At 68.2% G+C, this 41788-nt stretch carries 30 protein-coding genes; 18 read left to right on the plus strand and 12 right to left on the minus strand.

Translation table 11 applies throughout. From position 1 onward, the window contains the following. Positions 1-44: 44 nt before the first annotated feature. Both rsmH and mraZ read right to left on the minus strand, forming a co-directional pair. Positions 45-998 (minus strand): 16S rRNA (cytosine(1402)-N(4))-methyltransferase RsmH, encoded by a 954-nt coding sequence (gene rsmH / locus MJ785_RS07835; protein WP_239313383.1) that lies wholly within the window; start codon positions 996-998, stop codon positions 45-47. 344 nt (positions 999-1342) lie between these two features. Further along, complete coding sequence (gene mraZ, locus MJ785_RS07840) at positions 1343-1774, minus strand: division/cell wall cluster transcriptional repressor MraZ (RefSeq protein WP_239313371.1); 432 nt, start codon at positions 1772-1774, stop codon at positions 1343-1345. A 438-nt stretch (positions 1775-2212) separates the two neighbouring features. Between mraZ and MJ785_RS07845 the strand changes: the two genes are divergently transcribed. From MJ785_RS07845 to MJ785_RS07855, 3 genes are read left to right on the plus strand one after another with little or no spacing between them, the layout of a single operon-like run. Continuing rightward, positions 2213-3217 carry a MoxR family ATPase gene (locus MJ785_RS07845; protein ID WP_239313380.1) on the plus strand — a complete coding sequence of 335 codons (1005 nt, stop codon included), beginning with the start codon at positions 2213-2215 and terminating at the stop codon, positions 3215-3217. A gap of 6 nt (positions 3218-3223) precedes the next feature. Beyond that, a complete protein-coding gene (locus MJ785_RS07850) occupies positions 3224-4702 on the plus strand; it encodes a DUF58 domain-containing protein (RefSeq protein ID WP_239373705.1) in 1479 nt (492 codons plus the stop codon). Continuing rightward, entirely contained in the window at positions 4699-7068 is a 2370-nt protein-coding gene (locus MJ785_RS07855; RefSeq protein ID WP_239380277.1) for a DUF3488 and transglutaminase-like domain-containing protein, read from the plus strand. Before MJ785_RS07850 ends, MJ785_RS07855 begins: the two co-directional genes overlap by 4 nt. Positions 7069-7110: 42 nt before the next feature. Here the strand turns inward: MJ785_RS07855 and MJ785_RS07860 are convergent, their stop codons facing one another. From MJ785_RS07860 to MJ785_RS07870, 3 genes are all read right to left on the minus strand, one after another. Further along, complete coding sequence (locus tag MJ785_RS07860) at positions 7111-7515, minus strand: DUF3040 domain-containing protein (RefSeq protein ID WP_239310880.1); 405 nt, start codon at positions 7513-7515, stop codon at positions 7111-7113. 278 nt (positions 7516-7793) lie between these two features. Then, positions 7794-8237, minus strand: coding sequence for an SAV_6107 family HEPN domain-containing protein (locus MJ785_RS07865; protein ID WP_239310881.1), 444 nt, complete (start codon positions 8235-8237; stop codon positions 7794-7796). A 351-nt stretch (positions 8238-8588) separates the two neighbouring features. Beyond that, complete coding sequence (locus tag MJ785_RS07870) at positions 8589-9155, minus strand: hypothetical protein (RefSeq protein ID WP_239373684.1); 567 nt, start codon at positions 9153-9155, stop codon at positions 8589-8591. A gap of 453 nt (positions 9156-9608) precedes the next feature. Between MJ785_RS07870 and MJ785_RS07875 the strand changes: the two genes are divergently transcribed. The 11 genes from MJ785_RS07875 to MJ785_RS07925 all read left to right on the plus strand — a co-directional run bounded on the left by MJ785_RS07875 (position 9609) and on the right by MJ785_RS07925 (position 26678). Next, positions 9609-13559: a BTAD domain-containing putative transcriptional regulator gene (locus MJ785_RS07875; protein WP_239380278.1), complete on the plus strand. Its 3951-nt coding sequence runs from the start codon at positions 9609-9611 to the stop codon at positions 13557-13559. Next, on the plus strand, positions 13556-14332 hold the full coding sequence (locus tag MJ785_RS07880) for a spheroidene monooxygenase (RefSeq protein ID WP_239380280.1): 777 nt from the start codon (positions 13556-13558) through the stop codon (positions 14330-14332). Before MJ785_RS07875 ends, MJ785_RS07880 begins: the two co-directional genes overlap by 4 nt. Positions 14333-14571: 239 nt before the next feature. Further along, on the plus strand, positions 14572-17103 hold the full coding sequence (locus tag MJ785_RS07885; protein ID WP_239373678.1) for an FAD-dependent oxidoreductase: 2532 nt from the start codon (positions 14572-14574) through the stop codon (positions 17101-17103). 146 nt (positions 17104-17249) lie between these two features. Continuing rightward, positions 17250-17900: a GNAT family N-acetyltransferase gene (locus tag MJ785_RS07890; protein WP_239310886.1), complete on the plus strand. Its 651-nt coding sequence runs from the start codon at positions 17250-17252 to the stop codon at positions 17898-17900. A 121-nt stretch (positions 17901-18021) separates the two neighbouring features. Beyond that, a complete protein-coding gene (locus MJ785_RS07895) occupies positions 18022-18840 on the plus strand; it encodes a carotenoid biosynthesis protein (protein ID WP_239310887.1) in 819 nt (272 codons plus the stop codon). A 62-nt stretch (positions 18841-18902) separates the two neighbouring features. Then, the gene (locus MJ785_RS07900; RefSeq protein ID WP_239373710.1) at positions 18903-19988 is read left to right on the plus strand and encodes a glycosyltransferase family 2 protein; all 1086 of its coding nucleotides are present in this window, start codon (positions 18903-18905) and stop codon (positions 19986-19988) included. Between the two features lie 430 nt (positions 19989-20418). Further along, positions 20419-20748, plus strand: coding sequence for a 5'-nucleotidase C-terminal domain-containing protein (locus MJ785_RS07905; protein ID WP_239310888.1), 330 nt, complete (start codon positions 20419-20421; stop codon positions 20746-20748). Between the two features lie 229 nt (positions 20749-20977). Continuing rightward, the gene (locus MJ785_RS07910) at positions 20978-21430 is read left to right on the plus strand and encodes a hypothetical protein (RefSeq protein WP_239380290.1); all 453 of its coding nucleotides are present in this window, start codon (positions 20978-20980) and stop codon (positions 21428-21430) included. After that, entirely contained in the window at positions 21427-23343 is a 1917-nt protein-coding gene (locus MJ785_RS07915; protein ID WP_239380291.1) for an AAA family ATPase, read from the plus strand. Before MJ785_RS07910 ends, MJ785_RS07915 begins: the two co-directional genes overlap by 4 nt. Then, entirely contained in the window at positions 23309-25642 is a 2334-nt protein-coding gene (locus tag MJ785_RS07920; protein ID WP_239380292.1) for a WD40 repeat domain-containing protein, read from the plus strand. The genes MJ785_RS07915 and MJ785_RS07920 overlap by 35 nt, the downstream gene beginning before the upstream one ends. Before the next feature lie 115 nt (positions 25643-25757). Beyond that, the gene (locus tag MJ785_RS07925) at positions 25758-26678 is read left to right on the plus strand and encodes a phosphate/phosphite/phosphonate ABC transporter substrate-binding protein (protein WP_239310158.1); all 921 of its coding nucleotides are present in this window, start codon (positions 25758-25760) and stop codon (positions 26676-26678) included. A gap of 65 nt (positions 26679-26743) precedes the next feature. Here MJ785_RS07925 and MJ785_RS07930 read toward each other — a convergent pair whose 3' ends face one another. Both MJ785_RS07930 and MJ785_RS07935 read right to left on the minus strand, forming a co-directional pair. Then, on the minus strand, positions 26744-27511 hold the full coding sequence (locus tag MJ785_RS07930) for a DUF5995 family protein (protein ID WP_239310157.1): 768 nt from the start codon (positions 27509-27511) through the stop codon (positions 26744-26746). A 253-nt stretch (positions 27512-27764) separates the two neighbouring features. Beyond that, the gene (locus tag MJ785_RS07935; RefSeq protein ID WP_239310156.1) at positions 27765-30749 is read right to left on the minus strand and encodes a helix-turn-helix transcriptional regulator; all 2985 of its coding nucleotides are present in this window, start codon (positions 30747-30749) and stop codon (positions 27765-27767) included. A gap of 445 nt (positions 30750-31194) precedes the next feature. Between MJ785_RS07935 and MJ785_RS07940 the strand changes: the two genes are divergently transcribed. Together MJ785_RS07940 and MJ785_RS07945 are read left to right on the plus strand one after the other, a co-directional pair. Further along, complete coding sequence (locus tag MJ785_RS07940; protein ID WP_239310155.1) at positions 31195-33492, plus strand: adenylate/guanylate cyclase domain-containing protein; 2298 nt, start codon at positions 31195-31197, stop codon at positions 33490-33492. Beyond that, the gene (locus MJ785_RS07945) at positions 33411-34112 is read left to right on the plus strand and encodes a methyltransferase domain-containing protein (protein ID WP_239310154.1); all 702 of its coding nucleotides are present in this window, start codon (positions 33411-33413) and stop codon (positions 34110-34112) included. Before MJ785_RS07940 ends, MJ785_RS07945 begins: the two co-directional genes overlap by 82 nt. 131 nt (positions 34113-34243) lie before the next feature. Here the strand turns inward: MJ785_RS07945 and MJ785_RS07950 are convergent, their stop codons facing one another. Then, positions 34244-34942 (minus strand): enoyl-CoA hydratase-related protein, encoded by a 699-nt coding sequence (locus MJ785_RS07950; RefSeq protein ID WP_239310153.1) that lies wholly within the window; start codon positions 34940-34942, stop codon positions 34244-34246. 376 nt (positions 34943-35318) lie between these two features. Next, complete coding sequence (locus MJ785_RS07955) at positions 35319-36020, minus strand: TetR/AcrR family transcriptional regulator (protein ID WP_239347102.1); 702 nt, start codon at positions 36018-36020, stop codon at positions 35319-35321. Between the two features lie 404 nt (positions 36021-36424). On the opposite strand from MJ785_RS07955, the gene panB reads away from it, so the two are divergent. Next, a complete protein-coding gene (gene panB / locus MJ785_RS07960) occupies positions 36425-37369 on the plus strand; it encodes a 3-methyl-2-oxobutanoate hydroxymethyltransferase (RefSeq protein ID WP_239310151.1) in 945 nt (314 codons plus the stop codon). A 118-nt stretch (positions 37370-37487) separates the two neighbouring features. Here the strand turns inward: panB and MJ785_RS07965 are convergent, their stop codons facing one another. Both MJ785_RS07965 and npdG read right to left on the minus strand, forming a co-directional pair. Further along, positions 37488-38258 (minus strand): helical backbone metal receptor, encoded by a 771-nt coding sequence (locus tag MJ785_RS07965; protein WP_239310150.1) that lies wholly within the window; start codon positions 38256-38258, stop codon positions 37488-37490. A gap of 92 nt (positions 38259-38350) precedes the next feature. After that, a complete protein-coding gene (npdG, locus tag MJ785_RS07970; protein WP_239380293.1) occupies positions 38351-39031 on the minus strand; it encodes an NADPH-dependent F420 reductase in 681 nt (226 codons plus the stop codon). Positions 39032-39883: 852 nt separating this feature from the next. On the opposite strand from npdG, the gene MJ785_RS07975 reads away from it, so the two are divergent. Then, the gene (locus tag MJ785_RS07975; protein WP_239310148.1) at positions 39884-40102 is read left to right on the plus strand and encodes a hypothetical protein; all 219 of its coding nucleotides are present in this window, start codon (positions 39884-39886) and stop codon (positions 40100-40102) included. Positions 40103-40343: 241 nt separating this feature from the next. On the opposite strand, the gene MJ785_RS07980 is transcribed toward MJ785_RS07975, so the two are convergent. Continuing rightward, positions 40344-41309, minus strand: a complete 966-nt coding sequence (locus MJ785_RS07980) for a site-specific tyrosine recombinase XerD (protein WP_239310147.1) — start codon at positions 41307-41309, stop codon at positions 40344-40346. Positions 41310-41788: the final 479 nt, after the last annotated feature.

Consider the following 41788-nt stretch of genomic DNA (forward strand, 5'->3'; position numbering starts at 1 on the left):
CGTCCTGGTCCTCAGCCGGCGCGGCAGCGGAGGGGCGGGGGCGGTCATGCCGCGCCACGGCGCGTCCGCTCGACCGCACGCAGTTTCGCCGCGGCCGCTCGCGGGTTGGCCGCCACCTCATCCGGTGGCGGTGGCTCACCGCCGCGGGTGAGCCACCGCATCGTCGGGACAGCCTCCGGCGGGATCACTGGCAGGCCCGGCGGCGCATCAAGCCGTACCCTGGCCGCCAGCGCCCGCTTGACCATGCGGTCCTCCAGCGAATGGTAGGCAAGCACGACGAGCCTCCCCCCAACGGCGAGCGCGTCGAGAGCCGCGGGCAGGGCCCGCGCCAGCGCCTCGAGCTCGCCGTTGACCTCGATCCTCAACGCCTGGAACGTGCGCTTTGCCGGATTTCCCCCGGTACGCCGAGTAGCCGCCGGAATGCTCCGACGAACAAGGTCAACAAGTCGGGCCGACGAGGTGAACGGTTCACGAGCGCGTTCAGCGACCACAGCCGAGGCGATCCGGCGGGCGAACCGTTCCTCTCCGTACTCGCGCAGGACCCGGGCGAGTTCGTCGACACCGTAGGTGTTGACGACATCCGCAGCGGTCCGGCCCCTGGTCGGATCCATCCGCATGTCCAGCGGAGCGTCGCGGGAATAGCTGAATCCCCGCTCGTCGGAGTCGAGCTGCAACGAGGACACCCCGAGGTCGAACAGCACGCCGTGCACCTCGGCCAGGCCGAGCATGTCAAGAACGGCGGGCAGCTGGTCGTACACGGCGTGGACCAAGGTGACCCGGTCGTCTTCGGCCGCCAGCCGAGCACGGCTTTGCCCCAGCGCCTGCGGGTCACGGTCAAGGCCGACCAGACGGACATCGGGGGATGCGGCGAGCAGCGCGCTCGCATGACCCGCGAGTCCCACTGTGGCATCGATCACCACCGCCCCAGGCTCGCCCAGCGCGGGCGCCAACAGGGCGACAACACGGTCGGAGAGAACCGGGGTGTGCGTGGCGTCCACCTCGACCTCCTCGAACTGCTCGTGAACCTCGCGGCGGGCGGTCAACCGCGGCAATACCAAGCCACGGCAGGTGAAGATACGAAAAACAAAGATATAAATCACACAACTGACGAGCGACCTGCCTGAGCCCAGGTTGCACACATCGCAACCTGGCCCCGAAAGCACGGCATGTGCCCAGGTCCCGCCCCGCTCGCGTCACCGGACACCGGGGAAGTGACGTCCGGTGAAGAGCGGGGGGAGACCTCGGCGCACGCCCGTATCCCGTCTTCGCGTGCGTCCAGCACCGCGTCCCCTGAGGCCAAGGCCGCCACGCGAAGAAACATGATCACGCGCCCATTGGCCTCCTAGATGACGCCGGGCAGCACCTCCTCGGAAAGCGCGGCGAAGTTCTCCTCCTGGCTGGCGAGATAGGCGTCCCAACGGGACGCGTCCCAGATCTCCACCCGGGTGTTCGCGCCGTTCACCACGCAGTCGCGAGTGAGACCCGCGTAGGTCCGGAGCGCGGGTGGGATGGTGATCCGGCCCTGCCGGTCGGGAACGTCGTCCGATGCCGAGGAAAAGAAGACACGGCTGTAATCCCGAAGCGCCTTTGCCGTAACGGGAGCCGTCCGCAGGGACTCGCTGATCCGGGTGAACTCAACCATAGGGAACACGTAGAGACATCGCTCCTGCCCCTTGGTAATCACAAGCCCCCCTTCCAGCTCATCACGGAACTTCGCCGGCAGCGTGAGCCGGCCTTTGTCGTCGAGTCGTGGCGTGTGGCTACCGAGGAACATCGGCGCCCTCCTCGCCCAGACCCGAGAGGCTCAAGGCCAGCCAGTCCCGCTCTGGTTGGCCTGCGAGTGCGTCCGTCCCCCACTGCGCGCCACTGTACCCCACTCTCCCCCACCTGGAAGCCCTCCGACACTCCGGACACACCCCTCGAAGCCCACAAGCGCCGATGCGCATGGATCATGAATGCGAAGTCAATGTGGCCTTTGGCCAAACATGGCAAAAACACCTGCGAGTAACAGTCGTGGCAGCTACGATCGAATGCCGCCACGAATCAGTACGCTTTCCGGACATCGGTGGCCGGATGATTCTCCACGCATGAAGGCCATCGGCCGCATGGATGTCACACTCGTGGAGTGCCTGGGCCCGCCGGGCCCACCCTGCCGACTGACGCAGCTGACCTGAGGACGGAGACCGACGTGACGGTGACGGAGCCCGGCGTCATGCAGTGGCGCGAGCCGGGGACCGGCCTGCACCACCTCGCGGATGTCGCGACGCGAGTGGCCCAGTCCGTCGGGTCCGTCATAGACGGCAAGCCCGAAGTGGTCAGAACCGCGCTGATCGTACTGCTGGCCGGCGGCCACCTGCTCATCGAGGATGTGCCCGGTGTGGGGAAGACGATGCTCGCCAAGGCCCTCGCGCGTTCGATCGATGCCCGGGTCCGCCGTATCCAGTTCACCCCGGACCTGCTGCCCAGCGACGTCACCGGGGTGAGCGTCTACAACCAGGACACCCGGGATTTCGAGTTCCGGCCCGGTCCGGTGTTCGCCAACATCGTCGTCGGCGACGAGATCAACCGCGCCGCTCCCAAGGCGCAGTCGGCACTCCTGGAATGCATGGAGGAACACCAGGTCACCATCGATGGCGTGACCTACCACCTGGAGTCGCCGTTCATGGTCATAGCCACCCAGAACCCGATCGAGATGGAAGGCACCCATCCGCTGCCGGAAGCGCAGCGCGATCGTTTCACCGCGCGGGTGTCCATGGGCTACCCGTCGCCCGTGGCCGAACTTGCTATGATCAACAGCCATGGTACCGCCGAGCCACTGGACGGGATCAGCCCCGTCACCGACGCCGACGAGATCGCCAAACTGGTCACCCTGGTACGCGCGGTGCATGTGTCCGACGATGTGCGCCGCTACATCGTCGACCTCGTGACGGCCACCCGCCGGCATCCCGAGCTCATCCTGGGCGCCTCTCCCCGCGCGACGCTGCACGTCGTCAGGACCGCTCGGGCGCGGGCCGCCCTCGACGGCCGCGCGTTCGTTCTCCCCGACGACGTTCAGGCGATGGCCGCGCCAGTGCTCGCGCACCGGCTGCTGGTGAACCCCGATGTCGCGATGTCGGACGTATCCATAGCCGACGTCGCCTCCCGGATCATTACGGAGATCGTCGCGCGCGTCCCCATCCCACGCCTTGGGGCACGTCCACCGCACCGCGGCCGCTGATTTTCCGTGCTCGACTTCCTGGCGGCGATGCGCGCGCTGACCATCCGCGGGCTGTGCTTCGTGGCCACCGGGCTGGCCTGCTGCGCGCTGGCCGCGACCGTCGGCGAGGAGGACCTGCTCCGCGTCGGCATGCTGCTGTTGGCACTGCCGGTGTGCGCGGCGGCGTTCGTCTGCAAGACCCGCTACCGGCTCGCGTGCCACCGTCTTCTCGTTCCCGCTCGCGTGGCCGTGGGCGGCGCCGCGGCGGTCAGCATCCGGATCGACAACATGAGTGGACGTCCCTCCTCGGTGCTGCTGGTCGATGACGAGGTCCCAGACCGTCTTGGGCTCCGGGCCCGGTTCGTACTCGACCGGGTGGAGGCGGGGGGCGCCCGGTACCTCACCTACAAGCTTCGTCCTCAGCTTCGTGGCCGGTACCTGATCGGGCCGATGGCGATCCGGATCACGGATCCCTTTGGGCTCTGCGAGCTCACGCGGACGTTCCGCAGCCGCGACGAACTGATCGTGACCCCTCCGGTGGAGACTTTGCCCCTGGCCCGTCCGGGCAGCCACACCACGATCAGCACCCACCGCCGTCGGCGCGCATCCGCTACTGGTATAGACGACTTCTCCACTCGCCCTTACCACCCCGGCGACGACCTCCGGCGGGTTCACTGGCGGACCAGCGCCCGTACCGGCGAGTTGATGGTTCGCCAGGAAGAGAGCTTCCGCCCGAGCAACGCGGCCCTGTTCCTCGACACCCGGTCCGCTGTCTGGGCCGGTCAGGGGCCCATGTCCTCGTTCGAATGGGCTGTCGGCGCGGCTGCCTCGATCGCTGTGTACCTGACCGGGATGGGCAAGGCGGTACGGCTCATCTGTGACAACGCCCCGGCCCCGGCCGCGGCGAGGGGGTCGCGCAACCCGGCCGCGCTGTTGGACGAGCTCGCGGTCGTGAACACCACCGACACCCTTTCGACGCAGCGCGTGTACAGCCGTCTGCGGACCGCTGACAGCTCCATGGTGGTCGCGATCCTTGGACGTACCGATCCGGCGCAGGCCGTGGTCCTCGCCCGAGCGCGCCCGCGCGACGCCGCCGCGATCGTCCTGCTGGTCAACGTGGCGACCTGGGACGAGGGGGAGCGTTCCGCGAGCGGGACCGAAGGCCTGCAGGCGTGCCGCGCGGTCTTCCAGCGCCACGGCTGGACGGTGATCATCGCCAGGTATGGCGACAGGCTCACCGCGCTGTGGCCGGGAACGACCGGCAAGGGGCCAGCGCGGGGTGGCGGAACAGGCGCCGCCACACCCGAGCCGGCCGCGGGCGGCATGATCCACGACAGCCCGCGGACACCGGATCCGACCACCGGCGGACCCGGCGGGGACGCGGTCGCGGGCGGGAGCCCGACCTCGAAAGCAGTATCAGGACCGGTATCGGAACATGCGTCGAAGCCGGCGGCGGAACCGGGCCGCGCGCTGCCCATGGACACGCGGGCCGGGGCCGCGCTGTGACCTCCCGGCTCCAGCTCGTTCCCACTGCCGGGGCTGCGCTGGCGTCGCTGCTGTGCGCATCCGCGCTCGCGCCGTTGTTCGACGGCTTCTGGTGGTGGTTCGGCCCCGTGGTCGTGGCCACCGCGGTAGCTGTGGGCACGACCACGCTGGCACGGGCGCTACGGCTGGCCATCCCGGTAGGGATTGTGTCCGGGCTGCTCGGTCTTCTGATCACGGTCACGGCGTTGTACGCGCGTGAAACCGCCGTCGCCGGCCTGCTGCCGACCGGGCGGACGGTGGATGCGCTGCGTTCCCTGATCATAGCTGGCCGCGACGACGTCTCGCAGCTCGCCGCGCCGGTGCCGCAGCGTCCGGGCCTGGTGGTGCTGACCGTCATCGGTGTCTACTGCGTCGTACTGATCGTCGACTTGCTGGCGGTCACGATCCGGCGCCCGACGCTCGCCGGGCTTCCCCTGCTGGCGTTGTTCATGCTGCCCGCCACCGTGCTGCCACATGGTGTCGGAGTGGTTCCCTACCTGCTCGGCGCGATGGGATTCCTGCTCCTGCTCGTGATGGAGTGGAAGCAGACGGTCGAACGCTGGGGAAAGCCGATTACCGGCTCGGCGCAGGCCGCCCTACCGAACAACGCGAGGAGCCTCGCCGTTGGGATCGCCCTGTGCGCGGTGATGTGCGCGCTGGCCGTCCCGGCGGTCCTGCCATCCCTTGACGGGGTGGGACCGTTGGCGCGCCAACAGGGCGTCACCCGCTACACCGGCCCGGCTTCGGCGATCGTGCTACCGCCGCTCGTCTCGCTGTCCCAACAGCTGCATGCGAGCCAACCGACCACCCTGCTGTCGGTGCGCACGGCCACGCCCAGATACCTGCGACTCACCGCGCTGGAGCAGTTCGACGGACAGCGATTCACTCTCCGGTCACTGCGCGCCACCAGTGAGGCGAGGATCAGCGACGGCCTGCCCGCCCCGGACCGCAGCACCCGGGTCAGCACGGTGTCAGCGACAATCGACGTGTCGACGGTCCTGACGGAACGCTACCTTCCCCTTCCGGGCACCCCGAGCAGGATCGAAGGCCTTGCTTCTGGCAGTGACTGGCGGCTGTCCACCGACACCGGCACGGTCTTCAGCACCCGGACCACTACCGCCGGTGCGCACTACCAGGTGGAAGCCTCCACTCCCGATCCGCTCCCAAGCCAGCTCATGGCCTCCCCGCGGACCTTCCCAGCCGATATAAAGATCGACACGGAGCTGCCTCCCGGTACCGACCCGAGGGTCGAGAAGCTCGCCCGGGAGATAGCGGGGACCCGCGTGAACGCCTACCAGCAGGCCCTCGCGATCCAGAAGTACCTCCATGACACCACCTTCATCTACGATCTCAACGGCGCCCCGACCGCGCAGGACGGAGCCTTGACGGAGTTCCTGTTCAAAACCAGACGTGGCTACTGTGAGCAGTTCGCCTCCGCGATGACGGTGCTGCTGCGGACGCTCGGCATCCCAGCCCGGGTGGTGATCGGCTTTGTCCCGGGGGCCAGGCAGGCCGACGGCAGCTATCTGATCACTAACAGGGATGCGCACGCCTGGCCGGAGGCGTGGTTCGCCAGCGCCGGTTGGGTTTCCTTCGAGCCGACCCCCCGCACCGACGGAACCATCACCCCCACCTATGCCGCGGCCTCCGATCCGGCCGGCCAGGGCGCGAGTCCGTCGGCCACACCGTCAGCCACCACCCCGGGCGTGGCCCCCAGCACGGGCCCGGACACCGACGCCGTCCGGGACAGCACGCCAAGCCCAGAGCCGAAAGCTTCCGAAAAAACACGTTCCGCGGAAAGCCCCCTGCCGACGATCATCCGCTGGCTTTCCCGGACTCTGGCCGGGACAGGCATCGTCACGGTGCTGCTGTTGCCGGCGTTGGTGCGGGTCACGCGCCGTCGGCGCCGGCTCGCCACCGCTATGACAGGCGGCTCAGCCGATCACGCGGGAGCGGCAACCGCGGATGCCCGCGTGCACGCGGCCTGGGCCGAGCTCGCGGACCTGACATTCGATCTTGGGGTACCGCTGCGGCCCAACGAGTCGCCGCGGGCCAGTGCGCTGCGGCTGGCCGACCACATCGCTGCCAGCCCGGAGATTCGAGCGTCGGACGCCGAGGCGGCCCGAGCCGCGTTGCTCCGGATTGTCGAGGCGGAGGAACTCGCTCGCTACGCGCCGTCGGCAATAGCCGGTTCCAGCGCCAACGAAAAGATCGGACGCGACCTGCAACTGGTCGCACGACTGCTGCGAACGGCGGCACCACGCACTGACCGGGCACGCGCGGTACTTGCTCCACGGTCGGTGGTAGGGGCGCTGGGCGTGCTCGGCCGGACAGCCCGCCTGAAGTGACCCGCTGGAAGCCACCCAGCTGCTGATGGGCCCGCTCAGGCGTCAGCGGCCGTCCCGGTCCTCCCACCGGCGACGCCAGCGTTCCTCAAGACGCTCAGCCGCTGAGGCACGTGCTCGGCGACGTGAGGCTGCCGGATGACGACCGCTCAGCTCACCACCGCGGCCACCGATCCGGCGAAGATCCGCGGCACCACGTGACGCCGCGAACAGCATCAGCACGAAGCCGAGCACACCGAAGACAACGATCAACGGCGTCCGGTTGAGCACGACCCCGATGACCAGGACAACCAATCCGAACAGGAACAGGAGAACGCTGCGACGAACCCTGCGTAGCAGGTAGGTACGGGGATTCGTCGAGCGGACCGTGCTCGCGAACTTCGGATCGTCCTCGACGAGCGCGCGCTCGATCTGATCCAGCAGGCGCTGCTCGTTTTCCGAGAGCGGCATCGACGCTCCTCCCACGACCGGCAGGTCCGGCAGACGGAACCTGACACCCAAGAATAGGCATGACTGGGCGGGCGCGGTAGGCAACCAACCATGCCGAGACAGACCGATCGGTTCGTCCTGCCGTCAGTCCTCCCCCCGCCCATCCCGCCTCACGCCGGGAGGGGCCATCAGCGGCGCCGGCCGGATCGCGCCGACGCCGAAACGGCCACGCACGCGATCAAAGGCGCGCTCGGCACCGCGCGCCCGAAGCGGCACGCACCGAACACGAGCGGGTGCGTTCAGTCTCGGGAAGATCTGACCGGCCCGACAACCATAGCTGGCAGCGCCGCCTGTGACGGCAGACCCAATGTTGTTTCCACCGTCGTGAGAAAGATTTCGACCTGACGGGCCAAGTCATCGGCATCGCGGGTACCGACCACCGGTAGGCCCGCCTCGGCCGCCGCCCGCCTCGCCGCACCGGCGGCGAAGAACTGGGCCCACTCCGCCAGTTCAGGCGCCACCGTCGCAAGTAGCCGCCAGACGCTCACCGGCCGGCCACGGTGACCGGGACGGGCCTGAGCTCGATCAGCGAGGACGGCCGCGGCGGCACGCAACGCCGCCATATGGGCCAGCGCGTACCGCTGGCCGGGAAGCTGGGCGAGGCTCGCCTCGTCAAGGCCGTGACGCGCGGCCAGGAGCAGCTCGTCACGGGAACGGCGAGGCAGCCCCGCGACCGGGAGCACCGTTCGTACGCCAGAACGTTCCCGAGTCAGAGCAGGTGCGGCACATGCAGCGTGTTGGTCAACACTCCGCCGGCTCATGACCACTCCTTCCATGAATCGAACGCGTGTTCGTACTCTGAAAGGAGTAAACCCCGACCGGGGCAGGTCGTCAACATCGCCGGCCGCAACGGGCCGCCGGACGGAAGACGGCGGCCGTTTACCGCAGCGGCCGCGAACACGTTCCCGGCGGCTGAGCCGCTCGGCATCCATCGCGGCGGCCGGTGGTTATCAGCGCGCGAATCAGGCCGTGCCGCGCGGACCCGGCCGCCGGTGACGCGGAAAACAAGACCATAACCACACCACCGGCGGCCCTTACGCGGCCGCACAGACCTGGGCCGCCGGCTGCGGTGACGCGAAAGAACCGTGATCGTGCCGCCGTCGGCTCTTCACCAGCAGAAACCAGCCCAGCGTCAGAAGAACCAACGGGTCGTGAATACCTCCGCGCCGACGATGATCGTCGTCCACAAGCACCAGCGCGGTGCCGTCATGGGCGAACCGGATGAGACCGCCACCCCGGCTGCTCAGAAAGCCGCACTCAAAGACGGAACCGCGGGGAACGACCCAACGCACCGCACGGCTGCCCGGAAGTTCGACCGTACCGCCACCACCGCGGCGCGCCGACCGAAAAGCAACCAGCGGAATCGACGTAACGGGATCGAACACCCGTAGCCCACGGCCATCAGGATCAGCTTCCAACGCCAGCAGCCGGCCCTCGACCATCAGCTCAACCCGGCGGTGCTCATCCCAGTCCGCGAGAATCGCGGCGACGCGCCTGCCATCCGCGACCAGCACGACCTGGTCCGGTCTGCCGTCGACGGTGCCCAGCGCCACCTCATGCAGAAGTCCTGACCGTGCTGTCTCCTTCGTCGATGTGTCCATAATGATCGACATACCCTCCTGTTGCTCCTCGGCCCTCGGGCGAGCGGGCCTGATAGAACAAGCAGAACAAGCAGTCATCAACCAGTCGTACACATGCGATCAGAGCGAAAATTGATGTTCCGTTGACAAAAATACGGAATCAACCGCGGCAGCCGCGCGGACCGCGGACGAGAGAGCCCGCGATGCCTCGTATCGGTAACAGTCGCCCATCCGACTCGGCCCACGCACGCGAAGTGGTTGCGACAGCGGCACCCACGACGCACGCTGCGGTGGCGACCCAAAAACACCGGGCCAGCCCGCGCCAGCGAGCAATCTGATCACAGACGACACGATCCTCACCTCCCAGATACGCCGACAGCACGGCCGCGCCGTCGGCGGCCCGAAGAAGCGCGGCCCCCGGAATCAGGTATCCCCAGATATCGTAATCAGACGGGATCGGCGCGAGAAGGTCACATGCCAGACAAAGAGAACCTGCATTTCGCAATCCTCGGCCCCACCGAGGCCACCCGCGACGGCAATGTGATCATTCTTGGCGGAAAGCAACGGAAAACGCTGCTCACGGTCCTGCTGTTGAACGTCGACCAGATCGTCACAACCCACCGCCTGATCGAGGCGGTCTGGGACGGTCACCCCCCGGACCGGGCGTTGGCAACGCTGCGGACGCACATCAGCGAGCTGCGCCGCAGGCTCGACCCGGCCAGAGGCAGCCGGCTCCTCGTCCGCCACGGCTCGGGGTACTCGCTTCGGGTGAGCCCCGAGCAGATCGACGCCACCCGGGCCCGTACCCTGCTCGGGCAAGGCCGCCGCGCCGTCGAGGACGGAGATCCGGTCGCCGCGATCGCCCCGTTACAGGCCGCCCAGGGCCTGTGGCGGGGTCAGCCACTCACGGATGTCGCCGAGTACACCTTCGCCGCCGCCCACATCCAGCGCCTCGATGAGCTGCACCGCGATGTCCGGCGGACACGGATCTCCGCGGACCTCTCGCTGGGCCGCCACCGGGAGACCATCGGCGAGCTCCGGGCGCTGGTCACCCAGTACCCACACGACGACGGGCTACGCAAAGATCTCATCATCGCCCTGTACCGGGACAACCGGCTGGAAGATGCCACGCAGGCGTGCCGTGACGGGCTCGACGCCCTGCGTTCCCACGGTCTCGACTCGAGTCTGCTGCGCCGGCTGCAAGAGGATATTCTGCGGGAGGCGCCCAGTTTGAACTGGACACCGCCACGCGCGCTGGAACGCCCGGCGCCACCGAAACCGCCCTATCTCGGGGTGTACCAGCTGCCACCGGACGTCGCCGAGTTCACCGGCCGCGACACCATCCAGACCAAGATCCTCACTGCTCTGACCGACCCGGACGCGCTGGCCAAAGGCACCGTCGTCGTCGCCATCGCGGGTAAGCCGGGAGCGGGCAAGACCGCGCTGGCTGTTCACCTGGCCCATCAGGCCCGCGAGCACTTCCCCGACCCGAGCCTGTTCTTTGACCTACGGGGCAGCCTGCCGTCTCCGCTGGATCCGATCAAGGTACTGACTCGGCTTGTACAGGCGCTTGGAGTAACCAGAACCGCGGTGCCCACCGACCCGGACGACCTTGCCGAGTTGTACCACAGCATGCTCGTCAACCGGCGCATGATAATCGTCTTGGACAACGCCGCCAACGAAGCTCAGATCCGGCGCCTGCTGCCCGCCACTCCCGGCTGCGCGGTCATCGTCACCAGCCGCTCCGGCCTGCACAGCCTGGACGCCTATCACCGAACCATCGATGTCCTGTACCCGGCCGAAGCCGTCGCGCTGCTGGCGAAACTCACCAGCGACCAACGGGTCGAAGCCGAGCCCGAAGCCGCCCGCGACATCGCCGGGCTCTGCGGCTACCTGCCGATGGCGATCCAGATCGCCGGCCGTAAGATCGCCGCTCACCCGCACTGGAGGCTGGCCCGGGTAGCCAGCCGGCTCACTGGGGAGCGTGACCGGTTGTCCTGGCTGGAACTCGGTGACCTCGAGGTCCGGGCCAGCTTCGCGTTGAGTTACGTCGGCCGGCCCGAGGACGAGCGCCAGGCCTTCCGGCTCCTCGCCCTCCCCAACATGGTCGACTTCGCGCCCTGGGCCGCGGCGGCTCTGCTCGACATAGGCAGCGACGAGGCCGAGGACATCCTTGACCGGCTCGCCGACGCCCAGCTCCTGGAACGACGTGGCCCCGACCAGGCAGGGCAGACCCGCTACCGCTTCCACGATCTGATGCGGGTGTTCGCGCGAGAATGCCCGATCGGCCAGCGGCCACCCGATAATGGCTTTCCTCGCCGCGCCGGGGAGCTGGCGGAGCACGGTGACCTTTCCCCCGCTGGGGCACAGCCCACCAGGACAGCACAGCCCACCAGGACAGCACAGCCCACCGAGGAACAGCCCACCGCCGCGACAGCACCGGCTGAAGCCGGGCCGCTGAACACCGTCGGCGACGAACTGCGCCCCGCCCTGACCAGGCTGCTCTCGGCCTACCTGACCGTCATCGACCGCGCGACCGCGGTCTTCTCGCCGGGTAGGTCACTGACGATCGACAACCCGGTCGCGCGTTCCACGTCAGCGGACGACATCGTCTCCGCGCTGGCCGCGGGGCCGCTGGTATGGTTCGGCATCGAGCGGATCAACCTTCACCTCCTGATCGAGCAGGCATCCGCGCGGGAACTCGACGAGATGACGTGGCGGCTGGCCGCGGCGGCCGCCCGGTTCTACGAGTTCAACGGCTACTGGGACGACTGGGATCGGACGCACGGTCTGGGCCTGACGGCGGCTCGCCGGGCAGGCGACCCACTCGCTGAGGCCATCATGTTGTGCGGTCTCGGCGACCGGAACATCCTCCTCGCTTTCGAGGAGGCGTTCTGGCGTCTGAGCGCCTCCGGCACCGACCCGGACGACCAGCCCGCGGTCGACGCGAACAGCGCGGCACGCGACCACCTCGATCTCGCCACTGAACGCTTCACCCGTAGTTACGAAATCTTCACTGCCATCGATCACGCTTTCGGCGAGGCACGCAGCCTGCACGGGCTCGCCGATGCCTGCCGCGGCAAGGGCCGGTTCGACGAGGCGACGGAGCTCTTCGACCGCGCGCTGCAACTGTTCCGCCGCTCCAACAGCCCGGCCGCGGAGGCCGAGACGCTGGTGTGCCTGGCAATGTGCCACGGCAACCGCCAGGAGCTCTCCGAGGCCGTCACCTGCCTGTCGACGAGCCTGTCCATCGCGCGGGATCTCGACAACCGGCCGCTGCAGGCATACGCGCTGCGCCGCCTCGGTGACCTCTACCGCAGCCAGACGCGGTTGGAACGCGCGCTCGCCGCGTACAACGAATCCCTGACGCTGCTCGCGGCCCTGCCCGACCCGCTGTGGGAACCGCGCGTCCTGATCCGCCGCGGGGACATGCTCGCGCAGATGGACGACATCGCCAGCGCCCGACGATCCTGGCAACAGGGCATCAACCTGCTACGCCAGACCCGCTCCGCGGAACTCGCCGTCGCGGAACAGCGGCTGTCCTCAACCATGCCCGCCAAGCCCGCCCAGTTCGGCGGCGGCAGGCTGCTCGGCGGCTTCGACCCTGAGTACTTCATCAGCCGTGCCGCCGCCAGCCGGCGGATCGTACAGGTCCTGAACACGTGGACCGACCTGGTCACCACCCTGCATGAGCAGGCGTTCGCAACGGCTGTGAACAGCGCGTTGAACGGCGGTGCGCTCGTGCAGATCCTCCTGCTCGACCCGGACTCGCCCGCTGCCGCGCAACGCGAGGAGGATCTGGACCGCACCATCAACGTCCCCGAGGCCATCCGGGACAACCTGCGCCGGCTCGACGCGATCCGAACGGGCCTGGACCCAGGCCTTAGACACCGAATGTCCGTGCGTGTATACACCGAGCAGCCGCTGACAAGTTACCATCGATGGGACAATGGGGCCATTGTATCGACATATCCGGTTGGTCGCTCTTCAGCGGTTTCCACCCAGCACGAGACGACCATCGACTCCACGCTCGTCCAGTTCATCGAAGAACGCTTCGCCGCCCTGTGGCGCCCGGAGGTCAGCATCAGCCTTGATGACTACCTGAAGCTGCCGCTGTTGATTGGTTCGTGCACGGACGGCCCCCTGGAACTGACCGTGCGGTACGTACGAACCGAGGGCGCGGTCTACCTGGCCGATGACACGCTGGCCCGGCTGGTTCGCGCCAGCGGCCCGGATGGCCTCCTCACGCAGGTCACGGGGAACCGCCATCCCCTGCTGCCGCTGGGAAGATGCCGTGCGCTTCTCTGTCGCGACGACCCATCCCGGGTCAGGGCGTTCTTCGCGCAGAAATACGGCGTGGAGCACGATGCTGTCCTGCGCCTGTCACCACTGCGGCCAACGGACCCCACGGCGATACGGTTGTGACCGTGGGAGATGGCGATGCTACCGCGGCACACGCCTGCCCCCTGGTGATCATCGACCTGTGGGGGGTACGGCCCCGCCATGTTCCGCACGCGGCCGCGAGGATGGCGCTGGACCGCCGGCACTTGCGGCGCACAACCGGTCTCGTCTTCGCCAGGTCCCTCGGCACCGGACGCGGCCGGACGTTCGGTCCGCGCGACGCCGACGTGCTGCGCTGGGCTGTGCTGACCGTCTGGGCTTCCGCGCGGGAAGCGGCCTCGTTCGAACGGTCCGCCATGATCGGCGCATGGTCCGCCATTGCCTACGAACGGTGGCGAGCCGAGCTCCACCCGTTGTCGTCCCGGGGACGATGGGCCCGTCAGCGTCCGTTCGGTGACCCGGTGACGCAGCCCGCGGGCCTGGCGCGGCCAGCCGGCCCGATCGCGGCGATCACCAGAGCCAGGCTGTCGTTGCGGCGGGCGCCCGCTTTCTGGCGGTCGGTGCCGCCGGTGGCCGAGGACCTCACCCGTTGCGAAGGCCTGCGGTTCGCGGTGGGGATCGGCGAGGCGCCACTCGGCCTACAGGGAACATTCAGCGTCTGGGACGACGCTGACGCGTTACGCCGGTTCGCCTATGGCAGCCCGGCCCATACCGACGTCGTACGGCGCACCTTTGAACACGGCTGGTACAAAGAAGAGCTCTTCGCGCGTTTCGCCGTCCTGCGTACCCACGGAACGGTGAACGGATGTGACCCGCTGGCACGATCCGGCCGAACACCTTCCAGCGCCGATCTCTAAGCAGCGTAAGCAGCGCGGACCGCGGGGCTGGCAGTGGCGGCGGCCACCACGACCATCCCCGCGGTTAAACACTCATTGAAGATCGCGAGGCACAGTGGAAGTTATGCCAAACTCAGCTTCCGCCTGAGCCCGGCGCACAACACAAGACACAACAAGAACCGCTCATCACACACGAGACCATAAACGCGCCTTTTGGCGGCCATGTTTCGCCTGATCTTGCCAGCCGAATGGAAACAGGAATGTCCACATCCGCCGAGCCCGGCATATACTTCCGCTCGCACCGGCCCCGTCCCACCCGCCGGATCCTCGTGGCGACCGGGGTGGGCGAATCCACCCGGTTGTCCCTGACCTCGCTCCCGCTGGTGTGGCTGCGAGCGGACCTCGCAGCCACACCAGCGGCGCTGTCCGGGGCGTTGTCGACGCTGCGGCCCCACACCCTGGTCGTCGGCGCCAACCCCGTCGACGCGAGCACGATAGCCGCTTGGGCGACGGCAGTCCGGGCACAGAATGATCACAACAAACTTCTGATCATTCGTCGCGGAACCTCGCTCGCGGCAATCGACTGTGACGCCGCGGCCCGTCACGACGTCACGGTTGTCAACACTCCCGAGGTCAACGCCCGCCACATCGCCCGTTTTGTCGTCGACGCGCTGCTGATCGCGCAGGCCAGCCCGGCCGGGCTGGCCACCCCGCTGACAGTCGGCCTGATCGGAGCCGGCTCGATAAACGGGCGGGTCGCGCGGGCCGCCGCCGCTCAAGGCCATCGGATTCTTGTCCACACACCGTCCCTGGCTGCTGATCCGCAGGCCCGGGTGAGCTGGCTGGCCGAACATGTGCTGACGGCTGCGGCCGTCACCTTCGCCCCCGACATCGACACTGTTTTCGCAGGCTCTGACCTGCTCAGTGTCGCGGTACCGCTGACCGTCGGCGGCGCGCACCCGACCCGCGGCCTGGTCGGCGCGGAACAGGTTAAGACGTTCATCGGCAGCCGGATCGTAACGATCTGCGAACCTGACGTTCTCACCGAGGACGCGGTCACAGATGCTTACGCCAGACGCGAGCTGACCGTCGTCATCGACAACGCGCCTGGGCTGATCGACCCGCTCCGCCGGCAGATCCTGGATCGCTTCCCGGACAGCACGGTCCTGCGGCCGGGCTTCACCCTCAGCTCAGCGGCGATGCGCATGCCCGGCTGCGCCGAAGATCTCGACCAGGCGGTTCTCACCGTCGTCGCCAGCAGCGAGATTGCCGATCTGGTCACCGGCCTGGACAGCAACCTGGACACCGAGAGCGCCCGCGAACCGCTGGCCGATCGTCGCGCGCACAACCCGCGTCACCATCGGAGCGATCCCGCCGAAACTGTGATCATCGGCGGTGGGATCGTCGGGCTGACCATCGCGCTGAGCCTGCACACGGCCGGATGGCGCAATCTGCGGGTACTGGACGCGGCCCCGGCCGACCACACTGACCCGAAGCGGCAGGGCACGACCTACGGCGGAACCGACGGACGCCACCTGTCGCTGACCGAGACGGTTCCACACGCTGACGCGTCCCGGCGCACGGTTCTCGCCCGTCCACCCCGGGACGGCGGATGGCAGCTACGTGACCCACTCACCCTCAGTGATACTGAGCGTGAGTGGGTGGCGGCTTTCGAGGGCTTTACCGACCGTCCGGGCCTGCGTGCGCTCACAGCTGATCTCGCGATCGGTATCAACCGGCTCGGCCTGCGCGGCTGGGAGACGTTGTTCGCCCGCTATCCGCACGCCTTCGAGCGGCTGCGCCGGGATGCTCGGCTGCCCCGCTGCTACCTGTCCGCGGCTGATCTCGCCGCCGGGACGCGGCTGCAGACCGCAATCGACGCCGCGGCCAGCGTCCTGAGCCCGGACGAGATCGCGCTGCGCTGGCCCGCGCTCGTGACAGCCGCCGGCGGCCTGACCGAAGACCCGAATCAGCCGCCCCCCGCGGCCATCCACGGCGCAGTCGAAGTCGACGGGTACGCCGTCAACATCCACCAGCTTGCCGACGCCGTCCGCGATCTCGTTGTGGCTGTCGGCGTGCCCGTGCATGCCGGCAGCCCGGTGCGCTGTCTGCGCCAGGTCGGGAACGGCGATTCGGGCCACGGCCGTGAGAGCCACCCGAACGAGGTGGAACTCGTCCTCAGCGATGGTACGACCAGACGGGCCGGCACCGTCATCGTCACGGTCGGCGGGCGTGACCTGGTCGCCCTTGTGGGTGCGGACGCGGCATCGTCTGGAACGGTCCAGCACGTCCTCGGAGTTTCGCTGACGATGCCCAATCCCGGTCTGCGGCACGCCCTGAAGGTGCACGCGCCGGACCCTGTCGGGGTCGTCAACATCACCTTGTCTCCGGACTCCGCCGTGATACACGCCAGCGGGGGATTCGGCTATCTGGGCCTCGCCCGCCCGCGGGCGGGCGATCCGCGAGTCGCGGAACTGATGGCGGCGCTGGAGGAGACCGTCGGGCGGCTGCTTGCCCGGCCGCCCGGCGCAGCCGGGCCGCATCCGGTCCTCGACCGCCGCACCTGTGAACGCCCGATGACCCCAGACGGCCTCCCGGTGCTGGAGGCCGTGGACGCCTTCGGCGGGCGAGTCGTGGTGGCCGCCGGGACGAACGCGGGCGGCACCGTACAGGCGCCGGCCCTCGCCATCCTGGTCGAGGATCTGCTCAACGGCGGACCCGGCGGCGTTCACCTGGCGCTGCGTCCTGACCGGACCAGCCTACGGAGCACGCGGGTACCGGTGCCCACCTGAGCTGGCTCGGCGACGCCGCGGGCACCCGTTATTGTCGAGCACCTCAGATGGTGTACGAGACGGACACGCCCCGCGAGTGGTCAGCCCACGGCTGACCGATCAACATGGTGCGTGGTGAGGACAAGTGCGCGAGGGAGGCAAGCTTGATGGAGAACATCGGGCTGGTCCGCTGGACACCCGCGCGGATGCGTGCCCGGCTGACCGACGTCATCGGCGTCTACAAGGCCGCCTTCCTGGACGTCCACGAGCCTGATCCGGCGCGTGCGGCGATCGAGCGGACCATGCATGCCCGCCGGCACGCTGAGCGTCGGGATCTACGCGCGGTGGCGGCGCTGCTGCCGGACGACCGTCTGATCGGTTTCACCTATGCCCTGCCCGGGCAGAAGGGCCAGTGGTGGCACGACGTCGTCAGTGACGCGCTGCCCCCCGAGGACGCCGTGCGGTGGCTCGGGGACTGTCTGGAGATCGTCGAATTCCACGTCCTGCCGGAGTTCCAGGGGCAGGGGGTGGGGCGCGAACTGATGCGGGAACTGTTGCGGGACGCGCCACAGCGCACGGCCGCGCTGTCGGCGCTGGAACTTCCTGACAGCCGTGCCCGGCGGCTGTATGCCAGCGAGGGTTTTGTGCCGCTGTTGTCGAACTTCCAGTTCCCGGGAAGCTGGGTCGAATACGCGGTGCTGGGTAAACACCTCACGCCCACCGAGCCCGGCCAGGAAGGAGAGTCCCGGTCCCGCAAGGCTGAACCGCGCACGGGCCGGGCTCACGGCGCCAACGGCCCGCGGGTACGTGCCGTCTGATCCGGCCTGTGTTCGGCCTTGCGTTCCGGAAGGCCCGGCACGGCGGAGCACCCTCGTGCCGTCTTCGGCGTCTCGGCCCGCGCGGGCCCGCCACGACAGGTCCCGATACCCGAGACCTGTCGTGGCGGGCCTTCTCCCGTGGGCCTTCGCGGCTGCCACCGTCGCCGCCCAGATCCCGTATCCCCTGGTCACGAACGCCGGAAAACACGATCTCACAGTAACGTCGGTGTTGCTTTTCACCACGGCCTCGGTTATCCACGCGGTCCGTACCCGCGGCGCCGGATGGGCTGCCCGCATGGTCATGGTGAGCGTCGGTGGTGGTCTGGCCGCCGAGATCGCCGGGGTCCACACCGGCCTCGTCTTCGGCCGCTACAGCTACACCGGCACCCTCGGGCCGGCCGTCGGCGGAGTACCCGTGGTGATCCCGTTGGCCTGGACGATGATGGCCTACCCAGCCTTCACGCTGGGACGCTACACCGCCCTGCGACTTGCCGAGTCACGTGGTCGTGACGCCGCGGGCCCCGGAGCGCACCCAAGCGCCATGATCACCGCCCTGCTGGGAGGCCTGCTCCTGACAGCCTGGGATCTCTATCTGGACCCGCAGATGGTGGCCGCCGGCTACTGGCGATGGTCGGGCGACGGGCCCGCCCTCAACGGCATTCCGCTGTCGAACACGGCCGGCTGGCTGGTCGTGGGCACTCTGATCACAGGAAGCCTGGCCCTGATACCGCGACGGCGGGCCATCCCGGCTGACCGGTTCCCCGACCACCTGCCGATCTTCATGATCGGATGGACCTATGCCTCGTCGTTGCTCGCGAACCTGGTGTTCTTCGACCGTCCTGGTGTGGCGTTCGCCGGTGGCGTCGGCATGGGGACGCTGCTCGCCGGTACGGCAACCGCGGCCGTGGCAACGCGCCGGCAGCACCGGCGGGCCTCGTGACCTCCCGGCGACCGGCCCTGGGCCGGCGTTCACGGCCGGCACGGCCGGGCCGCTGGGCGCGGCTGTCACTGCTTACAGGCACGGTCGCCGCGGGCGTGCTCACCGTGCACACCGCGGTGAACGCCCGTCTGTTGCGGGTCGCGCCGGGCGCCCAGCCGGTGACCGAGCTGGTGAGTGTGTTGCTGCCGGCACGCGACGAAGCCGGACAGGTGACCGCGTGCCTGTCCGCGGTGCTGGCCTCGGTCGCGCTCCCCCACCTTGAAGTGATCGTCTATGACGACGCCTCCACCGACAGCACCGCCGAGGCGGTGGGCAGGGCGGCCGAGGGTGACCCCCGCGTCCGGATCATTCACGGCGGCACGCTGCCGGCCGGCTGGCTCGGCAAACCGCACGCGTGCGCCAGGCTCGCCGATGAGGCGCGGGGGAGCGTCCTGGTGTTCATCGACGCGGACGTCACCGTCGCCCCGGACGGGATCGCCCGGACGGTCGGGCTGCTGCGCGCGAGCGGTCTCGGCCTTGTCTCGCCCTACCCCCGCCAGGACGCTCGAACGGTCGCGGAACGGCTGGTCCAGCCACTCCTGCAGTGGTCGTGGCTGGCGTTGCTGCCGCTGCGGCTGGCTGAACAGTCCTTGCGTCCGTCGTTGTCCGCGGCAAACGGGCAGCTCCTGTGCGTCGACACGACCGTTTATCACCAGGCCGGTGGACATACCAGCGTCCGTGGCCATGTGCTCGAGGACATAGCGCTGCTGCGCGCGCTGAAGGCGGCGGGAGCGCGCGGGGTTGTCACGGACGGGACGGACATCGCCCGGACCCGGATGTACCACGGCTGGCCGCAGCTACGCGACGGCTACGCGAAGTCGCTGTGGGCCGGCGGCGGAAGCATCCGCGCAAGTGCCGGCCAGGTCGGCATACTGGCCTGGCTCTTCGTGCTCCCGGCCGTTGCCATGCTGCGCGGTTCCCGGACAGGTCTCGCCGGCTATGCGCTGGGAGTGGCTGGACGAGTGATCGCGGCACGGCGCACCGGCGGCCGGAGCTGGCCCGACGCCCTGGCGCACCCGCTGTCCATCTGCGTGTTCGGCTACCTGACCGCGCTGTCCTGGGCACAGCGGCTACGCGGCACCGCCACCTGGAAGGGCCGTCCCGTCTGAGAGCGTGTTTGAGATCGTCATTCCGGCTCACCGCGCCCAGGTGCCCCCTGGCCGCGTTGTCGGCCAAACCGATACAACTCATCCGGTATCGCTTCGGCCTTCCGCCTTGCCAGGGGGCGCCTGGACGCGGCTCACTGATCGAAAGCCCGATCTCAAACACACTCTGACCGATGAAAACCGGCCGTACAGCCGATGAACGGAACACGATGGCATACCGGCGGGCGTATCCGGCCGCTACGGCCCACTTCGTGCGTGAGGTCCGATTCCCTGTCTCCTCCGACGCTGGTCGGCCGCTGCCCCGTTCCAGGTCGACCGGGGTCACGCGGCCGCGAGTCGACCTCGGCCTTCGGATGCCTCGCGGCCAATCGTCATCGATACCCAGCGGAACCAGCCGATCTTCAAACCGTGGATGGTACGAGACTGCGCGGACATGAAGATCGAGTTCGTCGGAATGACCTTGAAGAACGCACCGAGCATCGTCACCGCCGCATTCATGAATCCCGGTGGCGCGCGGGCTGATCTCACCTACACGCCGGCCGGTAGCGAACAGCCCGGGGAGGTCGCCTATGGCGAGCCCTTCACCGTTCAGCCGGTCAACAACCCGCTCACCGTGATGACCATCGGCGGCGGCGCCATCAAACGTGTGCTGGAACAGCGGGGCAGGACCAACCGGATCCTCCAACCAGCCGGAATCACCTACAATTACAGCGGCGGCGCACCCGTCGGCTCGACGGTAAGCAACGTGGCCATCGGCGGATAGCCGCTGAATCCCGCGACTTCCTGCCGGATCACCGAAACCTGATGTTGGCGACACGAACGCGGAACAGCGGGCTCCGCTCATCCCAGCCCCCGTACCATGACGAGAAAAATTCGGTGTGGTAACTATTTTTCGTGGCGGCTGGAGGTGTCGTGGCCCACGCAGCGCTCCGGGTGCGTTCATGCTGGTCTTATGCAAGCCTCGCTGGTCGATTGAGGGGAAACATATGGACGTGGCAATACGGCTGCTGGGAAGCGCCACGGACGATCTCCGGTCGTTGCAGGCCTGGCTGGTCGCGGAAGACGAGTTACGCGGCCGGGTGGAGTCCATCGAACAGACACCGGCTCCAGGCCAGCTGGGGTCGGCCCTCGATACGCTGATCGTCGCGCTGGGTCCGGGCGGTGCCGTATCGGTGCTGCTCGCAGGCCTGATCTCCTGGATTCGGAGCCGGCACAGCGATGTGGATATCACCGTGGAACGGCGGGACGGCCATACCACGATCCGGCTGTCGGCACGGCGGATACGGGAGCTGAACGCCGCCAGCCTCCGGGACGAGATCGACCAGCTCGGCCAGGCACTCAGCGGCCAGGCACTCAGCGGGCCGCTCCCCCCGGTGGCGAGCGATGACCCGAGCCTGCCCGTGGGTCCCCGCCGCGGCCAGCCCGGCGCGAACCGCGCACCGTGACCGGGCTGGCCAATCCGGGGGTGCGGGTGCTGCTCGTCGGTACCAGCATGCACGAGCCGGGGTCACGGCTGCCCGATGTTCCCGCGGTCACCCGTACCGTCACCGACCTCGCGCGGTGCCTGACAGACCGCTGCGGCCTGCCCAAGCCGGGGCTGCGCACGCTGGTCGACCCGGCCGACCCGATCGTGTTCGACCGTGCGGTCAGCGCCGCGGCCCGGGAGGCCAGCGACGTCCTGCTCGTCTACTACGTCGGCCACGGGCTGCTCAGCCCGGACGGCGAGCTGCACCTGGCCACCGCCGCCTCGCTCGACCTGACCCGGCCACCGGCGCCGCATTACCAGGCCCTTCCCTACCGCACCCTCCGTGACACCCTCGCCAACTGCCGGGCGCGGACGGTGGTGGTCGTGCTGGACTGCTGTTTTGCCGGCCGGGCATCGGCTGCGCTGCTCACCGGCACCGATGACGTGTTCGCGATGACCGCCGTCCGCGACAGCTACCTGCTCACCGCCGCCGCACCCGAGGAGGCGGCCCTGGCGCTGCCGGGCGAGCGGCACACCGCGTTCACCGGCGCGCTGATCGACCTCCTGACCAGGGGTGACCCGACCGGCCCGCCGCGGCTCACCCTCGAACGCGCCTACCGTTATCTCGCCCGTGCCCTGCCCGCCGCCGGCCGGCCGGAACCGCGCCGCAACGCCGGCGGCAGAGCCGGTGATCTCATGCTCACCGACAATCGGGCTTACCGGCCGCCCCCGCCCGCACGCCGCCCTGGCCAGCCCGGCGACGATCAGGAAACAGTCCGGCCCGACAGCCACACCGACACCGATCCGGTCGAAGACATCTGCCCCTACCGGGGCCTGGAGGCCTACGGCCCGAACGACGCACGATTCTTCTTCGGCCGTGACACGCTCACCGCCACGCTGCTGGCGCGGCTCACCGACCGGCTCACCGATCCCCAACCGGTGATGGTGGTGGGGGCCTCCGGCTCGGGCAAATCGTCGCTGCTACGCGCCGGGCTCATCCCGGCGGTACGTGCCGGCAAGCTGGATGTACCCGGATCATGGGAATGGCCGTGCCATATCATCACCCCGGGTTCGGACCCGCTCGCCGAGCTGGCCTCGCTGCTGGCCCGCGCCACTGGCAGCCAGCCGGAGGCTGTTCGTGCTCTCCTGGCAGATGATCCACAACGGGCGGCTGATCTCACGGAGAGCGCTGTTGATGCCGCGATGCCCGCCGATACCGGCTACACCGCCGAGCCGGGGGCGACGGCCGGCGCCGCCGCGCCGACGCCGCGGATGCTGTTGGTCGTCGACCAGTTCGAGGAGCTGTTCACCAACGACATCCCCGCCACCGACCAGCAGGCCTTCGTCCGGGCACTCACCGCCGCCGGCACCCCCCGGAACAACATCCCGCCTCCTGCCCTTGTCGTCATCGGGATGCGCGCGGACTTCTACGGCCGCGCCACGGAGCACCCCGAACTCGTCGGCGGGCTGAGCGACGGCCAGGTCCCCGTCGGGCCGATGACCCGCGCCGACCTCATCGACGTCATCCGCCGCCCCGCGCAGGAAGTCGGGCTCGATCTCGAAGCCGGCCTCGTGGAGGTTCTCCTGCGAGACCTCGGTGTCGGCGTAGCCATGGACGGCGTCGGACCCGGCCGCGTCCACGGCGTCAGCGTCCTGCCGCTGCTGTCCTATGCGTTGCTGACCACCTGGCAGCACCGTGACGACCGGTTGCTTACCGCCGCGGGCTACGCCGCGACGGGCGGCATTGACAACGCCGTCGCCACCACCGCCGAACGGGTCTATGCCGCGCTTGACAAGGCCGGCCAGGCCGCGGCCCACTGGCTGCTGCTCCGCCTCGTGCACGTCAGTGCCGACGGAGGTGAGGACACCCGACGTCCGGCGTTCCCGCGCTGAACTGATCGCCGACTACCCGGACGGGAGCGCCGTCGAAGCGGTGCTCGACGCGTTCGCCACCGAAAAGGCCCGCCTGCTCACCATCGGCCAGGATACCGTGCAGATCACGCACGAAGCGCTGCTGCATGCCTGGCCAACCCTACGTTCCTGGATCGACACCGACCGGTCCGCCCTCGTCGTCGAACAAAGCCTCAGCGACGACGCCAAGACCTGGCGGGACAGCGGCAATGACCCCGACCTGCTCTACCGCGGCACCCGGCTGGCCCTGGCCCGCGAGCGGGTCGAGACCTCCGGCCGGCACGACAGCCTCGCCCCGGCCGCCCGGAGCTTTCTCGCTGCCAGCATCGACGCCGACAACGCCCGTGCCGAGGCTGAACGCCGCCGAGCGCGCCGGACCATGCTGTTCGCCATCACCAGCACCGCCTTGTTGATTCTGACGCTGGTCGGAGCCGGCGTGGCCGTCATCAACCAACGAGACGCCAGATCCCAACAGCAAATCGCAACCGCCCGGCAGCTCATCGCGCAAGCCGACGCCATTCGAGCCGTCGACCCCCGCGTCGCTCTGCAACTTGCCGTTGCGGCCTATCGCATCCACCCGAGCGACGAAACCCATTCTGGTCTGCTCAGCACACTCACCGCCATGCGCTACCGAGGAGCTCTTCGCAACGACAGCGGCACTGTGTCATCTGTTGCTTTTGCCTCGGACGGACAGACACTGGCCACCGGCGGCAGCGACGGCAGCATACTTCTGTGGGAACTCCCCGGCCAGCACGGCGCCGACGCATACGGACAGCCCTTCCCCGGGCAGCCCCATGCATTCGGCAGGCCTTTCAGCAAACAACGCAGTGTGGTTTCCGTGGCTTTCGCCCCGGACGGACGGACGCTGGCCACCGGCGGCGGCGACGGCACCACGGTTCTGTGGGATGTCACCGACCATGCCAATGCCCATGCCCTCGGGGAGCCGTTGGCCGGAAGCGGCGGCAGCGCGGTATCAGTGGCCTTCGCACCGGCCGGGCAAACCCTGGCCATCGGCGACGGCGACGGCACGCCGCACCTCTGGGACGTCATCGACCGTGCCCACCCCCGCTGGCTCAACCCCGAACAGGAGCGGACCGCTCATTCCGGGCCGGTGACCTCGGTAGCATTCGCGCCCGACGGGCAGACGCTGGCTACCACCAGCGGTGACGGCAGCGCGGTCCGCTGGGACGTCCGCGACCGAAGCCATCCCCGCCGGGACGGGCCGCTGCTGGCCGGCCACCAAGAGCCGGCGTATTCCGCGGCGTTCACGTCCAACGGACGCATACTGGCTACCGGCAGCGATGGTATCGTCTCCCTCTGGGACATCACCGATCCCACTCAGGCACGGCTCGAACAGGCGATAGCCGGTCACCGAGGGCCTGTGGCCTCGGTGGCATTCGCGCCCGACGGGCACACACTGGCTACCACCAGCGGTGACGGCAGCGCCTTTCTCTGGGATCTCACCAACCGGCCGGAGAGGCTCGGCCCGCCTTTGGGCCATCACACTCCGGTGACCGAGGTGTTTTTCGATGGGAACACCCTCGTCGGCCGCGGCTCGGACGGCTCCGATATCGGCTGGGACATCACGGACCGGACGCGGCCCCAACAACTCGAAGCACCCCCGGCTGGCTACCGTGACCGGACGCTGTCTCTCGCCCTGTCGCCGTCCGGGAGAACCCGTGCCATCGGCGGCGATCCAGACGGCAACGTGACTTTGGAAGACGTCACGGACAGAGACCATCCACGGCAACTCGGCCAGCCCCTCACCGGTCACCGAACAGCGGTGACCGCCGCGGCTTTCGCGCCCGGCGAGCATACGCTGGCCACTGCCAGCAGCGACGGTATGGTGATTCTCTGGGATGTCGCCGACCGGAGCCGGCCGCGACGACTCGGCCAGCCCCTCACCGATCATCTCAAATCAGTGACCTCGGTGGCCTTCGCGCCCGACGGACACACACTGGCCACCGGCAGCAGCGACCACACTGTCATCCTTTGGGATGTCGCCGACCGGAGCCGGCCGCGACGACTCGGCCAGCCCCTCACCGATCATCTCAAATCAGTGACCTCGGTGGCCTTCGCGCCCGACGGACACACACTGGCCACCGGCAGCAGCGACGGTACGGCCATCTTGTGGGATCTCACGAGTCTCGACGACCTCCGGAAATACGCGGTACACCATGCGTGCGCCATCGCGGGAGGAAGTCTCGACAGGGACGAGTGGGCCCGCTACATTCCGGTGCTGCCGTACCGGGAAACCTGCCCTACCGGACAGGCCAGTTAACGTGGCTTCATTTTCTCATCTTTGCTCGCACACCTGGTCCCAGCCGGGAGAAAGCTGTTCAGAACCACTCCTGCGCGGACCAGGGAACCTGATCGAGAGCCGGAGGAAAATGCAGATGAAACGCATCTTCACTGGACTGGTGGCAGTTTTCTTTACCCTTTCAACAGCCGGTTGCCACTCGTCCGTCAATAATAGTGAGGACTCCACCAGGACACTGATTTTCACAGCGGTTCCCAGCCGCCCCTCCGGACCCCTGGAGGAATCCTTCCGGCCGATTCTCAGATTGCTTGAGGAAGAGACCGGCAGGAAGATCCGGTTTCAGGCCGCGCCGGACTACGCGACGGTCATCGAAGGTGTCCGCACCGGGCAGGTCGACATAGCCGAGATGGGACCGTTCTCCTATGTGCGCGTCAAGCGGCTGGGTACCCAGGCCACTGCCGTGGCGGCCCGGGTGGTCGAGAAGGGAGACATCCCGGGATACTATTCCTATGGCATCACACGTGCGGATTCACCAATCACCTCTCTCGCCGGCTTCCGTGGCAAAAAGGTCTGTTTCGTCGACAAAAACTCCGCCTCTGGATATCTGTACCCAAAAGCCGCGCTACTAAAAAACGGTATCTCGCCGGAAAATGATCTCACGGCGATCTTTACCCGTAGTCACGACTCCTCGGTAGAAGCGGTATCCAACGGGCAGTGCGACGCCGGATTCGCCTACGATTCAGTAGTTAATCATCGGCTGCTCGAGGAGGGGCAACTCAAGCCCGGCGAGATCAAAATCCTATGGAAATCCGAGGAAATTCCCGGCGGCCCACTGGTGATCAATAACAGTCTGCCAGTGGCACTACGCGGAAAAATAATCACAGCATTGCAACAGAAAGCCAACGCCGACTACCTGCGGTCAAAGGGGTTCTGCGAGGGCCAGTGTGCCATCACCGACGGATATGCGTACGGTTTCGGACCTGTCACCGACGCCAACTACGACAGCGTACGCGCGGTGTGCAAAACCGTCGGGGAACAGTCCTGCGTGGACAACTGACCAACAATGCCGGCTCGGCTCGGGAGCGGGGCGCACCGGCGTCGGCACCAACGGGGGCCTAGGGCCTACTGCAGTAGTGCACCGATGGGAGAGAGCAGGGCACAGCCGATAAGCGCCGTGTGCCGGTCGAGCGAACTGCCCAGCCGGCGCAGTGCCTCCACATCGTCGCGTATCGACCACAACCGTTCCGCTTCCGTCCACGCAAGATTTCGGGTGAACTCCACGAGGCGATCCTCGTACCAGTCGTCGAGTCTCCCGTTCAGCCGGTCGATGAAGAGCTGCCAGGTCTTCAGGTAGCTGCGCCGCAACTCGGGTATCGCCTCGAAGAACACCTGGTTGATGAGAAGGTAGTCCTGATGCTGCGCCTCTTTCGACGGGCCGGACCCCAGCGCCTTCCAAGTCGAGAGCAGGGCGAACGGCAGATCGAAGTTGACATGCGCGTTCACTCCCGCGACCGCGGCGGGCAGGGCGTGCACGCCGCGGTCGTTCAGCCGCCTGAAAAGCACCTTCCAGGCCTCCGGAGTATCGGGATCCGACTCCCCCCAGAGGCGGAGCGCATTGAAGTAGCGCTTGGCGAACTCGACATCGAGCAGTGTCAGGAACCCCGGATCCTGGAAGTCCCCCTGCCGCAGGTGTTTAAGGATCATGCTGGTGATGGTCCAGTACAGGTGGTTGAAGTCGGCAATCGGGTTCTGCGCATTCTCCGGAGTTGCCTTCTGCAGCATCACCTTCAGCTCGCCCAGCTGGGCGACAACATCGGAAACATCGCTGGGGTTGCCGGCGACGATGTTGGTGATCTCCTGCTGTACGGTTCCCCAGACCAGCTGCTTCATACGGCGCTCCACTTCGTCCTCGGCGCGGACCCATCGACATCATGCTTGTCAGCTTCGGTCCGGTCCACCGGTTTTATGGCGCCTTTGGGCGCGGGTCACCTGGCAGGAGCTTCAGGAGCCACCGCTCCGGCGTCCAGGTGCTCAGGTAGCAGGATTCCAACGCCCAGCCGTCAGGGCATCAGTGTAACGACGTATTTTGGGAAAATAGATTGTTTATCGTCGGCGCGCGCCTCTTTCAGTGCGGCGCGACAGCTCACTCTCGCCGTTGGTTGCGCTGGTAGATCGCCGTAGCCTGCACTCGGGTACGAACCCCTAGCTTCTCAAGGATATGTGTGATATGGACCCCGACGGTACGCGGGCTGATGTACAGGAGCTGCGCGATCTCGCGGTTACGGTCGCCGGCCGCGACCCGCGCGAGCACCTGTAGTTCCCGGTTGGTGAGAACCGCCAGTTCGTCGACGTATGCGCGCCGGCCAGCGGAAGGGGTCCCGGTGGCCGTGGCGGGGGACGCCACGCCAGGTTGACGCGGCGCGTCGTGCTCCCCGGCGACCGGTGGACCGGAGGCCGATCGCTCCGGCAATGGGACCCGCGCGCGCTCCGCCAAGCCCCTGATTTCTTCAAGAAAGGGATGGGCGCCGAGATCCGTGGCGGTGCGGTAAGCATCTTGCAGAGCATGGGTCGCTTCAGCATTCCGAGTACGTTGAGCGAAAAGCGCCTCAGCCTGACGCAGCCGAGCATACGCGGCCGGGTACGGATGCTTACGGCGTTCCCAGGCCTCCGCGGCCCGCGCCCACGCCGACGGTTCGGAGCGTCCTTCAAGCCGGCTGATCTCAGCCGAGCACAGCTCCTGGTAGCCGGTGACCGCCTCGCGTACCGGTCCGGCCGCGGTGGCGCTGTCACGAGCGATGCATGCAGCGACCTGGCACAGGCGGCGGACAGCCTGCCCGTCAGGCTCGGCGCCGCCGCTGCGGGCTTCCGCCTCGGCGCGCAGCCCGTGCCAGACCAGCGGAGCCTGGAGCCAGACATCGTCAGACCGGCTTTCGGCCAGGTCAAGCCCCTGTTGTATCGCGTCGCGGGCCTCGGCTGGCCGGCCGCGCCACATGGCGAGTCCAGCACGCAGAGTAAGCAGCGGCAAGATGTGCCGGGCGCCACCACCGGCGGCCAGCAGCGTGTCGATGGCTTCCAGGTCGCGTTCAGCGGCGTCCAGGTCACCGTAGCCGATGCGTACCCGGCAGCGGGCGAGTAGCAGCTCCACCGCGTCCGCGCCGGACGGCCGATGGTGGAAGGCCGCGGCTATCACCTCTTCCGCCTGCGCCCACCAGCCCAGCCGGAACAGGCCGTTGGCGGCCACGGCCAGCAACCGGGTGCCGTAGGTGCGGCCGAGTCCGTCCCGCTCGGCGCGGTCCGCGCCGTGGCGGGCCACCGCCACGCCCTCCTCCAGCTCGTTGAGCGGTCCGGTCAGCAACTCGGCCAGTTGAACGTACGTACGGGCGATGTCCACCAGGCCACCGAGCCGCTCAGCCGTGCGCAGCGCGTCCCGTACGGTGACCACGCCCGCGGTGGGATCGTCCAGGTAGGCCTGGCTGGCGCCGAGCACGGCACCGGCGAGAACCACGGACGAGGCGGAGTCCTCGACGCCGCGGGCCAGCTCGAGAGCCTCACAGGCCCGCTTCCCGGCGTCAGCGTGGCGGCCCAGCAACAGCAACAGCTCCGCGGAGTGCGCCGCGGCGGTCGCCTTGTCCGGCGCGGTGCACCGATCGTCCTTCAGCGCTCGCTCGTACTCGACCTCGGCTTCGGTCAGGCGGCCGAGAGCCGCCAGGTAGCGGGCCCGGCGGATGTACACCCCCCACGGCGGCGGGGCCGCGCCGTACGCTCCCGGCTCTTCCAGCAAGGCCAGCGCCCGCTCATGCTCCCCACACCGATGGCCGGCTTCGGCGGTGCTCTGCCACAGCACGGTCATGTCGACATCGACCGATTCGCCACCACCCAGCTCCCTGGCCAGCTCCAGGGCGTCCGTCCAATGGTGGAAAGCCTCGGCCAGCCCGTGCAGCCGTTCGGCGTCCTCAGCGGCTGCCATGGCGGCCTGGAGCGAGCGGGCCCGCTCGCCGGCCAGCCGCCAGTGATAGGCCAGGCTTGCGTTCTGCAACCGCCCGCTGGACCGGGTCGACAGCGCTTCGGCGTACCGCCGGTGCAGCCGGACCCGCTCGCCCGGCAACAGGCCGGGCTCCAGCACTTCCTTGATCAGTCGGTGGTGGAACCAGTACCCCTCCTCAGCCGCCACCAGGATCCGCTTGTCCACCGCGGTCCGGATGGCCTGGATCAGCGGCACCTCCTCAAGGTCCACGACCTGAGCCAGCAGCTCGTGCTCCACCGGTTTCACCGCGGCGGCCAGCGCGCTCACCACGGTTCGCGCCGGTAACGGCAGCAGGGCCACCCGGGCGAGGACGATCTCCCGCAGCGTGTCGGACAGGCCCACGCGCCCATCGCGGGCGTCGCGGGCCAGCTCCTCCACGAAGAAGGGGTTCCCGCCGCTGCGCGTCCACACCAGATCCATCGCGGCTGGATCGAGCGGGCCTCCCACGATCGCGGTGGCCAGCCGCTCCGTCTCCGACTGGCCCAGCGGTGACAGCTCCACCAGGCGCACGGACCGCAACCGCCGCAGCTCCATCAGCATCAGCCGCAGCGGATCGCAGCCATGCAGGCTCTCCGCCCGTACCGCGCCGAGCAGGAGCAGCTGCACACCGCCCAGACCAGCCAACAGATAGAGCAGCAACTGCCGGGTGGTCCGATCGGCCCACTGCAGATCATCAATGATCAAAACAAGTATCCGGCCGTCGGCCACCGTGCCCAACCCGCGGGATAGCCGCTCCAGCAGCGCCCCAGCGCCATCGGAGCTGGTCGCCTCCCCATCCAGGATCTCCATGAGCTCCCGCAACACGGTGGCAGCCAGCGGCCTGGCCCGCTCCCATTCCGGCGAGACGCGCAGCAGGGCCTGCCGCAGCGGGTGCAGCGGCGAGGCGTCACCGATGTCCAGGCAGGAGCCGGACAGTACCACCGCGCCGGCCCGCGACATTTCCTCACCAGCCGCGGCCAGCAGGCGTGTCTTGCCCACACCGCTGTCCCCCACGACGAAGACGGCGGCGGTCTCCCCGTGCTCCACCTTGAGCAGCGCAGCCCGCAGGACCGCGAGGTCCTCGCTGCGGCCAATGAACGGGCACTCGCCCCCGGCCGGCCTCATAGGCCGCGGTGAGGTCGGCCGGATGTGTCAATCAGATCTCCGACATGAAGAGTGCAAGTTTCAGACATACGTCGTTCTACCGATCCTCGGATGGTCCTTTACTGGAACCGTTTCACCTGTCCGCTCGGCCAGGCAGCAGACGCCCGCGACGGGTGCCTGCGCGACCCGCCGGTACCCGGGCATAAGCCACCGGAAGATGTGGCTCCCCGCACGGGGGGTGTGGTAGTGGCTACGACAGGAGGAGATCATGGAAATTCCTGCGGGGCGAAAGACCGGTGACTGGTCGAACAGTTGCCATCCTTACATGGTGAACTGCCATCTTTGCACGATGAACGCGTACAGGCTGCCATGTCACAACGCAGCCGGTCCCGCTCGCCGATATCAAGCCCGCAGCGGCACCCCGCAGGAACCCCCGCCCATTAGGGCCACGCGGGAGGAGCGGCGGGTGGTTACCGTGCTCTTCGTGGACATGGTCGGCTTCACGTCGCTTGCCAGCAGCCTGGACCCGGAAGACGTGCGAGCGTTGCAGACCGAGTATTTCGCAGCCGTGACCGAGGTGGTTCACCGATGGAACGGCGTGGTGGAGAAGTATGTCGGGGACGCGGTCATGGCCGTTTTCGGCGTCCCACGTTCCGACGGGTACGACGCCTTCCGGGCGGTACGGGCCGGAATGCAGCTGCGGAAGGCTCTGCATGACAGGTTCATGCCGAGCGGACGGCTGGTGCGGACAAGGGTCGGGATCGCCACCGGTGAGGCATTGGTTGATCTCGCTGCCGCGGTGGACGGCGGTCAGGGGTTCGTCAGCGGCAACGTCGTGAACACGGCGGCACGGGTGCAGACTCACACCGCCGCGGATACCGTTATTGTCACCAATAGCACACACAACGCCACAAAATCTTTCATCCGATACCGGCAGCTGCCCCCGGCTACCGTCGCCGGTAAGCCGGAGCCGCTGGAGCTATGGCGGCCGCTCGAGGTCACGACCGGCCCGACAGCCGCAGATCATGGCAAGGAGGTTCCCCTGGTCGGCCGGCGGGCGGAACTCGGTGCCATGGCCGGATGGATCGAACGCGCTTACCGCGACGGAACACCACAGGTACTGTCAGTAGTCGGGCCAGCTGGCAGCGGTAAGTCGCGCCTGGTCCGCGAACTGGCCCACCTCGTGGGCGCCGGCGCGGGAGAGCCGGTGCGGTGGCGGATCACCCGATGCTCACTCGACGGGAGCCTCGCCGAGGCACTCGCCGAGATGACGGGCGGCCCGGTGGCCGTCGACGGCGCCTCGAGCACCGTGGCCTCCCAGCAACCTGCCGTCCTGGTGATCGAGGACCTGCACTGTGCCGACGCCGCCACCACCGGTGCCGTACGGGAGCTGGTCACCACCGCGTCGCGGCCACAGCCCTTGGTGATTATCATCACATATCGGCCCGATATCCAGGATTTCTCCTGGTTCAGGGCCGACCACACCGTCCACGTGGGTTCGCTCGACGCCGCCGAGACGAGCCTGCTCCTGCGTCAGCTGCTGCACCGGGCCGGACAGCCGCCGACGCTCGTCCGCCAGCTGCTCCCGCTCGCCTGCGGAAACCCGATGTACGCCGAGGCATATGTCGAGGAGCTTGCCGGACAGGGCACGCCAGCTCGCTCGGACGCCGGCCTAGCGACGCCCGAGCCGGTGCGCGCCGCCGTATCGGCCCGGCTCGACCGGCTCGACCCAGCTGATCGGGCCGCGGTGTTCGCGGCCTCCGTCCTCGGTCAGCAGGTGACGGCCGGTGCGCTTGCCTTCCTGCTCCGGACCGATCGCGACCACGCGCGCACAGCCCTGCGCCGGCTGGAGAAGGCCAACCTGATCGTCCGGCAGCCGGTGTCCACCCTGACCGCCTGGCCCGAGTACAACTTCACGGATCCCGCGGTGAGCGCGGTGGCATACTCGCAGCTGCCGCGTACCGCCCGGACCGACCACCATGGCCGAGCCACTCAATGGCTGGACGGGCTGTCCCAGCTGACCCGTACGACCGGCGCCGAGCGACGTGCCCGCCCGCTGGGTGACCGTTCCCGATCTGACACGGGTACTGTGCGGCGTCGCACCACATCGTCATCTTCCCGCGGCACGGTGCGCGTTCGCCGGCCCAGCAGGCGGCATCGTCCCAACGCACGCCACGGCGGGCCGGACCTACCGGCCGATCGCCACGGCGGCGCGGCGGATCCCGCCCTTCGCTCGGCCTCCGCCACTGTCCAGCTCGTCGGCTCCACGCCAGGCCGGACAGCGATCCGGGGCCGTCGCCCCGGCAACGGCGTTGACCGAGGCGCCCGAGCCGGTCGGGATACCGCGGCACGCCGCTATCAGCGGTCTCCGTGTGGGCGTGGCAGTCTCCGCCTTCAACCGGCCCAGGCCATCTCCGCTGGCGCCCCGCAAAGTTTTGATGTGGTTCAGCGGAGCGCTGGTCCGTGTCAGCTAGCGGACTGGAGGCGCGTTGTTCACCAAAATGTTGACCCGCCGGTCACAATAGACCGATGTCGCAGGATCCGACCATTCGCAGCCCGTTTTCCAATATTGATCAGATGCAACCGGGTTTCATCGATTCGATGCTCGCGGCCTTGGACGGAATGGCAGCCCATCCGGAGATACAACGGGTACGCAGGGCGGCGCAGCGGGCGCTGCGGCCAATGCCCGCCCAGCGGCTGCTTGACGCTGGATGCGGCGGCGGTGAGGTTGCCCGTACGATCGCCGCCAAAGTCGCGCCGGTAGGCGAGGTCATCGCCCTGGATTTCTCCACCGCCGCGCTGGCGGTAGCGGTCCAGCGACACGACGGCAGCGCCGTGCATTACGTCGAAGGCGACGTTGCCGCACTCGATTTCCCCGACAGCAGCTTCGACGGCGTGCGCTGCGAACGGGTATTGCAGCACGTCACGGACCCGGACCGGGCGATCGCCGAGCTTGTCCGGGTAACCCGGCCCGGTGGCCGGATATGCCTGATAGACACCGACTGGGAGTCGATGGCGGTCGACGGACTTCCCGAGGAGCTGGTGGCTGCCATGAAAGGGCACCTGTACAACCAGGTGCTGTGCCACCCCAGTATGGGCCGGACCCTGCGGCGGCGCCTGGTACGCGCGGGCGCGACGGAAATCGAAGCCACGCCGGTCACCTGCTGCTTCGCGGACCCGGGTGCGACGACCTCCGTACTGCCGATGTTCGATGCCCGGATATCGGCGGCGACCGGAATGATTCCCGACGGAATCCGTGGCGAGTGGTTCGCCGCGGTTGATACGGCCGCCGCCCGCAATGAGTTCCTCGCGACGCTGACCATCTGGGTGGCGACGGGCAGACGATCATATACGCCCAGCCACGCGGCCGAGGAATCATTATGACAACGGAATACAACTGGCGGAGATGGGCCCCGGCTGGATGTCCTGGGTTCTTTTTCCGCTCATTGTGGGCGCAGCTGGAAAAAATCCGCCAGCGCTGCCCCGGCCGCGGGGCGGGCTTGGGCCGACGGCCTTCAGCGCTGGGTGGGCGGGGCCGACCCAGGCATGACTATCCGTTCTGGGATGCGCAGCGCGGCGAGGACATCCGCGTACAGGCGGGACTTGATAGCCCCCAGCGTCCCGGCGGGCTTACCGGCCAGCGCCCTGGCCGCGTCGACCGCGGCCGGCAGCACCTTGCCCTCGTCGGCGACAGCGTCGATGATGCCGATGGCGAGCGCATCGTGGCCGCCGTACCGACGGCCGGTGGTCATCGCCTCATGCGCGGCGCGTACCGGCAGCCGTGCCTTGAGCAGTTCGGTCATCCCGATGGTGAACGAGAAGTCGATGTCCACCTCGGGCAGGCAGAAGTACCCGCGGTCGGCCCGCATCACCTGCTGGTCGTGAGCCAGCGCGAGCATCGCCCCCGCGGCGAACGTATGGCCCTGCAAGGCCGCGACGGTCGGCAACGGCAAAGACAGCACCCGGGCGAACAGCTCGTGCACCTGGACCAGGAACTGGTCAACCTCACCTAAGTTCCCAACCATCCACGCCAGGTCGAGCCCGTTCGACCAGATCCGACCACGGGCCGATGTGACCAGGGCTTTTGGTCCCGGCGCCGCCACCACCTCATCGAGCAGCTGGTTCAGCTCACCGATCGAACCCGGGTTGAAGCGGTTCTCGCCGTCACCGAGATCGAGGACGAAGACCTCGCCGTCACGGGTCAGATCTGCCATCTGCTGTGCCTCCTAGAAGTATCCGGAGCCGCGCGGGACACTGGCGATCGGTTTGTTCCGACGGCGCCGGACGGCACCGGATCCGCTCTGTTCATCAGCTCGAGCGAGCCACGGTACTCGATCATCACATCCGCATGGCACGTCCGAGTAACGCCTGCCTCACACTCAGCGGGACAATATCTCGTTCAACGAGCCGACGCCCGGTTAGTACTCCAGCCGGACTTCCGCGCTCGTTCGAATCTGGCGGGCTGGGGCTGGGGCTGGGTGGCCGGGCTGGTCTGACTACCACGCCCACACATGCCCACGCGCCCGGCCCGGTCCCGCCGTCCGTGCTGGTCATCATTGCTGGACGCCGTCAGGCCAGCAAAGGTTCGCTTCACGGCAGAAAGGAAGGCGGGTGCCCCACAACCGCGGCGTCAGCCCGCGGCCAGCCGGAGCCGGACCGCTGAATGATCCCCCACAGGATGGTGTCGACCACGCACGCGATCCGGGAGCCGCTGACGTCGCTCGAGCGTCCGGTGTACTGCCAGTACGCGACGGAACCGATCAACATGTCCGTGACCAGATCAACGTCGGTGTCGGGGCTCAGCTCGCCCGAGGCAATGCCACCGCGCAGGACCGCGGCGACGCGCTCCCGCGCCGGAGCCATGACCCGCTCGCGGTAGGTCTCGAAAAGGTCCGGGTGCGTCTCTTTCTCCGCCAGGAGCCTGGGCATAATACGCCCGGACAGTGTCTGGATATTGTGCCGACGCACGGTGTTGAGCCATGCAACGAGATCATCCCGTATCGAGCCGGTCTCGACCCCCCCGGAGACGTTGGCAAGCGTTGCCAGCGCATCCGAAACCAGCGCATCCTTGCTCGGCCATCGTCGGTAAACCGTTGCTTTGCCGACACCAGCCCGCGCGGCGACCGCCTCCATCGACAGCCCGGTGAAACCGCTTTCGGCGAGTGCCTGTAAAGTGGCGCCGATAATAGCCTCATCACGGCGGGTGTCGCGAGGACGTCCCGGCGGGCGCAGCGGTGGGTCGGCTTGGACCGTTCGCGCCGGTCCAGACGACCGCCCGGCTGGCACCGTCACCGCGCGTGCCATATCGGCGCATGCCGTGTCGGCGCCCCGCCCCGGGGGCCCCCGAACCTCCTGCGCCGTGCCACACGCCGGGTCGCGTGTCGCATCGCCCGGACCCGTCTGCGTCCTACCCCGCCGTGCCCACAATGCATCATCGATCCCGCCGTCCGCCGTTTCGACCCGACCATCAGGACGTACCTCGATAATTCAAGATCGAAGCTTACGGTGAGGTGCGTCCAAACGCATTCGTTTGACAAGCCATCGTCCGGATGGGTCAACTTCCCCCGCCTAATCAGATCAACTGCCAGATCAGCAGGAAGCGGTTGGAACCGCGCACAGCGCGCATCCGCCGACGATGGCACCATGGTGAGCACGCCGGGACGCGCCAGCGCCTGGACGGACTCACAGGAGATCGGATGGAAACCTCAGCGGGAGTGTGTTCGCAGCTCACCTCGGTGGCTACGGAGGCGGCAACGCTGTACGGTGCGCCGATTACGGCCGAAGCATCGAGCACAGCCGGGGCATCGACCCAACCGGGCACGCTGGGTAGCCGCTGGCCCCGGCGGGGCAGGACAACTGTCCGGGACGTGCAGGCGGCCAAGAATCGCGGGGAGAAGTGGGCGATGCTCACCGCCTACGACGCGACCACCGCCCGGATCTTCGACGACGTGGGCATCCCCGTGCTACTTGTCGGCGACTCAGCGGCCAACGTCATCTACGGCTACGACACCACTGTTCCCGTCACCGTTGACGAGATGCTGCCGCTGGTGCGGGCGGTCACGCGCGGGAGCACCCACGCGATGGTCGTCGCGGACCTGCCCTTCGGTTCCTACCAGGGGTCGGTGGAACAGGCCCTGGCCACCGCGGCGCGCTTCCTGAAGGACGGCGGCGCCCAGGCCGTCAAGCTGGAGGGCGGCGCTCGGGTCGTACCACAGGTCTCCGCGCTGGTCACGGCCGGCGTCCCGGTAATGGCCCACCTCGGGCTGACCCCCCAGAGCGTGAACATCTTCGGTGGCTACCGGGTGCAGGGACGCGGGGATGCCGGCGACGCGCTGCTCGCGGACGCGCTCGCGCTGGAGGCCGCCGGCGCGTTCGCCATTGTGCTCGAGGTCGTCCCGGCCGAGCTGGCTTGCCGAGTGAGCAAAGAACTGACCATTCCGGTCATCGGCATCGGCGCGGGCGCCGACTGCGACGCGCAGGTTCTGGTCTGGCAGGACATGGCGGGGCTCAGCGGCGATGATGGACCCAGGTTCGTCAAGCGCTACGCCGATCTGCGCTCGACGCTCGCGGACGCGGCGCTGCGGTTCACCCGGGAGGTCCGCGGCGGCACCTTCCCCACGGTCGAACACACGTATTCCTGATATTCCCGGCTGAACGGCAGAGGCTCCGGCGGTAGGACGTTCGATCAGGCAGCGGCGTCCGGGTGGATGGATCACGCCGCCGGCGGCTTCCCGGCCGCCGGTGCCGGCAGAAACGCGGTCATGAATTTCTCCAGGCGTCCGGCAACTGGGTGGCAAGCTGCGCGCCGAGCACCGCGCGGGCCGACACCAGCGATGGTCCATACCAGGTCAGGTGACGGCCTGACACGCATACCGCCGGCGTTCCCGCAAACGCCTCCGGCCCGTCTGTCGGGCTGAACGGATACGGCTCGTCGGGCAGCACCACGAGTTCGCAGGTGGTCACGTCGTCCAAGCGTATCCGGGGATACCGCTCGGGATGGTCGGCCAGCACGTTGTCGACACCAAGCCGGCGCAGGAGGTCACCCGCGAAGGTTGCACGCCCCAGCGCCATCCAGGGCCGTCGCCACACCGGAATCAGCGCGGTCCGCCGGCGGCCGGTGTACGGCGCCGCCCATGCCGCGCGTGCGGCGTCCAGCCACCGGGGCCGAGCGAGCCCGCAGGCATGGCGCAACATACGCTCGAGGCTCACCAGCGCGGCGTCCACCGTGGTCGGCGCGGTCACCCACACCGGTATCCCGGCGGCCCGCAACCTATCAAGATCAATTTTTCGGTTCTCCTCGGCGTTGGCACAGACGACATCCGGCGCGAGCGACACGACCTTGGAAAGATCTGGGTTCTTCGTCCCGCGGACGCGCACCACGTCCAGCCCGGCCGGGCGGACACACCAGTCGGTCGCACCGACCAGGAGCCCGGGTCCGGTGACCGCGATGGCCTCGGTGAGGCTCGGCACGAGCGAGACCACACGGGCAACCCGGCCGGGTACGTCGACCGCAAACCCCAGATCATCCATCCTGTGATGATCCAGGAAAGACGCCGGTTCCGCGCGGTGGCACGCATCGGAAGGCACCGCGGCAACGCCAGGCCCCGCCGGCGGCACCGGTTCTACACGTCTGTCACACGCAGGCCCGCGTGCGCCTTGTAGCGCCTGTTCACCGAGATCAAGTTCGCGGTCAGGCCCTCCACCGAAGCCGCGTTCCGCAACTTGCCGGCGTAGACCCCGCGCATCCCGGCGATCCTGGCGGCAAGGGCCTGGACGGTGTCGGTGGCGTGGCGGTCATCGCCCAGCACGAGGATGTCGGTATTCACCTCGTCAACCGTCTCATCCGCCAACAGCACCGCACTGACATGGTGGAACGCGGCGACGACCGTGCTGTCCGGCAGCAGCGCCGCGGCCTGCTGGGCAGCGCTGCCCTCGGGAACCGGTAGCACGAACGCGCCACCCTTGTCGAAACCGAGCGGGTTCACGCAGTCCACCACGATCTTGCCCGTCAGTTCCGGGCGAAGACTGACCAGCAGTTCCCCATGGCCTTCCCAGGGCACCGCGACGATCACGATGTCACCCCGGGCGGCAGCGGCGGAGTTGTCCGCCCCGGTGACAGCCAGACCGGCCGCGTTCAACTGCGCGGCGACATCCCGCGCGCGATCGGCCGAACGCGAGCCCAGTACAACCTCGTTGCCGGCGATCGCGAGCCGGCGACCGAGACCACGGCCCTGCGGGCCGGTGCCGCCGAGAATCGAGACCGTCAACAGCGAGACATCAGGCAGATCGTGAGGTGAGCCCATAGCCGTATCCTGCCGCACAACCCGCTTTCGGGGCGCCGTGACCGCACCCGGCTGATCGCCATTGATCCGTTCAGTGATCCGTCCTGTACAGGAGTTAAGAGCGCCCGGCAATAGGGGTGTGGACCAAGGAGCGGGGCTGGGGTGCGTGCATCGCGAGGCGGAGGAGGGAGCCACCCTGGTGTTGGGTGGCGACCGACGACAACGACGCGAAGTGCGTGCCCTGGCCCCGCGACGCCGCTCCCCTGTTGCCGGGCGCTCTAAGAGCGGCCGGCAACAGGGGCGTGGATCACGGGGGCGGGGGCACGCAACGCGAAGCAATCAGGTGGCGGGCGAAGCGATCGAAGATCCATCGGACCCGCCCTACGGCGTGTTCCGGAAGCCGTCGTTCGATCAGGGAGCCGGACAGATGACTTTCGCAACACGCCCTAGCCCGGACCCGCCGGGATCATCCGTGATGATAGCCGTACAGCCTGATTTACCCTCAGGTACCCCCCCGCATCCGACCCGCGGGCGGATGCGGGACTATGCCTTCACAACACGACAGCTACGAACATTGATCAGCTACAAACATTGATCGCTTCGCGGAAGGTCGGCAGCCATCGAGGGCGGAGTCGTTTCGTAGATGCGGAGCCGTTTCGAAGATGCAGTTGTGCCGAACGGGCAAAGGAGTAGCGGAAGGTGAACGACGTAAACAGCTCCATGGCCGCGACTCTTCGCGAACAAGAAATCACGTTGCGTGATATCCATAGTGTGCTGGGGAACCCCGGGCGCGCGTCGTTCGATGACGGGTCGTACCGTTCCATTCCACGAACAGCGGTAAGATCCACGGAGTCAGGCGGGAGAGGTCGAGCAATGGCGGACGTATCGGTTCGCTTCGCGATGACGAACGACAGCGAAGTGGTGCTCAACCTGTCGCTGCCGCAGGCACTGCGCCTGATGGAGGCGATCGCACGCAAGGTCGGTGAGACTCTCACCGAACGCAGCACCCAGAACGTGGGTGGGGTGGGGGGCGTACCCGCGCCCGCGCCCTCCAACGGCATGCCGAGTCTGGGGCCCTACACCCCGTCCTGAAGCCGTCAGGGACCACGTGTGTCACCCCAGCTGGTCAGCGTTGCGCGAGGCTCAGCGGGCTCGCCCGTCAGGCACTGACAGCGCACTCGGCTGACGGCTGTGACCGACGGGCACGCACGGCCGTGCCGCCAGCCGGGTGGCGGTGGGAGCCGCCGTCACCCGGCCGTTTCCACCTGCCCGCGGACCGTGCCTGTCTCCCGGCTGACAGGCACCTCGTCCTTATCGATCGGTGTCCCTTCGATCAGCCCCGCCGCGGTCGCTCACTGCTCAATGCCCGCGGATGCGATGTCGCGTACACCTCGCGCAGCCGGTCCACCGTGACCAGCGTGTAGATCTGGGTCGTGCTGACTGACGCATGACCCAGCAGCTCCTGCACGACCCGGACGTCCGCCCCGCCGTCGAGCAGATGCGTCGCGAAAGAATGGCGCAGCACATGTGGTGACACGCCGTCCACCCCAGCCGCGAGTGCCGCGGTCCGCAGCACCGTCCATGCGCTCTGCCGCGACAGCCGGGTTCCCCGGCGGGACAGGAACACCGCCGGGGACGCCCGCCGGCTCGCCAGGACCGGTCGGGCCCGGATCAGGTACGCCGACAGGGCTTCCTCGGCGTACCGGCCGAGTGGGACGACTCTGGCCCGGCCGCCCTTGCCCTGCAGACGCACGGACGCCCCGTCCAGATCAAGGTCGTCGACGTCGAGACCCACGGCTTCCGATATCCGCGCTCCCGTGCCGTACAGCAGCTCCAGCAGCGCGACGGCCCGCAGCCGCCGGCCACTCTCCAGCGGATCGCTGCCCGCCGGGCCGGACGCCGCGGCGAGCACAGCTGTCACCTGGTCCACCGTGAGTGCTCTGGGCAGCCGGCGTGGCGGGGCCGGCGGGCGTACCGGCTGGGACACGTCGCAGGTGACGTCGCCCTCCTGAGCGGCGAAACGATGCAGCGACCGGACCGCGACCAGCATTCTGGCCACCGACGACGCGGCGAGCGGCGGATGCCCCTGCCTGCCTTCGCGCAGCGTGGCCGCGAACTCCGCCACCTCGGACTCGTCAACGTCGTCCAGCGACCGAATCTGGCGGGCGCTCAGATGCTCAAGGTATCGGCGAAGATCACGCCGGTAGGCGAGAACGGAGTTGCGGGCGAGCCCGCGCTCTCCTTCCAGATGGTCGAGGAAGCGCTGAACCACGGGCCACGGGTCTGCCTGGGCGTTCATCCGCGCACCGTCATCCGCGCACCATGCGTACCATGCGCGCCGCCTCGGCGGCACGCACACGGCCACCGGCGCCGCTCCTGGCGGCTGTGCTGCCAGGAGCGGCTGTGCTGCCAGGAGCGGCGGTGCCGCCGTCACCAACAGCGGAGCCGTCACGAACAGCAGAATCGCCGGCCATGCCACCATCCGGTATGTCTGCGCTCACCATCGACGTGAGTGTAGGTGTACGACGGACAACATCCACCGACATCGCGCCGATCGCCCGTGCCCGGGTCGAGCGACCCACCGGCGACGAGTTTCATGGATGCTGTCCATATCGATGATGATTTGAGGCTATTCTCCTGATGGTGCGGAAAGAAAGCAGACGGTTACGATACGCCTGTCTCCTGTCGACCGCAGCCATCCTCATCCTGATGAGCGCTGGTTGCGGCGGCAGCGATGCCGCGACCGGCGCCTCGGCTCCACCCAAGGCGCAGGCGCTG

It is taken from the genome of Protofrankia sp. CiT1 (genome assembly GCF_917627335.1).
Taxonomy (GTDB): domain Bacteria; phylum Actinomycetota; class Actinomycetes; order Frankiales; family Frankiaceae; genus Protofrankia.

Excerpts from the sequence above, each read along its gene's own strand:
- mraZ (WP_239313371.1), bottom strand. The coding sequence starts at position 1,774 with ATGTTCCTCGGTAGCCACACGCCACGACTCGACGACAAAGGCCGGCTC.
- MJ785_RS07845 (WP_239313380.1), top strand. The coding sequence starts at position 2,213 with ATGCAGTGGCGCGAGCCGGGGACCGGCCTGCACCACCTCGCGGATGTC.
- MJ785_RS07860 (WP_239310880.1), bottom strand. The coding sequence starts at position 7,515 with ATGCCGCTCTCGGAAAACGAGCAGCGCCTGCTGGATCAGATCGAGCGC.
- MJ785_RS07870 (WP_239373684.1), bottom strand. The coding sequence starts at position 9,155 with ATGGACACATCGACGAAGGAGACAGCACGGTCAGGACTTCTGCATGAG.
- MJ785_RS07875 (WP_239380278.1), top strand. The coding sequence starts at position 9,609 with ATGCCAGACAAAGAGAACCTGCATTTCGCAATCCTCGGCCCCACCGAG.
- MJ785_RS07885 (WP_239373678.1), top strand. The coding sequence starts at position 14,572 with ATGTCCACATCCGCCGAGCCCGGCATATACTTCCGCTCGCACCGGCCC.
- MJ785_RS07890 (WP_239310886.1), top strand. The coding sequence starts at position 17,250 with ATGGAGAACATCGGGCTGGTCCGCTGGACACCCGCGCGGATGCGTGCC.
- MJ785_RS07905 (WP_239310888.1), top strand. The coding sequence starts at position 20,419 with ATGAAGATCGAGTTCGTCGGAATGACCTTGAAGAACGCACCGAGCATC.
- MJ785_RS07925 (WP_239310158.1), top strand. The coding sequence starts at position 25,758 with ATGAAACGCATCTTCACTGGACTGGTGGCAGTTTTCTTTACCCTTTCA.
- MJ785_RS07930 (WP_239310157.1), bottom strand. The coding sequence starts at position 27,511 with ATGAAGCAGCTGGTCTGGGGAACCGTACAGCAGGAGATCACCAACATC.
- MJ785_RS07935 (WP_239310156.1), bottom strand. The coding sequence starts at position 30,749 with ATGAGGCCGGCCGGGGGCGAGTGCCCGTTCATTGGCCGCAGCGAGGAC.
- MJ785_RS07945 (WP_239310154.1), top strand. The coding sequence starts at position 33,411 with ATGCCCGCCCAGCGGCTGCTTGACGCTGGATGCGGCGGCGGTGAGGTT.
- MJ785_RS07950 (WP_239310153.1), bottom strand. The coding sequence starts at position 34,942 with ATGGCAGATCTGACCCGTGACGGCGAGGTCTTCGTCCTCGATCTCGGT.
- panB (WP_239310151.1), top strand. The coding sequence starts at position 36,425 with ATGGAAACCTCAGCGGGAGTGTGTTCGCAGCTCACCTCGGTGGCTACG.
- MJ785_RS07965 (WP_239310150.1), bottom strand. The coding sequence starts at position 38,258 with ATGGATGATCTGGGGTTTGCGGTCGACGTACCCGGCCGGGTTGCCCGT.
- npdG (WP_239380293.1), bottom strand. The coding sequence starts at position 39,031 with ATGGGCTCACCTCACGATCTGCCTGATGTCTCGCTGTTGACGGTCTCG.
- MJ785_RS07975 (WP_239310148.1), top strand. The coding sequence starts at position 39,884 with ATGGCGGACGTATCGGTTCGCTTCGCGATGACGAACGACAGCGAAGTG.
- MJ785_RS07980 (WP_239310147.1), bottom strand. The coding sequence starts at position 41,309 with ATGAACGCCCAGGCAGACCCGTGGCCCGTGGTTCAGCGCTTCCTCGAC.